This window comes from Bradyrhizobium sp. BEA-2-5 (assembly GCF_032918025.1).
Lineage (GTDB): Bacteria > Pseudomonadota > Alphaproteobacteria > Rhizobiales > Xanthobacteraceae > Bradyrhizobium > Bradyrhizobium pachyrhizi.
Genome location: NZ_CP136629.1, coordinates 3,785,642 through 3,840,680, shown reverse-complemented (window position 1 = coordinate 3,840,680; position 55,039 = coordinate 3,785,642). Strand labels below are relative to the sequence as shown.

Here is a 55,039-nt window from a genome sequence, read left to right as displayed (position 1 = left end):
ATCTCAGCGGCCGCGCGGTCGAGGATCTTTGCGATCCGCCGCGCCTCCGCGGCATCGCAGCCGCGCTTCTGGCGCAGCGCGCTCTTCAGCGCGTGACGGGCGCGGTGTACCTCGTCGGACGCTTCGCCATCGAGATCGCTCACGCCGGCGAAGGCTTCGCGCACCTCCTCCATGCGGCGGCCGATCCGCGACAGCGCCTCGAGGATGGTATCCGCGGTCGTGCGGTTCTCGCCGAGATACGTTCTGCCCTGCTCGGTGATGCTGTAGAGCTTGCGCGCGGCGTCCTGGGTGACGCTGGCATGGCCGATCTCCTCGAGGAATGTCAGCGCCGGATAGATCACGCCCGGGCTCGGGCTGTAGAAGCCGTCCGACCGCTCCTCGATCCTCTTGATCAGCTCGTAGCCGTGTGCCGGCTGCTCGCCGAGCAACGCGAGGATGACCAGTTGCAGATCCTGCGACGAAAGCCGCCGCGATCCCGGAAAGTCACTGCTGCCACCCCGCCCGAAGAAGCCATGGCCGCCGCGGCCAAAGCGGTGGCCGCCCCGGCCGTGCCGGCCCATGGCGAAGAACCCGAACCGGAAGCCGTCATCGTCCCGGTCGCGAAACATCGATCGTCTCATTTGTTCATTCCTTACTGAAAACATATCTTACGATATATCTACAGATTGAGCGACAGCAACCCACGTTTTCGTGAGACGTCGGGACGAAGCGGCGGCTGGTGCTGGCGGAGGGCTGGCCGGGCTCAGTCCGGGGCTTGCCGACCTTCATACGGCTGGCCTATGGCTTTGAACGCCTTCCAGCCTTGTAACTCATGCGCCCCAAGACCTTCGAAGCCCATTGTCTGCGCCTGCCCGCCGCCACCAAGGTGGTGCAATGGGAAGGGACGTCGGTGTTCAAGGTCGGCGGCAAGATGTTCGCGCTGGCCGGCGGCTACATCGAGAGCACCGGCGGGTTCATGTTCAAGACCTCGAACATGGCCTATCAGCTGCTGATCGAGCAGGGTCTGGCGCAGCCGGCGCCGTATCTGGCGCGCGCCAAATGGGTGCAGTTGATGGCGAACGACTCCCTGCCCGATGCCGAGCTCAAGGCCTATCTCGACCAGGCGCATGCGCTCATCGTCGAAAAGTTGTCGCGCAAAGCGCTCGGGCTCGACTGATCGCCGGAGTCGCAACGCGGCTCAGCTGCCTAGCGGCTTGTCGGAATCGCCCGACAGCAATTTTGGAAACAGCTCCTTGAAGGCGAACTTGTCGTCGCCCTTGCCGCGGTCGAAGCGCAGCACGACGTCGAAGCGGCTGCCCTCCCATTTGGTCGGCGGCGCGCCCTTGCTGACCGGGATCAGCGGAAGAATATCGGAGATGATTGCCTTGTGCTCCCAGCACAGCAGCACGACGCCCTTCAGCGCCAGCACCGCAGGCACCAGCCTCGGCTCATCGCCCTTGCCAAAGCTTTCGTTCGGGGTCAGGCCGCGCCGTGCGGCAAGCGCCGAGATCGTCTCGGCCGGACGGCTCGACGGCGGCTGATTGGCCGTGGTGCCCGGTGTCGCGGCATAGATTGCATCGGGCTTGGCATAGTCACCGCCGGTGAGATCGGTGCCGAACAGCGCGGTCCACGCGCCCGCACGCTCCCACCCACGGAGCACGAGCGATTCGGTGTCGGAGACGCCATCCGCGGTGAAACCGGGTCCCGGCCAGGAATCGCCCGGCTTCTCGGCATGACGGATGATGAAGAGCGTGAGCGCGTCCATGGGCGGCCTCTCGGGAGAAGATGTGTGGCAGGATCCGGCGTCGGTGACGTCGATCCTATCCCCGATACAGCCTCCGGTTGATGAACCGCATCACAGTTTGCTAAAACTCGCGCGGTACTGCGCCGGCGACACGCCGAGCCGCTCGGTGAACACGATCCGCATCCGGTCGGCCGAACCGAAGCCGCAATCGAACGCAACCGCCTTCAGCGGCCGGTCTGAGCCCTCGAGCAGCCGGCGTGCGGCGTCAACCCGCGCCCGCTCGACGAATTCATGCGGCGTGATTCCGGTCTCCTGCGCAAAGGCGCGGCCGAAATTGCGCACGCTCATGCCGACGGCTTCCGCCAGCGACTGCAGCGTGTGGCGCTCGCCGACATGCTGCATGACATGCGCCTGCGCGCGCGCAATCGGCGAATCCTCATCGACCGGCGCGGTGAGATAGGGACTGAATTGCGACTGCCCGCCCTGGCGCTGCGCCACCACGACCAGCCGCTTGGCCACCGCGACCGCAACCTGCGGCCCGTGCCGCTCGGCGACCAGCGCGAGCCCGAGATCGATCCCCGCGGTCACGCCGGCCGAGGTCATCAGCTGTCCGTCGCGAATGTAGATGCGGTCGAAGATCACCTCGGCTGCCGGGAAGCGCGCCGCCAGAAGCTGTGCATTCTGCCAATGCGTCGTCACCTTGTGGCCGTCGAGCAGCCCGGCATGGCCGAGCGCGAAGGCGCCGGTGCAGATCGAACCATAGAGCTCGGCGCGCGCGGGCGCCCCACGCAGCCACTGCGTCAGTTCGGGATCGGGCGCGGCGTCGGGCAATGCCGGCCCGCCCGCCACCAGCAGGATATCGAACTTCTCCTGTGCCTCGGCGAAGCTGAGATCGGCCGATATCTTCATGCCGTTCGACGCGCGCAGCGGTTCGCAGCCGGCGCCGACCAGCACGGTCTCATAGCCATTCCCCGCGGGCACAAAGCCGTTCGTCTCCGCGAACACGTCGACGGGGCCCGCGACATCGAGCGCTTGAACCCCTTCGTGAATCGCGATCGCGACTCTCTGAACCGCCATACCTTCTCCCTGCCCGCTGGCGCGAAACGACGTCTGGTTGGCCCGATCCGGCGGCGCGCGATCGTTGCGGGATCGGGCCCAACCGGGCGACAAACGCACCACGGATCGCGCCACCCCGGCGATCCGCACACACCGCAGAGACGAGCGCCGGGCTCGCGTGTTCGCACGCCACGGCATCGTCTTGCCACATCGAGGAGCGTCTTGAAATGACCGAGATCATCGCCGGCATCCGCGTACCCGACAGCGCGATGGCCCGCGCCGCCACCCAGCTGGTGCGCGATACCGAGGACGACCTGCTCTACAATCACAGTCGCCGCGTGTTCTTCTGGGGCGCGCTGACCGGCAACCGCCGCAAGCTGAAATTCGATCCCGAGTTGCTCTATATCGGCGCCATGTTCCACGACATGGGCTTGACCGCAGCGCATGCGAGCCCCGATCTGCGCTTCGAGGTCGACGGCGCCAACGCCGCACGCGACTTCCTCAAGGGCTATGGCGTTCCGGAGCGCGACATCGAGGATGTCTGGACCTCAATCGCCCTGCACACCACGCCTGGCGTCCCCGAGCATATGCGTCCGACCATTGCGCTGGTCACCGCCGGCGTCGAGATGGACGTGCTCGGCATCGCCTACGACGATTTCCCGCACGAGCACCGCGACCATGTCTGCGCGCACCATCCGCGCGAGGCGAACTTCAAGGAGAACATCATCGATCATTTCGCCGCCGGCACCATCAAGAAGCCGCTGACGACCTTCGGCAACGTCAAGGCCGACGTGCTGGCGCTGAAGGACATGAACTACACCAGGATGAACTTCTGCTCGATCATCCTCGGCTCGAAATGGCCGACATGACGCGACGTCAATGGCGGTTGGCGGGACCGTGGTCGGGGCCGGGATCCCGACCGGCGGCCGCCAGCGAGAGCCGGCCCATGTAATGCGCCCAACCCTTGTCATGGCTCTCGCACTGCGCGGCGTTCGGAAGGCCGCTATGGGTCATGCGGAGCAGCGTGCCGTTGTCCTGCTCCATCAGGTCGATCTCGATCAGGCTCGATCCCGGCGGCACTTCCTCGCTGCCCTCCCAGCCGAAGCTGTAGGCGAGACGATGCACCGGCACAACCTCGCGGAACGCTCCGCGCGCGGCGCGGCTGCGATCGCTGCCGAGCCCCTTGAGGAAGTAGAGGCCCCCGGGATGCGTCTCGGTCGCGGCTTCGAGCCCCATCCAGCTCACGATCTTCTGCGGATCGGTCAGAAAGGCGAACACGGTTGCAGCCGGGGCTGCGATCTGGATCTCGCGTTGAACGATGAAGGCTTCAGTCATCGATCCATGCTCCATTGACAGTCGGTGCTCAGGGATAATTCGTGACAAGGGTGGTGCGTCAACCCCATGATGGTGTGATGCAATTGTCCTCGACGTTGAGCTGGCTGGTCGACGCCGCCGCCGAGACCGCGGGCGCCAACCGGTTGTTGGCAGACCTGGGTAGCCACCTTATCACGGATGGCCTGCCGCTTGCCGGCGGCGCTCTGACGCTCGAGGTTCCGCACCCCCTGATTGCAAGACGAACCTGGCTGTGGCGTGCCGACAATGGCGAGGTCATCGAAGCGCTCGGATTCGCGCCGGAACAACCTTTTGCGATGCCCGATATGGTGGGATCCGGCGACGCCGGCCGGCGCTGGCTCGGAACTCTCGGGCCCGGCCCGATCCATGAGGGCACGATCGGAACGCGGCCGGATGGCCCGACCCTCGGCTGGATCGGGACACGCGCCTTCACACCTGCCGAGACGGATCAATTGCGCGAGGCGGCGCGGTTCATGGCCGCGCCGGTCGCCGCGCTCGCGGCGCGCGCGACACTGACGGCGGCGCTGGAGGCCTATCTCGGCCGGCGCAGCGCGGCGCGCGTGCTGGCATCGCCATTGCGTCGCAATACCGGCGAAACCATCCGGGCGGCACTGCTGTTCGCCGACCTCCGCGGCTTCACCGCGCTGTCGGAAAGCCATCCGCCTGCCGAGGTGATCGCGGCGCTCGATGCCTGGTTCGACCGCATCGCCGGCGCCATCCACGCCTTCGGCGGCGAGGTGTTGAAATTCATCGGCGACGGCCTGCTTGCGATCTTTCCGGTCACGACCAGCGCGCGCAGCGCATCCGAGGCGGCATTGCGCGCGGTGTCGGCGGCGCGCGTCGGCATGGCGCATCTCGATGCAGAGCGACGCAAGCAGGGCTTGCCGCCGTTGCCATTCGGCGCGGCGCTGCATCTCGGCGAGGTGCACTGGGGCAATATCGGCGCCGCCGACCGCCTCGACTTCACCGCGATCGGTGCCGCGGTCAATCTGGTAAGCCGGCTCGAAGGGCTGTGCAAGCCGCTGGAGCAGACCGTGCTGGTTTCGGGCGCCCTCGCCGCCGAGACCGAGACGCCGCTGGTCGCGCTCGGCAGTCATGACTTGCGCGGTATCGCACGGCCATGCGCGGTCTTCACTTTGCCGGAGGGCTGAGCCAGTCATCTGAACAGGCGCAGCCATGGCGCCAGGTGAAATGCGCTCATCAGCGCGTACATCGGGACCATGCCCTGCAATGACAGCGGTCCCTGCATCGCGCCGCAAATCATGTCGGCCGGCGCCATCGCGGCAATCAGCGCCATCACGGCGAAGGTCGGCGCCGCCGCCAGCGACAGAAAGCGCGCCACGACGGGCCCGCGTCCGCTGAGCCGCCTCCTCGCCCAATCTTCTCGTGTTTCGAAACCGGTCATCGTTCGATCTCTCTGGAGATGATCCATGTCGTCATGTGCTAGGTTAGGACCGGGCCTCGGAGGGTGAGAGTGACAAGTGTGTCGGGATTCGAATGGATTCGCTGATCATAGCTGCGGCGCGCGCGCTCGCGGCGGGTGATCCCCTCGGCGCACTGAAACGGGTAGCCCTGCGCGACGATGCGCCGGCGCTGGCGCTGCGCGGAATCGCGATGGCCCGGCTCGGCGATTTCGCCCGCGCCAAGGAGCTGTTGCGGCGTGCAGGACGCGCCTTCGGCCCGCGCGAAGCGGTCGCGCGGGCGCGCTGCGTGGTGGCGGAGGCCGAGATCGCGCTGGTGTCGCGCGACCTTTCCTTCCCCGGGAAGAGCCTCGCCGCGGCGCGCGCAACGCTCGCGGCACGAGGCGATGCACTCAACGCCGCCCATGCCGGCTATCTCGAAATCCGCCGCCTGCTGCTGATCGGGAGCCTCGATGCGGCCGAGCGCATGCTTGCCGGCCTCGACCCAGCACCGTTCCCGCCGGCACTGCGGGTCGGCCATGAACTGGTCGTCGCCGGAATCGCGATGCGGCGGTTGCGGACCAAGCCGGCACGCGAAGCGCTGGCCCGCGCGAGGGAAGCAGCGCGCCGCGCCGGCATCGCCGAGCTCGCGGCCGAGGTCGAGAGCACCGCGCGCCTGCTCGCGACACCCGCGGCGCGTCTGATCGCGCGCGGCAGCGAGCGGCCGCTGCTGCTCGAGGAGGTCGAGGCCCTGATGGCATCGAAGGCGCTCGTCATCGATGCCTGCCGCTACGTCGTGCGCGATGTCGGCACGACGGTCTCGCTGACCCGCCGGCCGGTGCTGTTCGCGCTCGCCCGCGCGCTGGGCGAAGCGTGGCCGCAGGACGTGTCGCGCGGCACGCTGATCGCGCGGGCGTTTCGCGGCAAGCACGCCGATGAATCACACCGGGCGCGGCTGCGGGTCGAGATCGGACGACTGCGCCGGGCGCTGCGGCCGCTGGCCGATCTCAGCGCGACGCCGGACGGCTTTGTGCTCCAGCCGCATGGCCGGCGCGAGGTGACCGTGCTGGCGCTGCCGGTCGAGGAAGAGCATGCCGCCGTGCTGGCCTTTCTCGCCGACGGCGAGCCATGGTCGAGCTCGGCGCTCGCAGTTGCGCTTGGGATCAGTCCGCGCACCGTGCAGCGGGCGCTCGACGAGCTGGCCGCCACCGGCAAGGTGCAATCGGTCGGCCGTGCCCGCGCCCGGCGCTGGATGACGCCGCCGGTGCCGGGATTCACGACGACCTTGTTACTCCCTGCCCCGCTGCCGAACGGCTAGCATCCGGGTGCAATCGGAAGCGTTTTCGAGCGAAGCGGATACCGGTTCGCGTGAAGAAAACGCGTCAAAACAGGAAATCTGGAGCCTCGATTCTGATTCAATCAGAACTGAAACTCCAGGCGACAGGAGCGCACATGAAAAAGGCCACGGCCGAGATCATCCGGGAATACGGCCCCTTCGACGGCGTCGAGAACGTCGGCGGCGTCAGCTTCGACGGCGAGCAGGTCTGGTTCGCGGCCGGCGACCGCCTGGTCGCCTTCGATCCCGACAGCGGCAACACCACCCGCACCCTCGATATCGCGGCCCATGCCGGCACCGCCTTCGACGGCAAGCACCTCTATCAGATCGCCGAGGACCGCATCCTGAAGATCGAGCCGACCAGCGGGCGCGTGATATCCACCATCCCCTCACCCGGCGGGGGCCGCGACTCGGGCCTCGCCTGGGCAGAGGGCTCGCTCTGGGTCGGACAATATCGCGAGCGCAAGATCCATCAGGTCGATCCCGAAACGGGAAAGGTCCTCCGCACCATCGAGAGCAAGCGTTTCGTGACCGGGGTGACCTGGGTCGACGGCGAGCTCTGGCACGGCACCTGGGAGGGCGATCAAAGCGACGTGCGGCGCATCGACCCGCAGACCGGCGAGGTCATGGAAAAGCTGGAGATGCCGCAGGGCGTGTTCGTCTCTGGTCTCGAGTCCGACGGCGCCGACCGCTTCTTCTGCGGAAGCGGCTCCGCCAACAACAAGGTGCGTGCCATCCGGCGACCGAAGCGCAGCCGCGCGTGAAGCAGATCGCCTCACGCACGCACCGGCTTCACGCCGGCGCCGGCACCGCGGTGGGCCGCGCCGCCGGGATCGGGCGGAAGGTCATCATGATCAGGAACGCGCCGATGCCGACCGCCCAGGAGGCGATATAGAGCCAGGCATAGCTCGAGAAGGCGTCATAGATCAGGCCTCCGGCGAGCGGGCCGGTTGCCATGCCGAGGCTGCCGGCCATCGCGGTGCCGCCGATCACCGTGCCCATCATCTTGAGCGGGAAGTTCTCGCGGATGAGAACGGCGTAGAGCGGCATGGTGCCGGCATAGATGAAGCCGAAGATGGCGCCGACCGCATAGAACGTTGTGAGCTGGTGCGCGAAGACATAGGCGAGCGCGCCGAACGCCTGCAGCAGGAGGCCCGAGACCAGCACGCGCTTGGCGCCGAACCGGTCGCCCATCAGGCCGAAGGCGATGCGCCCGCCGAGACCGGCAAACCCCTCGATGCTGTAGATCGTCACCGCCGCGACCATCGGAATGCCGCAGGTGACCGCGTAACTCACGGTATGGATGATCGGGCCCGAATGGGTGGCGCAGCAGAAGAAATTGGTCGCGATCAGGATGATGAATTGCGGCGAGCGCAGCGCCTGCGCCAGCGACATCGGCGGTTCGCCGTTCTCCGAGACCGCTTCAGCGTGGTCGCCCTGCAGCGCCGGCGGACGGCGCACCAGGAACGAGACCGGGATCATGATGGCGCCGACCACCAGCGCGACGATCTGCATCGAGGTGCGCCAGTCGTGGCCGGAGACGAGCCAGGCCGCCAGCGGCGACATCGTCATCGGGGCCATGCCCATGCCGGCGGAGACCAGCGACACCGCGAGGCTGCGATTGGTGTCGAACCAGCCGGTGACGGTCGCCATCATCGGCGCGAAGATCGCCGCACAGGCGGCGCCGACCAGCGCGCCGAACACGAACTGAAAGGCCAGCAGCGATGGCGCCTGGCTGGCCAGCGCGAGGCTTGCCGCCAGCACGATCGATCCCGTCAGCACCACCGGCAGCGGCCCGAACCTGTCCGTCGCCGTGCCCCAGGCCATGCTGGTGAAAGCCATCGCCAGAAAGCCGATCGTCATCGCGCTGGAGATGCCCGTCACCGACCAGCCGGTGTCCTTTGCGATCGGCTGCAGGAACACCGGCAGCGAAAACATGCCGCCGATCGCGACGCAGCCGAGCACGCCGCCGGCGGCGACGATCACCCAGCGATAGGTCGAATTGCTCATTCCGGAACTCCCATGCAGCTCATTCTGGCTGGAAGACGGGCGGGACGACGCGAAACCGACAACCGACGAGCGCGCCAGCTCACTTTTTTGCGAGCATCGCGGCCTCGAGCGCCGCTACCGACATATTCCTCCTGGTCAGCGGCCAGCTGGACTGCACCCCCGGCTCCGGCGCGATCTCGCCGAGTGCTCGCACCTGCACGAGTTCCGAGCCCTGCGTCTCGGCAATGAACATGTTCATCGCCACGTGATGATCCTGACCGAGCGTGACAGGGCCGGTCGGCGACGGAATGGCGAGGCCCGCCATCGCGTCGACGATCGCCTCCTTGTCGAGCTTGCCGGCCTTCTCGGCCGCCGCCTTGAGCGCGATCAGCGTGTTGTAATGCGTCACCACATAGTTCGACACCGCGACGCCTGGCTCCGCGGCGGCGCGGGCCTTCGCGACGAACGCCTTGACGGCAGGGTCCTCGCTCGCCGCGACCGCCGGCACCACGGTCACCATGTTCTGCCCCTTGCCGCGGAAGATGCCGAGGTCGACTTCGGACAATCCGAGGAACGCGACGGTGATGTCCTTCAGCAATCCGGCCTCGTCGGCCTGCCGGATGAAATCCATCCCGTCGCCCTTCAGCGCGAACAGCAGCACCTTTGCCTTGCTCGCCGCGATCTCCTTGATCAGCGGTGAGAAGTCGGTCTCCGTTCCCAGCGTGTATTTCGTCCCGACCACCTTGCCGCCGAGCTTCTCGATCAGGGGCTGCGCGATGCCGAACATCTGATGCGGCCAGACCCGGTCGGCGCCGAGCAGGAAGTAGGTGTTGCCGAACGTCCGGGTCATGTAGGGCAGCAGCTGGCCGAGCTCCTGGTTCGGCACCGCGCCGAACGAAAACAGATAGCGGCTGCATTTGCCGCCCTCGTAATTGGTTGCATAGAGCAGCGGCGTCTTCGAGCTCTCCGCAAGCGGCACCAGCGCATTCAGATTGCGCGAGGTGATCGGACCGACCACCGCCAGCACGCCATCCTTTTCGACCAGCGAACGCATTGCGTCAGCTGCGGCCTCCGGCCGCGTCTTGTCGTCGGCATAGATCACTTCGACGGGTCGGCCGAGAATGCCGCCTAGCGCGTTGATCTCCTTGGCGGCGAGATCGAGCCCGAGCCTCGCCTGCTGGCCATAGAGCTCGACGCCACCGGAAAACGGCAGCACCGCGCCGATACGGATCGGTCCGTCGGATTCCGCGGCGCGCGCCAGCTGAAGCATCGCACCGCAGAGCAGCAGCGCGAGCGTCGTGCAGATGATCGAGCGTGATGCCATGTGCGTCGTCCCTTCGAGCAGAATCCAACCCAGCTCGATCGACATTATCGGCGTGGCACTGAAGAATTCGTCAAGCGCGCCCCCATTTGCGTCACATTCGAGGCTATGCTCACTCCGCGCGTCGAGACATTTCCGCGCGCCTTCTTCCCCAAGATTTCAGGCCTATCTGGCAACCCGCGTTCGCGGAGGGCTCGTTCATGCGGTGTGACGATTGATGAAAGGATACCCTTTGCAAAACCGCTTCGTCCTGATCTCCGGCTGCTCCGGCGGTGGAAAATCGACCCTGCTGGCCGAACTCTGTGCACGCGGCTATCCGGTCGTCGAAGAGCCCGGCCGCCGCATCGTTGCCGATGAGCTCGCGTCCGGCGGCAACGCCCTGCCCTGGGTCGATACGGCGGCCTTCCTGCGGCGCGCCATTGACGTCGCGCTGCAAGATATGGAGATGGCCAAGATCCATTCCGGATGGGTGTTCTTCGACCGCGGCCTCGTCGACGCGGCGTCGGCGCTGGAGGCATTGACCGGCGAACCGGTGCTGCACCCGATCTGCTCCGACCATCGCTACCACGGTCGCGTGTTCATGACGCCGCCGTGGCCCGAGATCTACGTCACCGATTCGGAGCGGCGGCACGGCTTCCAGACTGCAATGGCGGAGTATCAGCGGCTGATGGAGACGCTTCCGACGCTCGGCTACGATGTCGTCAACCTGCCGAAGCTACCGCCATCCGCGCGGGCCGACTTCGTGCTCACGACGCTCGGCGACGGCGCCGCACCGGCGGCCTGATCAGGCCGTCACTCCGCGGCCTCGCGCTGCGGAACGCCCTGCTCGACGTCGAGCTGCAAGATGTCGTTGAAGCGATTGAACGCGCCGCACAGCGCGATCCGCCAGGTCAGCTCGACAATCTGCGGTTCCGAGAAGTGTTCCCGCAGGCGTGCGAAGATCTCGTCGCGGGTCTTGTTCCAGTTGTTGGTGACGGCGATCGCATATTCGACCACGAGCTTGTCGAGCGCATCGAGTTCGGGATGATCCTGATAGTCGAGCAGCCGCTCGGCGCCCGCCTCCGAGACCCCCTGGATCGCGAGCTTCGGCGCATGGTGCGACACGCAATAGTCGCACTTGTTGAGCAGCGAGACCGTCACCAGCGCGAGCTCGAGATGCCGCTTCGAGACCACCGCCTCGTCGGCGAGATCGACCAGCAGCGACCACATGTGCTTGAAGATCGGCAGGCGCTGCGCCATGACGCCTGCCTGGTTCTCGAACGCGCCATAGGTGGTCATCTTGTCCCACAGCGGCTTGAGCTCGCTCGGCAGGTCGTTCCTGGTCTTGATTGACACGCGTGACATGGATTGCCTCGGATGGGAATTGAACCGAAGTAGCCTGCCCCGCTTCTCCGGCCGCCGCAAGCGGCAGGACGGCATGGCAGGCGTCACGCCGGCCGCAACCCGCGACGCAGTCCGGCAAGCGGAGCGACTGTCGGCTCAGAACGAAGTGCCGCCCCCAAACCTGAACTCCTGAACCGTGTCGTATTTGCCTTTCGTCAACGGCACGGCATAGTCGAAGCGCAGTGGCCCGAACGGCGAGGCCCAGATCAGGCCGACGCCGACGGAGGTTCGTACCACGTTCCCATCGTCGTATTGGAGGCCGCATTTGCAAGCAGCCGTATTCACCTCGCCGGTTGCGGCCCACGACGTCGGGCCTTCGTAACCCCAGAGCGAGCCGGCGTCCGCATAGACAGCCCCCTTCAGCCCAACCTCGGAGGGCAGGAACCAAAACGGCATCTGCAGCTCCATCGACGCACCCCAATATTTGGTGCCGCCGAGCGCATCCCCGACCGCGCCGAGGCTCGCATAGGTGATGTCGCGCGGCCCGATGCCGTTGGTGGCAAAGCCGCGCACGAGATTCGGCCCCATCTGGAAATGGTCCACCATGCGCAGATCGTTGTCGCCGACCTTGGTGAGCAGGCCACCCTGCAGGTGAATCAGTCCGATCAGGTCGGACACCAGCGGCGTATAGTATTTCGCGTCGACCGCGGTCTTCAGATAGGAGACGTCGCCGCCGACGCCGGCGAAATCCTGCCGGAAGTCGATGAGCAGACCGTCGGTGGGGTTCTTGTTGTTGTCCAGCGTGTTGTAGGTGAGCGTGTAGCCGAGCTGCGAGGTCCAGGTCGCCCCGGCGGCCAACTCCTTGCGCACCGGCAGGGTGGATTCTCCGTCGCCGTAGCAGCCATATCCATACAGCCCTGACGAGACCGAGTTCGTGGGGTCGACGCCGCCGAGCACACTCTGGATGTAGGCAGGCGTCGGATTGAACGCGAGCGACGGGTTGGACGGATTGTTGTTGCAGTTCGCGTAGGCGCTATCGAGTGAGATTTCCTGCTGATAGAGCGAATACCGCAGCTGGAGGGTCAGGTCCTCGCGCAAGGCAAGGCCCAGCCGCGGTGAGAACCCGATCGTCTTCACGCCATAGGTCGTGTAGTCGGTCGGCAGCTGCTCCTTGTAATACGCATCGAGCCCGAGCGCGACGCGATAGTCGAGCAAATACGGCTCGACGAAGGAGAGCGACAGGCCGCGCGAGTACTGGCCGTAGCTGACCGTCGCCTTGGCGAACAGGCCACGGCCGAGCAGATTTCGCTCCGAGACGCTGACCTCGGCAAGCGCGCCGTCCGTCGTGGAATAACCGCCCGACACGGAGAAATCGCCGGTCGACTTTTCCTCCAGGTTGACGATCAGAACGACGCGATCGCTCGTCGAGCCAGGCTCGGTGGTGATCTTGACGCTCTTGAAGTAGTCCAGATTCTTCAGCCGCCGCTCGGCGCGATCGACCAGCGCACGGTTATACGCATCGCCCTCGGAGAGATCGAACTCACGCCGGATCACGTAGTCTCGGGTGCGGCCGTTGCCGCGAATATCGATCCGCTCGATATAGGTGCGCGGCCCCTCCTCCACGCGAAACACGATCCCCACCGTGTGGGCCTCGAAATTCCGGGCGCCGTCCGGACGGACCACCGCGAAGGCGTAGCCGCGGCGCGACGCTTCGATCTGCATGTCCTCGACCGACTTCTCGACCGCCTCGACATTGTAGAGCGAGCCTTCGCTGACGCGCGACAATGAACGCAGCGTCGTCGGATCGAAGCCCGCAATGTTCGAGCGGAAACTGACCGTCGCAACGCGGTATTGCTGCCCCTCATCGATCTTGAACGTCACCTGAAAGCCCTTACGCTCCGGATCATACTCGGCGAGTGCAGCCACGACCTGGACGTCCGCGTAGCCGTGCTTCAGATAGAAGCGGCGGATCAGGTCACGATCGGCCTCGACCCGATCCGGGTCGTAGATGTCGGCGTTGCCGAGAAAGCTCAGGAAGTTCGTCTCATGGGTCTTGATCACGTCCTTCAGGCGCGCCGCCGAAAAACTGTTGTTGCCCATGAACTCGATGGTCTTGATGCCGGTCTTCGCTCCCTCGTCGACGGTGAAGACGAGATCGACGCGGTTGTTCGAGCGTTCGATGATTTCCGGCGTGACGTGCACGTCGTAGCGGCCTGAGCGCCGATAAATCTCGGCGATCCGCAGCGCATCCGACTGCACCATCGGCCGCGACAGGGTACCCCGCGGCTTGGACTGCATTTCGGTCGAGAGCTGCTCGTCCTTGATCTTCTTGTTGCCCTCGAAGGCGAGGCGCCCGATCACCGGATTCTCGATCACCGAAACGACGATCCTGCCGCCCGCCTGATTGATCTTGACGTCCTGGAACAATCCGGTCCCGACCAACTCCTTGAGGCCATCGTCAATGGCAGCCTGATCGAGATGGCCGCCGGGCCCCGGCCTGAAATAGGAGCGGATGGTCTCCGCCTCGACCCGCCGGTTGCCTTCGACCGTAATCGCATCGACCGATTGGGCCGCCACCGGAGCCAACAACGGCCATGTCACCGGCGTCCCCGGGATCGAAAAGGCCGACAGCACGATTGCCGCGACAAAGCCCCGCCACGTCTTCATTCCACACCTCGCGAACAAGCCCCCCGTTGTGACGGGATGGTGATGGCTGCGGTGTGGCTGCAGGATTGCGGGATTATTTCCAGTGGTTTGGGACTGTGAGCGCGGTGCGACGCGGCCGGCATCGCCGATTGTTTCGGGCTGCGAGCGACGCTTACAGTTCAGAAACACTATGCTTACGAAAAGGCGCAATGCCGCCCACAAGCGACGCGTATGCTGGTCGATTGGTGGCTGAGCGCGTCGGAACGCGCGCCAATGACCTTATGATGAGGGCCCGTCGCGGATCATGCTTGCAAACACTCCGAAGATCCTGGTCGTCGAAGACGATCTGCAGACCAGAGACCTGATTGCCCGCTACCTGCGCGACCAATCCTGCCTGGTGGCCACCGCCTCGAACGGCAGGGAAATGGATCGTTACCTTGCCGGGCATTCGCTCGATCTCGTCGTCCTCGATCTGATGCTGCCCGGAGAGGATGGACTAACCCTGTGTCGCCGCCTGCGCGGCGACTCGACGATCCCGATCATCATGCTCACGGCAAAGGGCGAGGACCTCGACCGGATCCTCGGGCTCGAGATGGGCGCGGATGATTATCTCGCCAAGCCGTTCAATCCGCGCGAGTTGGTGGCACGGATCAACGCCGTGCTGCGCCGGCAGGCCCAGGCCGGCCTTGCCGGGCGCTCGGGCCAGAGCGCCGCGCGCCTGCGCTTCCAGGACTGGACCATCGATCTTCGCCTGCGCGAATTGCGCGATCCCGACGGCGCCCAGGTCCCGTTGACCAGCGCGGAGTTCGACCTGCTGCAGGTGTTCTGCGAGCGGCCGGGCAGGATCCTGACGCGGGATGGCCTCCTGACCATGACGCGCAGCCGGCCGGCCAGTCCGTTCGGCCGCAGCATCGACGTGCTGGTCAGCCGGTTGCGCCGCAAGCTCGATACGAGCGAAGGATCGTCGGTGATCCGGACGGTGCGCACCGGCGGCTACATCTTCACGCCGCATGTGGAGGACGCATGAGCTGGACACGCAGGATTGCCGCGCTTTTCAGCTTCCACCGGATCAGTGGCCAGATCGCCGCGCTGATCCTGCTGTCGCTGGTGCTCATCCATGCGCTGATCGGGCTCTATTTCATCAGCCAGAAGCCGAGATCGTTCGCGGACAGGCCAATCCATCAGTTCCAGCTGGTTGCCAAGCTTCTGGCCGAGGCCCCTGCGGCCGATCGCGCAACGTTGTTGCGCGCGGCCGATCGAGCCTTTCCTCGGCTGCACCTCACATTGCGCGACGCAGGTCCGGACTCGTCCGACGGTGCTTCGTCAGAGCGGCCCGGCGCCGACGATATCGACGAGTTTTCCTCGAAGACCGCGCCGGCGGCGGTTCGGTTGCCGGACGGAGCGCTGTTCGAAGCGACGATCGGCCCGATGAAAATGCCGCCGTTCTTCGGCGGGTTCTGGACGAGCACGCTCCTGTTCCTGGTGGCAAGCGTGACGCTGCTCGGCGTCTGGGCCGGCCGCGCGCTCAGCGCGCCGCTCTCCGCCTTTGCCCGCGCCGCCGAGAATTTCAGCATCAGCCAGGCGGCCGCGCCGCTGCCGGAGACTGGCCCGGAGGAAATCCGCGCCGCAGCGGTCGCGCTCAATCGCATGCGCGAACGCATCACCACGTTGATGAATGACCGCACGCGCATGCTCGCCGCCATCAGTCACGACCTGCGCACGCCGATCACCCGGCTGCGGCTGAGGTCCGAATATATCGAAAGCGATGCCCAGCGCGCAGAGACCCTGCACGACCTCGACCAGATGCAGGCGATGCTGGAATCCGTGCTGTCATTCCTGAGCGGCGGCAGCGCGGCGAAGCCGACGCTGGTGAACGTCGCCGCCCTGCTGCAGACGATCTGCGAGCAGTTCTCCGATTGCGGCCACGTCGTGCGCTACCAGGGCCCGGCCAGGGCTTCGCTCCTGATCCGCCCGAGCGAGATCAGCCGCACCGTGACCAACCTGGTGGAGAATGCCCTGAGGTTCGGTAGCGAAGTCGACATCCGGCTGGGTGCGTCAGCCAATCAGGTCACCATCGATGTCTCGGACGACGGTCCGGGGATTCCGGAGCACCGCCGGGCCGAAATGCTGAAGCCGTTCGTCCGGGGCGACGAGGCCCGCACCATGGACGAGACAAGCGGCTTCGGACTTGGCCTTTCGATCGCGCAGGCCATGGTGTGCGGGCATGGCGGCGAGCTGTCCCTGCACGACAACGCGCCGCACGGCCTTCTTGTCCGCATCAAATTGCCAGGGCCCGTGCACCTCGGATCGGATCGAAGCGGGACGAGCGCGTCGCGACCCGCAGTTCCTGAACTCGTTGGCTAGAGCAAATTCAGGATCGGGTTTGGCCCGCAGGATCAGCCCTTCTTCGGATCGGCGCGTGTGTTGCGCAGCAGATTGTCGCGCAGCCTCGCGACGGTCTTCTGCACGACGGGAAATTCGTCTCCGAGCCCGGTGGCTTCGACCAGGGACACATTGATGTCCTTGTCGAGCAGGCGTCGGCCGGCCGGCGTCAGGCTCACGCGAACCTGCCGCTCATCGGCGGGATCGCGGGTACGGCTGAGATAGCCGCTCTGCTCGAGCTTCTTGAGGATCGGCGTCAGCGTGTTGGATTCCAGGAACAGCTTCTCGCCGAGCGCGCTGACGGTCTGCTCGTCCTCTTCCGACAGCGCCACCATGGCGATGTATTGGGTGTAGGTCAGGCCGACCGCATCCAGGATCGGCTTGTAGGCGCGGCCGAAGGCCAGATTGGCCGAATAGACCGCAAAGCACAGAAAATTCGAGAGTTTTCGGCCCTTGGTCTCGGCCTTGGAGGTGCGGGTCACGGGCGTCTCCGGAGTTTGTGATGTCTCGGTCAATGTAAATCGCATCCGATTAAATCGGAAGTGCTTGACACGATCAAGCCCGAGGCCTATTTCGACGTGTACACGATTAGATCGGATACGATCTATATTCATCCGAAAGGAGTTCGCCATGACTGCCAATGCAAAGGTTCTCGTCACCGGAAAGACCCACGTCACCGCCGGCCCGAATGGCGCCGCCCGCTCGCGCGACGGCTTCCTCGACGTCAAGCTGCCGCAGCCGCACCCTGCCGCGGAAAACCTGTTCGCGGCCGCCTGGTCGGCCTGCTACATCGGCGCGATCCAGCTCGCCGCCGGTCAGCGCAAGGTCAAGCTCGCGAGCGAGCCCGAGGTCGACGCCGAGATCGATCTGAACCAAGCCGGCAGCGCCTTCTTCCTGAGCGCCCGCCTCACCGTCCACGTCCCCGGCGTCGAGCGCGAGGTTGCGCAGCAGCTGATCGAAGCCGCGCACGGCATCTGCCCCTACTCCAAGGCGGTCCACGGCAACATCGATGTCACGACCACCCTCGTTTGAAACGAGCATACGACGATCTCCGACGCGGGCCGGCCGCTTGCGGGCTCGTGGTCGGACAAGGACGCAAGCAAATCCTGGAGTTCAAGATGACCAGCAAGCTGATGAAGGCAACGCGCCTGCTCGCAAGAACGGCCTTGTTCACCGCCAGCCTCCTGACCATACCGAGCGCACAGGCGCGGCAACCGGCCGGTTTCACGCGAACTGACCTGCAGCGCCACGACCTCAGCGTCGGCGGACGTGAAGCCGTGCAGGTGCGTGTCGACATCGCGCCGGACAAGGCATTCGGCCGCCATACGCATCCGGGCGAAGAAATCATCTACGTGCTCGCCGGCACGCTCGAATACGACGTCGACGGCAGGCCGCCGGTGATCCTGAAGGCCGGCGACGTGCTGCTCATTCCTGCCGGCACGGTCCATGCGGCGAGGAATGTCGGCGACGTCACCGCCAGCGAGCTAGCGACCTACATCGTCGAGAAGGACAAGCCGCTGCTGACCCTCGTGAAGTGACCGGTACCGCCTGCCCGCCCCTCCCCTGGGCAGGCACGGCGACATCGTGTTCACTTCGTGCCGTGAGCCTCGGCCTGCCGCACCGGCCGCGCATTGAAGATCAGGAAGCTGAGCGCGGCCATGATCCACACCCCGATGCCGCCATAGAGCATCACCCAGCCGAAGCCGCTCGCGAGTGCCTGATGGACGACCGGGCCGGTCAGCTCCGGCGTCGATGCGACGTCGCCGGCAGCGATCCGCTCGGCGATGGTGCGAAGTTGCGCGCCGTCGAGCGCCGGCAGCACCGCCTTCAGATGCGCCAGCACGCCGCTCGCCAGGATGAAGCCCATCAGCGCGATGTTGACCGAAAGCGAAACCATCCGCGCGCTCATGTCGATGCCCGAGGCCATGCCGGCGCGGTCGCTCGAGACCGAGCCGGTCGTCGTGTTGGTGACCGGCGTGTTGGTGATGCCTAGACCGATGCCGGCGAGCAAGCAGCCCGGCAGCATCGTCGCCCAGGTCGCCTGCGCGGCGGCGCTGCCGAACTTCATCAGCATGAATCCGGCGCCGATGGTGAACAGCCCTACCGGGATGATCAGGCCCGGCTGATAGCGCAGCGACAGGCGTTCGGCGAACGGCGGCATCACCAGCGTCGGTAGCGTGTAGGCGAGCAAGGCAAGTCCCGCCGACACGCTGTCATAGCCCAGGCCGGCGTGGAACCAGATCGGCAGATAGATCATGAACGGCCAGTAGCTGAGGTTCATCGCCGCGGAGCCGACGATCGAACCGGAGAAAGCCGGGATCCGGAACACTGAAAAGTCGAACATCGGCCGCCGGCTGATTCTCTCGGCAATAATGAACGCTGCGAAGCTCACTGCTGAAACGCCGAGGATCGCAAGCCCCCTCGAGCTGACGAAGCCGAGATCCGGCCCCTGCGTGATGTAGAAGGCGAGACAGAACACCGCGAGCGACATCGTCACGATACCGGCGACGTCGAGGCTGCTCGCCTTCGGGTCCTTCGATTCATGCACGCCGCCGATCGAGAGCACGAACGCGACGGCCGCGAACAACACGTGGACGAGGAACACCCACTCCCAGCTCAGCACCGCGACAACCGCGCCGCCGATGATCGGCCCGAAGCCGAGACCGATGCCAAAGATGACGCCCCACCAGCCCCAGGCAACGGCGCGCACCCGGCCGGCCTGGAATTCGTGCGAGAGCACGGCGATCTGGCAGATCAAGAGCGCGCCGCCGCTGAGGCCCTGCAGGAACCGGGCGACAATCAGCATTTCGACGCTCGAGGCAACGCCGCAGATCAGCGAGGTGACGCCGAATGCCGCGATCGCGACCAGGAAGATCCGCTTGCGACCATAGCGGTCCGCCACCGTCCCGATCGCCATCAGCACGGTGGTGACCGCGATCGTGTAGGCGTTCATGATCCATTGCAGCGCCTTGAAGTCGCCATGCAGCACCCGCTCCAGCGTCGGCAGGATCGCGGGGATGCTGGAAATCTCCAATCCGAACATCAGGCAAGCAAGGCATACGGCGGACAGCACGACAACGCCGCGGCGGCTCAGTTCAGTAGACATGATCAGGCCTTTTGTTGTGGCAAGCCAACGGCGTACCGCACGCTGTTGCCAGGGTGCTGGCAGCAGCGTCGATCGATCGACTCACGATGTATTGAGGCAGCAGCGGCAGGAATCGGGTGGCCACGGCGCTTCACAACGCAAAGCTAGTCATGGCTTGAGCATTGGTGAATTGGATGACTAGATATTTCAGAGACAACAAATCCGGATGACTGACATGACCACGCTCGACGTCGATGCCGTGAAGACATTCGTGACCATCGCCAATCTCAAGAGCTTTACCCGCGCCGCCGAAACGCTCGGCACCACGCAGGGCGCGATCAGCGTCAAGTTGAAGCGGCTGGAAAGCCAGCTCGGCCACAGGCTGATCGAACGGACACCGCGCCTGGTGCGCCTGTCGGCACAGGGCGCAGCTTTCCTCGCCCCGGCGCAGGAATTGCTCGCCGCGCATGATCGCGCCGTCGGGGCGTTGTCGCCCGTGCGCCCGCGTCGCTTCTCGCTCGGCATTGCCACCCATGTCGGAGGCGCGGAGGTTCCGACCTTGCTGGCGCGGCTGCATGCGCACGACCCGGCGCTCACCATCGAAGTCCGGCTCGAGGATTCCCGCGACCTGCTCGACGCCTTCGATCGCGGCGAGATCGATGCCGCCATCATCCGCCGCGAGGACGACCGCCGCGACGGCGAGATGCTGGCGACGGATCGTTACGGCTGGTTCGCAACGCCGGACTTCGTCCATCGCGCGGGCGAGCCGCTGCGGCTCGCCGCCTCCTCGCCGTCCTGCGGCGTGCTCAACATCGCGACGCGCGCGCTGTCGGCGGCGGACATCCCGTGGACGGAAAGCTTCCTCGGCTGTGGGTCCTTTGCCGTCGCCGACGCAGTCGCCGCAGGCCTCGCTACTTCGGTATTCTCCCGCCGGCTCGCGCCGGCCGGGACGATCGAGGTCGGCCGGCGGCTCGGCCTGCCTGCCCTGCCGCCGTCCGAGATCATGCTGCTGTCGGCGCTGTCAGATGCGAAATCGCGCGCGGTACTGAAGACGATCGTTGGTGCCTTTCGCGAGCATCATCGGATGCCTGCGAATCGCGCGGCAGAGGACATCCAAACCGTCACGGAAGTTGTCGGCTCCTGAACGATCTGCGCGCCGGCCGGCTAGCGACGCGTGCTTCCGGCGCGCTTTCCCTCGAACAGCGCACGCTCCGAGGTGAGCGCCCTGGCGAGAAAATCGAGCGTCGCGCGGATGCGCGCGGTGCGCTTGAGATCATCATGGGTCAATAGCCACAGCGCCGAGCGCGGCTCCGCCAGTGCTTTCGGCGTTACCCGGCGCAGCGTGGGCGCGACATCGGCGACATAGCAGGGCAGCAGGGCAAGCCCCAGTCCCGCCGCCGCGGCATCGCGCAGCGCCGGAAGCGCATCGACCCGGCAGGTGATCCGCGCCGAACGCACGTTCTCGCGCATCCAGCCGGCGATGACGGTCCCCGCCAGCGCATCGTCGAGCCCGATCCAGTCGTGCGTCGACAGATCCTTGTCGACGCGGCGGGCGAGATAGGCGCGCGATCCGTAGACCGCGTGGGCAATATCGGCAATGCGCCGTCCAACCAGCAGTTCGGATGGTGCCGGCGTCGGCCGGATCGCAATCTCGGCCTCGCGGCGCGTCAGGTTCGCCATCGCATTCGAGATGATGATCTCCGGCTGGATCTCCGGATGCGCGGCGCGCATCGCCGGCAGATGCCGCATCAGTACCGCGCCGAGCGTGTCCGTCGTCGTGATCCGCACCGGCCCCGACGGCCTGAGGTCCTGCCCCGCCAGCTTGCGCTCGAGCGCGAGCACTTCGTCCTCGAGCCGGGTTGCCGACGCCGCCGCGATCTCGCCCGCCGGCGTCGGCGCGTAACCATCGCGGAAACGCTCGAACAGCCGCGTTCCGATCGCATCCTCGATCGTGCCGAGGCGGCGAAACACGGTGGAATGCGTGACGCCGAGCTGGCGCGCCGCCCCCGAGAGGCTGCCTTCCCGTGCGACCGCAAGGACTAGCCGAAGGTCGTTCCAGTCGAGGACACTGTGCATTTTTGCAAACTCACTTCGCAGGGCAGGATAATATCTTATCACAAACGGACAGGCCATCTTCCCGGACGTTCAACCGACGACACCCCTCGTGAGGGCGCCGGCGATTGCCGAGAGGAGCTGGCAGGTGACGAGCGAGACCACCGAGACGTTGCAATTGCACGCCGCCCGGCCGGCGACGGTCGACCCGCGGCGATGGCTGGCGCTGCCGGTGCTGCTCACCGGCGCCTTCCTGCCGATCCTCGATTTCAATGTCGTCAATCTCGCGCTGCCGGCCATTCGCGACAATCTCGGCGCCAGCCCGAGCGAGGTGCAGTTCGTGATCTCGGCCTATGCCGCGACCTACGCCGTGTTCCTGATCACCGGCGGCCGGCTCGGCGACCTCCTGGGGCGGCGGCAGATGTTCCTGACCGGCGTCGCCGGCTTCACGATCGCATCTGTGCTGTGCGGCATCGCGTGGTCACCGGCCATGCTGGTCGCCGGACGGATCCTGCAGGGCCTCACCGCCACCGTGATGGCCCCACAGGTGCTCGCCTCGATCCGCGTGCTGTTTCCGGCGGCCGAACAGGGCCGTGCGCTCGGCTTCTATGGCGCGACCTTCGGTCTTGCCAATATCTGCGGCCAGCTGCTGGGCGGCGTACTCGTCTCGGCTCATCCGTTCGGACTGGCCTGGCAGGCCATCTTCCTGATCAACGTGCCGATCGGCCTCGCCGCCTTCGTCGCCGGCCTGCTGTTCTTGACCGACTCGCACGCCGCGCATGCGCAGCGGCTTGACGTCGGGGGCGTCATTCTGCTGTCGCTCACGCTTGGCCTTCTGGTCTATCCGCTGATCGAGGGCCGGGAATCCGGCTGGCCTATCCGGATCGTCGCGATGCTGCTGGCATCTCCGCTGATGCTCGCCGCTTTCGTCCGCTACGAAGCGCGCCTCGAAGCCCGAGGCGGCGACCCGCTGGTCGCGCTGCATCTGCTGCGCAACAGCGATTTCGTGATCGGGCTGGTGATGGCGCTGGCCTTCTACATGCTGTCGTCTTTCTATTTGACCTTCGCGGTCTACCTGCAAAGTGGCCTGCACCAATCTCCGCTGGAAGCCGGCCTTGCCACCCTGCCCTTTGCCGCCGGCTTCTTCGTCAGCTCGCTGGTGTCGTCGCTGGTGATGCAATGGCTTGGCCCGCGCACGCTGACGCTGGGCTTTGCGCTTCAGGTTGTCGGCTTCGGTGTCGTGATGCTGTCGGTCGGCGGCGCGCTTCCGCAAAGCCTCGAATTCGGTCTGATCTGCGGCGGGCTTGGCTTCGGCACCGTGATGCCCTCGGTGATCAAGGCCGTGATCGGCAGCATCGATCCGCGCCATGCCGGGCTGGCATCGGGCATGATGATCTCGACCTTCCAGATCGGCGCCGCACTCGGCGTCGCGATGATCGGCGGCATCTTCTACAGCCTGCTCGGGCCGCATCCGCAGGCCGATGACTACGCGCACGCCTTCACGATCGCGCTCGGCTGCAACGTCGCGCTGCTGGCGCTCGGTGGCTGGCTGTCGCTGTGGCTGCCGCGCGAGCCGGCGGCGCGTTGAGATCGACACCGCCGACGGCTATTGCTTCGCGGCCGCGAGCGGCGGCGGAAACAGCAGCTTGAGCAGGATGGCGGCAAGCAGCGTCACCAGGGCGAGACCGGTGGAGAGATAGAGCGCGCTCGCATCGCCGAACCGGTCGATCATGATTGCATAGATCAGCGGCGCCGCCGCCGGCAGGATGAAACTCGGGACAATGAGCCGGCCGACCAGCGTGCCATAGCTGCGATGATCGAACAGGATGAGCGGCAGCGTCCCCCTGGTGATGGTCAGAATGCCGTTGCACGCGCCGTAGAGCAGCGCAAACGCGACCCCCATCTCCCGCGCTGATCCGCTGAACAGGCCGGCGATGAAGGAGAGCGGCATGATCAGGCAGGCCATCAGGTTGAGCACGAGCGGATCGAGCCGTCCGCCGAACAGGACTTCGCAGAGACGCGCGGCGGATTGCCCGATCCCCCGCAGCGTTGCGATCCAGACCGCAACAGTGACGGTGAGCCCGAGGCCGGTGAGCACCGCGATCATGTGCGCGGACATGCCGGCGTTCAGGAAGTTCGCGCCGGTCATGATCACGGCATAGAGCCCGCTCGCCGCCGCAAGCTGCCGTCGCCCCGCCGCGCGCGGTTGCCTCGATGCCACCGCAGCAGAGCCCGGCACGCCGGCAAATCGCTGGTTCGGAATCAGCAGATGCAGCGGGATCGTCAATAGCGCAATGCCGGCATAGGCCAGCACCGCGATGCGCCAGCCGAAATGGTCCGAGAGCGTATGGCCGAGCGGCCAGAACACGGTGGCGGCCAAGCCACCAAGCAAGGTGATCCCGGACATCGCACGGCGCGCCTCCGGCCCGCCGATCCGGGCCAGCGCCGCGAAGGCGGCATCGTACAGCGTCAACCGCATACCGAGGCCAAGAACGATCCAGGATGCGAAATAGCTGCCGATCTGGTGCGAGAGCGCGAGACCGGCGCAGCCGAGCGCGTTGATCACCGCGCCCGCGACCATGACCTGCCGGCCACCGCTTCTGTCCACCCACCTGCCCGCAAGGGGCGACGTCACCCCCATGACCAAGAGCGCCGCAGCAAATCCGCCGTAGACGATGTCGCGGCTCCAGCCCAGATCCGCGGCGATCTGCTCGCCGAACCCGCCGATCAGATAGTAGGTCGCGCCCCACGAGATCAGTTGAGCCAGCCCGAGGGCAATCACGACCCGGCGTGCGATCACCGGGCCGTTTCCTTGTCTGACGGAAGCGTGGAAGCGCCCGGCCCCAACGGCCGCTGCATCAGCACGGTGTCGACCCATTGCCCGAGCTTGAAGCCCACCGACCTCAGTGTCCCCACCGTCTCGAAGCCCATGCGACGGTGCAGCGCGATCGATCCGGCGTTGCCGCTGTTACCGATCACCGCGATCATTTGCCGCCAGCGTCCCGCCTCCGATCGTTCAATCAGCGCCCGCAGCAGCGCCGCGCCGACGCGGCGGCCACGCAGGGCTTCCGACACGTAGACCGAGTCTTCAATGGTGTTGCGATAGGCCGGCCGCGGCCGGTACGCCGTCGCGTAGGAGTAGCCGGCCACCCGTCCCTCGATATCGGCCACGAGATACGGCAGCCCCGCGGCCAGCACGGCGGCACGGCGCCTGAGCATCTCGTCGAGTGTCGGCGGCACTTCCTCGAAGGTCGCCAGTCCGTTGAGCACGTGGTGCGCGTAGATGCGCTGCACCTCCGCCATGTCGACCTCTGTGGCGTCGCGGATCACGGTGTCTTCGTTGTCTCTCATCCTTGCCTCGTCTTGCGGCATTATGCCCGTGCTTCGACAACGCGCCGGTGCATGCTGCAGGCACCACGGGCTCATCTCGACATCGCTGCGCGACAGTCCGACATCGGCCAGCAGGCGATCGTCGAGCTCGCGCAGCGCCTGCCTGCGGCGGATGCGCGAATGCGGCGAGACCGCAAGATAGCGCCCCAGCTCGACGATGACACCGCCAATGGACTTGAGGCCGGACAAAGCCCACTCCCGGTCTGCCGAAGCCGTCGCTTGCCGGACTATGCGCCCCGGCGTTATATAAGTGAAGCTTTGACAGCTTATGCGCGGCATAAGAGATACTTTGATGAAGAACCTCAACCTCGATTATCTCGAAAGCTTCGCCGTCGTGATCGACTGCGGCAGCTTCTCGGCGGCGGCCGAGCGGCTGCAACTCACGCAGCCCGCGGTGAGCCTGCAGGTGCGCCAGCTCGAGCGCAGCCTCAATGCGACCTTGATCGAGCGGGTCGGACGCAAGGCCAGACCGACCGCCGCCGGCGTCGCGCTGCTCTCGCACGCGCATCAGATCAATGCGGCGGTGGCATCGGCGGTCGACGCCGTTGCACAGCAGACGACCGGAACGGCAGGCCGCGTGCGGCTCGGCACCGGTGCGACCGCCTGCATCTTCCTGCTGCCGCCGATCCTGAAGGAACTGCGCGCCGCGCTGCCCTCGCTGGAGATCACGGTCACGACTGGCAACACCGCGGAGATCGCCCGGGCGGTCGAGGACAACACCATCGACATCGCGCTTGTCACGCTGCCGGCGTCGGGGCGCAGCTTCGAGATCACGCCGGTCGTGAACGACGAGTTCGTGCTGATCGCGCCCCGCGACATGCAACTGCCGGCGCGGATCACGCCGGAGGTGCTGGCGACCAGGTCGGTGCTGCTGTTCGAGCCGGGCGGCAACACCAGACGCACCGCGGACGAGTGGCTGGCCCGCGGCGGCGTGTCGTTGAAGCCGTTGATGTCGCTCGGCAGCGTCGAGGCGATCAAGGAGATGGTGCGCGCCGGGCTGGGCTGCGCGGTGCTGCCCGGCATGGCCGTTCCCGCCAGGACCAAGCAACGCGACCTGATCGTCCGGTCGTTGTCACCAAAGCTCTACCGCCGGCTCGCGGTGGTGATCCGCCGCGACAAGCGCCTCGATCGCGGGCTGCGGCAGACCTTGTCGGCGCTGAAGGCGCTCTCGGCCAGGGACAATGGCCGCTAGAGCGTCGAGCGAGGTGGACGCCGGTCCGCGTCAAGAAGGCAGGCAAGACAAGAAGCGAGAGCTTCGGTTCTGATCCAATCAAAACCGAAGCCCTTGAAAGCACGCCGCGCGTTCTCCCTGCTCTACCCCTTACGTCGCCTTGCGCTCCTGCTCCGCGATCTTGCGGAACGCGGCCTCGCCGGCATCGGTCACCGCCGCCCATTTTGCGTTCGGCGTGGCCTCGGCCTCGTAATTGTCGTGCCAGTTCCACCATTTGTAGGTCGGCGTCTGCGGATAGCCCTCCGGCGAGTCCTCCCACACCTCCTGGCGGCCGAGCGGCGTGATGTCGAGATAGTTCCAGGTGCCACCCATCTGCTCGTCGCCCCGGCTCTTGACGAAATAGGTGCGAAAGATGCGGTTGCCGTCGCGGTAGAACACGTTCTGGCCGTGCCACTCGGCAACGCCGAAGTCGGTGTCAAAACTGTCGGTGATCGTGTACCACGGCATGTCCCACTCCATCCGCGCCTTCAGCCGCGCGATGTCCGCCTGCGGTGCGCGCGAGGCGTAAGCGAGCGTGGTGTCGCGCTGGTTCAGATGGGAGAGATGACTGACCTGATCGGCGCCGAGCGAGCAGCCGCGGCAGGCATGATCGGGCCAGCCGAACACGCCGGGCTCGAAGAACGCGCGGTAGACGATCAGCTGCCGCCGGCCCTGGAACAGGTCGAGCAGGCTCGCCTTGCCGTTCGGTCCTTCGAAGACATACGGCTTCTCGACCGCCATCCAGGGCATTCGCCGCCGCTCCGCCGCAAGCGCGTCGCGTGCCCGCACCTGGGCCTTTTCCTTCACCAGCATCTCGAGGCGCGCCGCCTCCCACGCCTCCCGTGACACCACCGGCGGCGTCTGCATCGCCGTCAGGCCGCCGCGATCGCTTTCAGCTGATTTATTCATGATGGTCTCTCCATCTCCGATTTGGACGAACTCCGGGATCCCAGCGCGGTTCCATCGCCGCCCGCCGTTCGCCGTTGGTCATGCCCCAATCTGGCGCCGCGGCAGCAGTGAGTGGGAGTGACAAGTGTGTCGGGATTTTCACGCATGCGATCCAATAAGTATTTGCGATATGCTTGCACTTTGCAATTATATGTGCGAGCCTCTCATTCCATGAAACAGACCGCGCCTGCGTCCGATGACGGGCTGAAGCTCAGTGCCTGGCTGCCCTACCGCCTGTTCCTGGTCGCGGCGCAGGTCGCCCGACCGCTCGAGCGCTTCTACGGCGAGACGTTCGGATTGAGCCAGGCCGGCTGGCGCATCCTCGCCGTCATCGCCGAGCGCGACGCGGCCAACGCCTCCGAGATCCGCCGCGCCTGCGCGCTCGATCCGTTCGCGGTCAGCCGCGGCATCGGCCAGCTCACAGAGCTCGGCTTCGCGGTGCGACGCTCCGGCAAGTCCGACCGGCGCTTTGCCGCCGTTAGCATCACCCGCAGCGGCCGGGCCGCGTTCAACCGGATCGCTGCACTCGGCAGCGCGATCGAGACGCGGCTGCTGGCGCGGCTCTCGGAGAGCGAACGCGTCACGCTCGATTCCGCCCTCACCCGGCTTGAGGGGGAAAGCGCGCGGATCGATGCCGGCGGCTGGCGCGCACTGCGCGACGACGCCGGCACGCCATGACAGTCCTGCTGTTCGCGCTGACCGCGCTGCTCTGGGGCGGCGGCGCGCTGGCAACGGCGATGCAGGCCGGCGTAACGCCCGCGCCGTGGTCGGTCGCGCTGCGCATGGTGCTCGCGGGCGTCATCCTGCTCGGCTACGGACGGCTGCGCGGCGTGCCGCTCGCGATCCCGCGAAAGGACCGGCCGGCGGTCGTGTTGCAGGGCCTGCTGTTCTTCGCCATTGCCTTCATCGCCTTCTATGAGGCGACCGCACGGATGCCGAGCGGGCTTGCGGCACTCGTCTTGTCGACATCGTCGCTGTTCGCGGCCGTGCTCGCGCGCGCCGCACTCGGCGTTCCGATCTCCTCCGGCTTCGTATCGGGCGCGCTGTGCGGCATCCTTGGACTGGCGATCATCTTCCTGCCCGGCGCCGCCGCGCACGGCGCCGCGCCGCTTGCGGGATTCGTCTGGGCGCTCACCGCGGCCATCGCAACCGGCGCCGGGACAACGGTCGGTGCACGCAACCAGCGCGCCGGACTGCCCGTCGTCTCCGTGCTCGGCTGGGGCGCGTTCGTCGGCGCGACGGCGAGCGCGCTGTGGGCCGTCGCGACGGGCACGCCGTTTGCGGCCGACATCTCGCCCTCCTACGTGGCGAGCTTCCTCTATCTCGCGATCGCCGCGTCCTGCATCACCTTCATGCTCTATTTCGAGCTGGTGCGCCGGCTCGGTCCCGGCCGCGCGGCCTATACGCTCGCATTGGTGCCGCTCGTCGCGCTCGTGCTGTCCGCCCTGTTCGAGCACCTTGCGCTGGGCTGGCCTGTGCTCGCCGGCGCCGCCGCGATCCTTGCCGGCAACGTGCTGGTCCTGGCGCGCGCCTAACCGGCTCGTCGGCGCACAGCAAGATACATGCGGCAAGTGTCCTCCCGCCGCCGGTCGCCGGCTGGTCAACCGCATGTTTCCCGATCGCATTAATCGGACGTTGTCCGGCTCGCATATAAAGAAGCAACCCGGGACGACGAGGCGGCTTCGCAGGGTTACCCGATCGTGAACTCCATCCGCAAAATCCGCAATACCGAGTACTTCGCAATCCAGGTCGACGGCCAGGATGACTGGATCATGCGTCCTGCCCTCGGCCAGCGGCCCGCGCGGAATGCCGGGCTGCTGCCGGACGCAATCGCGTGGTTCTTCAACACCGACGCGGGATTCGCCTTCTATGATTTGGCGCATCGCCGGCTCGTCGATCGGCTGCAAACGCCCTGGGCGCGCGGCCACGACGGAAAGGACGCGCGCGACGACTATCTGAGTTACGGATTTCTCCAGAGCAAGGATGGCCGGTTCGTCTATCTCGTGCTTTATCACGCCGCGAACGCGACTGACCTGCATGTCATCGACCTCGAGCGCAGGGCGATCGTCCGCTCGGTTCTGGACATGCCGAGCGGCAACTCGCTGTGCCCGCCGGTTCTGGACCAGGCTGGCCGGATTCTGGTTTCGGCGTTCCGGCATGACAATGGAATTATCGCGCTGCTGCTGCGCATTGATCCGCAGACCGGCGCTTACAATGTGTCGAGCTGCGAGGGATCGCGTGCCAGGTCGTTCCTGATCCGCTCGAGCCCGTGCGGCCGCTATTGGCTGCGCGCCGACAATTCCCGGCTTCCCATGATTACCGAGGAGAGCTCGCTCGTCTCCCGGTTGCTGGGTAGAGACACCACGGCGCAGCGGGAATATTTCAGCTTTGCCGTCGAGATCTGGCAGGCATTTCCGCTGCGGCGGCTGCACTCCGTCGCGCCGATGTGGATGCAGGCGGAAGGGTTGCCCGACACGACCCAGCTCGATCTCGACAGGCGGAAGCAGGGATTGCCGCCTCGGCGAGGCGAGATCTACCGCAAGGTGTCACAGTTGCTCGATCGCGAGGCCACGCTGACGACCAACGAGATCAACGCGAAATCGCACCCCGATCTGTGGCCGGATCCGAACACCCACTACGCCAACGTCAGCAGCAATCTGCGCGACTTCGAGCTTTCCGAGCGGGACGTGATTGGCTGGCAACCCGATAGTCTGGCCTTCTGGCTGAGGCGAAATGACTTCGTCGCCTGCGTCGGCGTGGACGGAACGGTCTCGCCAAAGATCATGCTGGAGCGGTTCGGGATGGACGACCGTCCCTGGTTGGCGCGCGCCCGCGGCTGGTCGAAGGCGACGCCCCTGCCGGACCGTCGCCTCGATATCCGGTTCACCGAGGGGATCGTGACGGTCTCCGGCGCGCCGGGCGATCCGGTACACCGCGTCCGGGTGGTGCCCGTAACCGACGATCATTTCAGGCCCGCGCCACCCGAGCCGCAAGAAGAGGACAAGGATGCCGCGCTGGCCAAGAAGGCCGAGACGCTCGCCAAGCGGTTCAGCACCTACGCCGTCGATCTCGCCTCGATGAGCGAGCCCGATTGTATCGCGGCCATCGATGCGCTCACGGCGCAAATCAGCCCCGATATCAATGAGCGCCCTCACGACAACCACCTGCAGGCAGTGTTCCGTTTCGATGGCAAGCGGCTCAACGAGAAGAAGTTCTTCTCGCATGTTGCGAAGCACTGCCCCCGCGCCGCGCCTGCGATCCGAAGGCTGATCGACGCGGTATGCACGCACATCGGACCGCATGCCAGCGCCTGGTACGATCCTTACGGAGACGAGATTCCGACCGCGCTGTTCGGCTACGCCGCATGGTGCCTCGCGCGCGTGGACAAAACCAGCAACGATGTCCTGCTGCGCTACTACGGGCTGGTCGATACCGATCACGAGAGCTTCTTTTTCGAGAAGATCGCTCCGTTGATGCTGGAGAACGCGGGCAGTGCCAGCGCTCGCCTGGAGCTCGCGGAAGGGTTCTATTTCGGCGATCTCGGCAATGCCATCGATCACTCGGCGCTCTGGCGAATGGCGAAGATGGCCGAGCACGCGGCGAGCCTGATGACGGCGAAGCAGTATGCGGCGCGTTTGCTGGCGCGTGCAGCCGCGACGTCCGCCGCCCGATCAAAGTCGGAGTTCGGGTATTATTGTTTCGACAACCTCGCGCGGTTCCTGACGGATCCTTCGCAATGGGAAACAGAGCTGCTGCAAGAACTGCCGCAAGCGGCGAGCGATCTCGCGCCCCAGTAGCGCCGCGGCGGATGAAAATATCGCGCCGGCATGTCACATTCGCCGTTCCTCGTTCGTCATGATGTCGTCAACCAACCCAGGGAAACCGACCATGACTGTCAGACTTGATCCGCTCGCCGCCGCCCCCAAGATCATGAAGATCTGGTTCGACGCGTCGGTCGCGATCTCCTCCAGCCTCGAGCCGAAGCTCGCCGAGCTCGTGAAGATCCGCGCCTCGGAGATCAACGGCTGCGCCAATTGCATCAATTTGCACACGACATTCGCCCGCGATGAGGGTGAGACCGAGCAGCGCATCTACCTGCTGTCGGCCTGGCGCGAAGCGCCCTGCTACACTGATCGCGAGCGCGCCGCGCTCGGCTGGACCGAAGCCCTGACGCGGATCTGTGAGCAGCATACCCATGTCGCGGCCTACGAGACGCTGAAGGCGCATTTCACGCCGGAGGAGCAGGTCAAGGTGACCTTGCTGATCAACGTCATCAACGGCTGGAACCGGATCGCGGTCGGCTTTGGCGGCTTCGTCGATCCGCACGTGCTCAAGGCCAGGATGGCTGCGGCGTGACCGCGGAAATGGCACGACACGGCGCAGCGGCTGACTTCGCGCCACTGCGTCCCAGGCTGATGCGCGTCGCTATCGCATGGCCTCTGCACTAGGCGACAAGGCTCCATTCGGTCCGGATCGTCGGCCGATTGACGCGGCGACTATATCTGACTAAAGTCAGACATTATGCTCGATGCCGTCTCCCGCGTCCGCCGCTTCAATCGTGCCGTCACGTCTGCCGTCGGTGCGCTCGACAATTCCTTCCTCGGGCGCAGCCGGCCACTTGGGGCGGCGCGCGTGCTCAATGCGATCGGGCACGGGCGCTCGGACGTTGCGGAAATCCGCGACTATCTCGGTCTCGATTCCGGATTGATGAGTCGGCTGCTCCGCAGCCTCGAGGACGAGGGTCTGATCGAGACCACCGCGCATGGCGACGACGCGCGCCGCCGCATCGCGCGGCTGACGGCGGCGGGTAAGCGCGAGTTCAACGCCTATGAGGCGATCTCCAACCGGCAGGCAAAGGACTTTCTCTCCCACCACAGCCAGCGCGAGGCGCTGCTGGCGGCGATGGACCTGATCGCCTCCGCGCTCGGCCGCGATGGCACCGCCCTCGATGAGATGGATCCGCGCGGCGACGAGGCGCGCTATTGCCTCGGCGAATATTACGCCGAGCTGGCGCGGCGCTTCGAGAAAGGCTTTGACGTCAGGTTGTCGCGCGACCCTGAGGCCAAGGACATGGTGCGGCCGCGCGGCAGCTTCATCGTGGCGATGTCGGACGGCCTGCCGATCGGGTGCGTCGGGCTGAAGGGCGGCAGCAGCGGGTTCGCCGAGATCAAGCGGCTGTGGGTGGCGCCTGCCGCGCGCGGATTGCGGCTCGGCCGCCGCCTGATGGATGCGGCCGAGAGCGCGGCGCGGGAACTCGGCATCGCGCTGCTGCGGCTCGACACCAACAGCGCGCTGCCCGAAGCCGGTCAGCTCTATCGCAGCACGGGTTGGCGCGAGATCCCCCGCTTCAACGACGATCCCTATCCGGACCTGTTCTTCGAAAAGCATCTCTGAACGGCGCTCCGCGCGCGGCGCCCGCATCAGCTTGTCCGGCGCGATGCCCTGGCCTAAGACACGGGCATGACCATTCGCCCCATCGTGCGCTATCCCGATCCGCGGCTTGCACTGCCGGCCGAGCCGGTGACCATGTTCGACGAGGCGCTGCGCGAACTGGCGCAGGACCTGCTCGAGACCATGCGTGCCGCGCCCGGCATCGGCATCACCGCGCCGCATATCGGCGTGCCCTTGCGGGTCGTGGTGCTGGAGCTCGACGCCAAGGACGGCGCGCGCACTTACGTCAATCCGGAGATCACGTGGGCCTCGCCCAAGATGATCCTGCACCGCGAGGGCAGTGTCTCGATGCCTGGGGTCAACGACGAGGTGCAGCGCCATGCGCGGGTGAGGATCAGCTATCAGGATCTCGATGGCAATATGCAACACGAGGAATCGGACGGCCTGCGCGCGGTGTGCCACCAGCACGAGATCGATCAGCTCGACGGCATGTTCTGGCTCCAGCGGCTGTCGCGGCTGAAGCGCGAGCGGCTGGTCAAGAAGTTCGAGAAGCTGTCGCGCGCGTAGTCGGACGTCACCCTCCCGCCATCAAATCCTTGGCCAGCGCCATGTAAGCCGGCAGCGTCACAGGGTCGTTGGCCGCGTTGCCGGCAGCCGGGTGCGAGGCGTAGCGGGCGATCACCATCTCGGCCCTGGGATCGATGTAGATGCCCTGGCCGTAGACGCCGCGCGCCATGTAGGCGCCATGGGCGTTGTGCGTGACCCACCATTGGTTGCGATAGGACGCGCCCGGCAACGTGGTGTAGCCGGCCGGCTTGAATTTCTCGGGGTCGCCACCGCGCGCGATGTCCTCGACCACCTGTGACGGCACGATCTGGCGGCCGTTGAAGCGGCCGTGATTGCGCATGGTCTCGCCGAAGCGGGCGAGATCGCGCAGCGTGGTGGAGAGACCGCCGCCGCCGCTCTCGGTGCCGATCCGGTCGACGTGATAATACGCATCCTCCTCCGCACCCATCGGCTGCCAGATGCGCTCGGAGAGCAGGTCGGACAGCGTCATGCCGCTGGCGCGCCGGATGATCCAGGCCAGCACGTCGGTGTTGACGGTCTTGTAGGCGAAGGCCTTGCCGTGCTCGCCCTGCTTCTTCTGCGCCACAAGGAAATCGAAGATGGTGGTCGGGCCGTCATAGTCGGGCGGAATCGGCGCCATGCCGTTGGCGCGCCGCAGGCCCCACACGTCCGAATTCATGTCGGTGTAGACCTCGGTGTAGGCAAGCCCCGTGGTCATATCCATGACCTCGTGCACGCGCGCGTCCCCGAACGCGCTCGCCTTCAGCTCCGGCACGTAGTCCGCGACCTGTGCCTGCGGATCGATCTTGCCCTCGGCGACCAGAATGCCGGCGAGAACGCCGGTGAACGACTTCGTCACCGACATCCCGATATGCGGCTTGTACGGCTGCAACGCGCCGAAATAGCGCTCATAGATCAGCCTGCCCCGATGCAGCACGGCGATGCCGTCGGCATAGGTTTCCTCGAGCATACGCGCGAAGGTCATCGGGCGGCCGTCCATCGTCACCGATGCCGACGCGCCAATATCATGATCCTCGCGCGGCAGCACCGATGCGGGCCCTGCCCCGCGCCAGACGTTCACCGTCGGCACCAGCTGGCGGATGTTGCTCCAGGCCCAGCGCAGTTCGGGGAAGCTGCGGAACGAGCCATCCTGGAAGGTGATGGTCCTGTCCTGCGGTGGCGGAAAGCCCTGCATCCAGCCAAGCGTTTGCGGATCGGATTCGGCGGCGGTGAGATTTTGCGGTTGATTGGCGGCGGCTGCGACGGACATCAGGGCTGGCTCCAGAGCTGCGAATGCGAATTTCGTATCACGCGACGGCACCAGGCACATCCCGCGTTTGCGCCGGGGTGACCGTCACGGTGAGCGGATGCCGCGACGCGGATGGCCGCGTGCCGCACACGCCAGCTCGATCGGACACCTGACTATCGAGCGCGGGCCAAATCATTCCGGCAGACGGATTACCCCGCCGCCGCGCGCTCGATCGCGGCGATGTCGATATTCTTCATCGTCATCATCGCCTCCATGGCGCGCTTGCCGGCGGCGCGATCGGCGCTGTTGACGAGTTCGAGCAGCCGCCGCGGCGTGATCTGCCAGGCAAAGCCCCAGCGATCCCGGCACCAGCCGCACGGCAATTCCTTGCCGCCATTGCCGGTGACCGCATTCCAGTAGCGATCGGTCTCCTCCTGGCTGTCGGTGAGCACCATGAAACTGACCGCCTCGTTCGGCGTGTAGTTGGAGCCTCCGTTCAGCCCCACGAAGCGCCGGCCGAGCACGGTGAACTCGACCGTCAGCTCCTCGCCCTGCCCGATGCCCGGTATCGGAGATTGATGGCCCGCGCCGACATGGCTGTCGGGAAACGTCGCGGCATAAAACTCCGCCGCTTCGCGCGCCCGGCCCTGATCGAACCAGAGGCATGTGACGAGATCGGTCATGGCAGTGTCCTTCCAGGGATCATCGAGCAGAATGGAGAGGGCATAATCCGTGATTATGGTCCTGGTTCGACGCGGCGCAGGCTTTCGTCCCACAACGTGTTTCGCCATCGCGGATCACGTTTCGCAACTTCGGCCCACGCGCATGATCAGGAGCGGCACGATGACGATCGCTCCCGCCATCAGCATCACTCCGGATACATCCGAGAGAGTCAGCATCCGGGCACCAAGAATGGCTCCGACGCCAATCGCCGAATTGATGACGGCCGAGTGGATAGCGGCCGCGGACATTGCCATGGAACCGGCCGCACGCAAGATCCAGGTCTGGAGGCCCGCGAACAGCGCCGCGACGGCGGCGCCCCAGACAACGAGCAAGGTAACGACCGTGCCGGTCCCCAGTTGCGGGCCGAACCATCCAAGCCCGACAAGCGCGCCCGCGAGGGCCACCAGTCCCCACGTGATGACGGATGTCATGAAGCGATCGCTCAGAACGCCGCTCAGGATGTTGCCGACAAATCCTGCTCCGCCAAAACCGAACAGCATCACACCGATCATGAAAGGCGGCTCATCCGCGATCTCGCCGAGGAAGGGTTCGATGAACGTGTAGGCTGCGAAATTCGCCGCCGCCATGAACGCCGTTACGGAATAGATTTTCCGCAGGTCCTGTCGGCAAATCACCGCTGCCAGCGCTTGCCATCCCGCCGGCGATCCGGCCCGGAGCCGCGGAAGAACCCCGACCATCAGGACGGACGTGCACAATCCGACCCCGCCGATCACGCCGAATGCCGCGCGCCATCCGTTGTTCTGTCCGATGAGGTTGACGAGTGGCACGCCGACGACGGTTGCCATCGAGATTCCGCCGAACACGATCGCTGTCGCAACACCCATGCGATGAGACGGCGCAATCTGCGTTGCGATCGCGGCCGCCATCGCCCAGAAGAAGCCGTGAACGACAGCACCGACCGCCCGCGCCAGTAACAACCCCGTGAAACCGTCGGAGAGCATTGCCGCAAGGTTGGTCGCGGACAGCACCAGCATCAGAACAACGAGCAGCGGCTTGCGGGGAAAGCCCTGCAGCAGAACGGCGGACAACAGGCCGCTCGCAGCGCCAATCCAGGCATAGAGCGTGACCGTGAGCCCGACCGCGGCCTGGTCCCGACCAAGGTCGAGGGCGATCTGGGACAACAGCCCGACCGGCGCGAACTCGGTCGTGACCATCGTGAACGAAGCAACGCCGAGCACGATGACGGCGAACCAGACGCGGAGCCCGGGACTGGAAGTGTCAGTCGTCATGCAGGTGACCGGTGTGGAGGGGCGCCCTGATGTCCCTGATGACGCGCCGATAGTCCTGACGCCGCGTTTCATCCATGAACGCAGCCTTGAGGCTGTTGTCGGCGAGGCTCAATTGCTCCTCGACAGTCAGGCCCAACGCCGCTGCCGCGCGGACGAAATTCTCGTTGACGTGACCTCCGAAATACGCGGGGTCGTCGGAGTTGACCGTGACGCAGAGGCCGGCGTGGAGCAGCCGGCGCAGATTGTGACGTTGGAGATCGGGGAAGATCTGCAGCGCCACATTCGACAGCGGGCATACCGTGAGCGGCGTCCCCTCGTCGGCAAGGCGCCGCATCAGTGCCGGATCGGCCTCGCATTGGACGCCGTGATCGATGCGGTCGACGCGCAGCCTGTCGATCGCTTCGGTTACGTAATCGGGTGGCCCTTCCTCACCGGCATGCGCAGTCGTCTTCCAGCCAAGCGCGCGGGCGCGGGCGAAGACCTCGTCGAAGGGTCCGGGCGGGTAGCCTTTTTCCGGCCCACCAAGTCCGAGCGCCACCACGCCGTCGCGCCAGCGGCGTGCCGCCTCGATGGCGGCGAAGGCCTCTTCAACAGGCTTATGCCGGCGAACGCACAGGATCACGCCTCCGGTGATATCGCGTTGCAACCGCGCGTCTGCATAAGCGGCGCTGATGCCGTCCATGACCGCATCGAACGGCACGCCACGCTCGGTATGGTCGGCAGGGGTGACGTAGATTTCCGCATGAACGACATTGTCTTCCCGCGCACGGGTCAGGTACGCGCGCGTCAACTCATAGAAGTCGCGCTCCGTCCGAAGCACGGTCAGGCCGGCCCAGTAGATCTCCAAAAAAAACTGGAGATCGGAGAATCGATACGCCGAGAGGATATCGTTCATCGAGCGGTACGGGATCGCCACATCATTCCGGCGGGCAAAATCGAGCAGCATGCCCGGCTCCAGTGTTCCCTCGACATGCACGTGAAGCTCGGCCTTCGGAACGGCCTTGATGTCAAATAACGGAACGGAATTCATTGAACGCGATCTCTGGCCTCGGGCGTGTTCCGCTTCAGAGCTTTTTCCCGCGCATCCAACCGGATGCGCGTGCCAAAGCTCGTCTGCCGTACGAGCCTGACCTAGCAGCCTTTGTCGAAAGGTCGCCACGCATAAAATATGCGAGCGTTATCCGGCTGAGGCAGCCTCCCCGTGCATCAGGCAATGGTGGTGACCAGCCGTGCGGGGGCACCGTCGGCGAGCATGATGCGCTCCCACAGCATGCGTCCCGGAAGGATCACGAGGTCCGCATCGGAGTTCGGACCCGTATTGACCTCGAGCGAGCTGAGCTGCCCGTCATACCAGCCGAGATCATTGAGGGCGGTGTCAGCCGCGAGGATTTCCGGAGAGGCATAAACACGTAGCGATTTGCCCAGGAATTCGGACAAGCCGGTTCGCCATTCGGCCTGCCTGGGCGCCGATGCGGCAAGCAGCCGATGCGTCAGGTCGCACACCAGATGGACCTTGCGCGTCGAGGATTCGACAAGGCGCTTCAGGGCGACATCCTGGGCCGGCTCGAACGGACCCATGAGCAATCGGCGCGCCGAGATCCACTGGGTTTCAGACAGATCGAGAATACCGCGCTCCCAGCGCGACACGGTCGCCTGATCCACACCCATCAATTCAGCGAGGTGGCTTTGCTTCATCTGACGAAGCAATCGCATTCTTCGCAACCCGCGGCCTTGATCACCCATCAACATTCACCCGACTTTGTTCTGCAACTCGTGGCGCAGGTCAGCGAAGACATGCGCCGCGGACACCGCTACCAGGAACGGCCGCGGCGTAAAATCCGCAGCCGCGCGCGCCTGGCGCTGGTCGAACCACAGGCATGTCACGAGCCCGGCCACGGCAGTCTGTCTTTTTTCGCATAGGGTGGTTGGCGAAACCGCACACCGCCATCACGATCACAATGCCCGTCCGGTCCGACCGCGCGATGCGGTGGCCACAACCGTTCCGCAAGCACGCTGATCGTCCCTGCGAAAGCAGGGACCCATTACGGCGCGGCCGGGGTTGGGAACAGGACTCGTCGTTCTGGCATCGCTCGACAATGACCATCGGTGGTTATGGGTCCCTGCTTTCGCAGGGACGACACTGAGTGTGTTGCGGAGCCGTGAATCAAGCTTCCGCATTCTCGCGGCATGAAGTGCCCGAGCCTTGCTGTAGTTGCCGCCCTCCTCTCACAGAGGGCGCAGGGAAAGCCGGGTGCCGATCGCGCTGAGTTGCCCGTCGGGGTGATTTGTCGCAGGCGACGCAAAGGGATTTGACTTGCGCCGGGGCAACTCGACCGCGTGCCCCGCATGCGCGAACATGTAGCTTGCTGTCAAAAGAATCCCGAATCGGCTGTCGGGGCGCGCGCCGCCCGCTCGTCCTCGGGACGCAAGGACATGGAGAGAAACGATGACGCCCATCATCACCGCCTTCGAACGGTCGCCCGATGGCGGCAAGGGACTGGCGCGCGACACGCGCGTTCGCTGGGCGCTGGAAGAAGCGGGCCAGCCTTACGAGGTTCGCCTTGTTTCGTTCCAGGCGATGAAGGCGCCTGCGCATCTGGCGCTGCATCCCTTCGGCCAGATTCCGACCTATGAGGAAGGTGATCTCGCGCTGTTCGAGACAGGCTCGATCGTGCTCCATATCGCCGAGCGTCATGCGGGCCTGCTGCCCGGCGAGGCCAATGCCCGCGCCCGCGCAATCACCTGGATGTTTGCCGCGGTCAACACGGTGGAACCGCCGATCCTCGAACTCATGACCGCCAGGATTCTGGAGAGCGACAAGCCCTGGACCAAAGAGCGCCTGCCGTTGGTTATGGATCGCATCCGCGACCGGCTGCAGCAACTCTCCGCCCGCCTCGGCAAGGCCGACTGGCTCGACGGCGCGTTCAGCGCGGGCGACCTGATGATGGTGTCGGTGCTGCTCAGGCTGAGAGCATCGGGCATTCTCGACGAATATCCGAGCCTGTCCGCCTATGTCGCCCGCGGCGAGGCCCGGCCGGCTTACCGCCGGGCTTTCGCCGCGCAGATGGCGATCAACACGGGTAAGCGACCGACCGGCTGACGCTGGCGACATCAGGGACAGGCTCTCGCGCAGATGGCAAAGCCGCCGGACGTGCTGCGCCCGTCCGGGCCAGGTTTGCTAGTCGAATGGATCGTGTTCTGGCAGCGGTTCGGTCAGTTCGAATCCTGGATGAAGCTGCGAGATAATCTCTATTGCGGTGCGGCCGGGTGCGATCCCCGCGGGGTGCACGCCCGACGCATCGAAATACTGGTTGCTCAGCACCGCGACACCGCATTGCAATTCCGGCACGACGATCACGATCGCTTCGAATCCGCCCCTGCTCGTCGCGCCGTTCTTTGTGAAAACGGTATGGCCCTGCGTGTCCGTGGTGATCTGCCAGGCGAGGCCCATGGTGACGCTGGTCTTCTCCCCGCAAACGGGGAATGTCCCCTGGTTCTGCTGCGTGAGCGCGATTTGCGAGCCGAGCGGCCCCTTCGGCGCCGCGATCTGCGCGGCAAGAAATTTGAGCATATCGTCGCCGGTGGTTTTCAGATCAAAGGCTGTGCCGCCGGTCGGCGTGTTGCGGTCGAAAACGATCTGGTATGGCGGCTCAGAGCTCTTGCTCCAATGCCCGATACATCCCTGCGCGATCTTCCATGATGAATTGACGACGGCGCCCGTTTGCTTCATGCCGAGCGGACCGGTGACGTATTCGGCCAAAATTTCGTTGTAGTTATGGCCCTTGTCTTTCGCAAACATCTGCGTGACCGCAAAGCCCAGGGTCACGAAGCCGATGTTGGAATACTGCCAGCAGCCCTGCGGCGGCGTATCATATTGATTCCACCAGTTGATGAGTTCACTGGAGGGCGGCTCGTCCGCAAACAGCTGCTCGCTGTAGCCAGTCAAGCCGTCCCCCGGCTGCTCCGGCATACCGGAGGTATGGGTGGCGAATTGCACGAGCTGGATGGCATCCAGCACGGGCGTTCCCACTGCGTTCGCGCTGAAGAGGTTCAAGTAAGGGCCGATGGTATCGTCAAGAGAAGGCCCACCCGCCTTGACGGCCACCGCCAGCAATGTGCTGGTGAACACCTTGGTCACCGATCCGATCTCGAACACCGTGTCGGTCGTGACACTGAATGGCGCGGGCGAAGAGCCGGCCACGCCTGACAGTCCCTTGGGGTAGACGTAGCCCTTGGTGCCGAACGACTTTTCGTCATAGACCGCGATGCAGCAGCCAGGGGCGTTGCTGATGTCGAGATATTTTTTTGCCGCCTGCTGAACGATCTGTGCCGGACTTGTCGTCGCATCGATCATCTGGTCGCTCATTTCGCCCTCCTGCCGGTGAAGATGCACCATGTTGACCTTTGGTTGCATCCTCTCATATAACGCCGTCCAGCGCGAGCGAAATCACCGTGACTATTTGTTTCAAGTTCGCTCCGTGGAAACAGCGTCGTCAGACGCCGCTTGCGCCGACTTCCGGGCAGTCGCGAAGACTCTAGCGGGAGTCGGGGCCAGGTTAGCCGAACGCGTAACCCGCCGCCTCGCGCCCGGCTTCAAGATGCGGCGGATCAAGCTTCGCCGGTCCAGCTGCGCGCTCGGCTGGATTATGCTTGCTGCCAGAGCATCGGAAATGACATGGTCGATCTCACCCCGCCGATGCAGGCAGAGCGCAGGACTTCTTCGTGAGCACCAATCAAGCGATCAAACTTGCGGTGATCGGACGCGGCCTGATCGGATCGGCGGCTGCGCGGCATCTGAGCAAGATGGGCCACGATGTTGCGCTGATCGGGCCCGATGAGCCGGCGGATTTTTCGCGCCATGGCGGCGTGTTCGGCAGCCACTATGACGAGGGCCGCATCACGCGGAGTTACGATCCGGGGCCGTTCTGGCGGCAAGCGAACCGCGCCGCGATTTCTCGCTACGGCGAGATTTCAGCGGAGAGCGGCGTGGAGTTCTATCGGGAAGCCGGTGCGCTTCACGTCGGCCGCAGCGAAACCACTGACGTTGCTTCGATCGGCAGGATCTGTGCCGAAGACGGGATCCAGTATGAAGCCTATCATGATGCGGGGCTCGCGGAGCGCTTTCCGTTTCTGAAATCGACGGCGGGAATGCAGGGTTATTTCGAGCCTCGCAATGCCGGATACATCAGCCCGCGCCGCCTGGTCCGCGCGCAGACGATCGCGGCGGAGTGTGCCGGCGCCCGGATCATCGACGAACCCGCGCTGGGGATTTCGGAAAGCGGCTCCGGCGTCACGATCCGGACGCGATCGGGCAGCGTCGAGGCCGAGCGTGTGCTGGTTGCGGCGGGCGGGCATACCCAATCGCTGCTCGGCTGCTCGCTGGGCTTTACGGTCTATGGGCGGACCGCGGCGCTGTTCCGGCTTGGTGCGGCGGAGGTTCAACGCCTGGCCGGAATGCCGTCGATGCGTTGTCTCGGGCCCAAGGGCGACAATCCCTACATCCTGCCGCCGATCCCCTATCCGGACGGCCAGACCTGGCTGAAGCTCGGCGGCGATCCGGTCGATCTTCCGCTCGACAGCGAGGCCGATATCAAGGACTGGTTCCGCTCGGGCGGATCGATTGAAGTCGCCGATCGGCTTCAAGGACAGATCCTTGACCGCATTCGCGACCTTGCTTTCGAGGAACGCCGCGTCGTGCCCTGCATGACCACTTTCGGCGACAGCGGCCTGCCCTGCATCGGACCGCTTTCGGAGCGCGTTACGGTCGCCTTCTGCTGCTACGGCAAGAGCGCAAAATGTTCGGACGAACTCGGCCGGCTCGGCGGCATGGCGCTGCTCGGCGAGGTCAGAGCGGAGCTCGCGCCGTGACGGAGTTTTAGCGGACGTAACGCACCCTCACGATCATCGCGCGAAGACGTGATGGATTACGCCTCGTTCATCCAGTCTGTCGGTGATGGTCTGCATCGCGCGACACAACGGCGAGGATCGCATTGCTCACGCAGCGTTGAGCCAGCGTGAGTGATGATTGCATTTAAGTCCGCCGTTGCCGTGCACACATGTCTGACGAGGCTAAACTCCTTGGCCCCATAAACAAAACGGAGAAACTCCATGACGAACGTCAAACTCCTGTCGGCTGCTTTGATCGCGGTTGCCATGATCGCGTCGCCGGCAATGGCGCGCGAAACCCACGCGATGTCCCGCCACGTCGCGGAGGCGAGCGTCGCCGCGCCGACCGAGCCCGTCTACGTTGACGGTCGCGCCTGCATCCCGGCGCCGCGCGTCGGCTCATTCGCCACTGCGCCCTGGACCGGCAACAATGTCCCCTGCGAACCGGGTCCGTATTGATCGCGGCGCACGCACCGATCGGCCGGGCTGCCCCTTAGCCGCTTGACCGCCGTGGTGCGCCATCTCGACATCTAGCGACGCAGCGAGTAGCCCGCATGAGCGCAGCGATATGCGGGACACCACGCGACAGACGGATAGAAATGCCCCGGATATCGCTTCGCTCATCCGGGCTACGCTTGCTACCGTCAGCAGCGCAAGGGATTGAGCGCGATTTTCGCTTGGTGCAATCGCAGCTCGCCTCCGATCGGATTGCGGCAAGCGCCATCGGCTACCTGCCCGCGCGTCAGTCGCGTGATATCGACAGCCCGGCGAGAAGCGGCGCGTACGCGGTGAGCCTGCGGGATACGAACTCGGTGAAGAGCCGCACGCGCTTCGTCTTGCGTGTCTCCCCCTGTGTGAGAAGCCAGAGCGTCCCGTACATGTGCAGGTCGGTGCCCGGCACCCTCACCAGCAGGGGGTCGGCATCTCCGACGAAGCACGGCAGCGTCGTCATCCCGAGCCCCTGCCGCACCGCGACGATCTGTGCCGCGGCATCTGTGGCCCTGAACGGAACCTCGGCGGCGCGAACCTCGCCCTCGTGGGCCCAGTCCGGGATTCCGTGAATGCTTATGACGATCCACCTGACGGGATCAGGCGCGCCCGCACGCCACGCCGCCAGTCGATCGCGGGATATGTAGATGCCTCCGAACAGCTCCGGTCCCTTCAGGCCGTGAAGATTGAGCGGCAGGGTTTTGCGGTCGTAGACGACGCGGATCGCGACGTCGGCCTCCCGGTTGGTCAGATTTGCCAGCTCGCCGGACGACAAGATTTCCATTTCGATGTCCGGATGCAGACGCGCGAAATCGGCGAAATCCGGCATAAGCAGGTGTGTCGCGAGGGTCGGTGCCAGCGTCACCCGCAGAAGCCCGCGCACGCTCTGGTCGCGGCCAAAGACGCGCGTCTCCAGCTGGTGCGACGACGCTTCCATCTGGTCCGCGAGCTCGAGGACCTCTTCCCCCGCAGCCGTCAGGCGGTAACCCGAAGGCAGCTTCTCGAACATCTGCGCTCCGAGCCGTTCCTCCAGCTGGGCGACGCGTCGCAGCACGGTCGAGTGGTTCACCCCGAGGCGCTCGGCGGCAGCCCGCACCGAGCCTCCGCGCGCGACGGCAAGAAAGTAGCGAACGTCATCCCAGTCGATCATGGTGCAATCCAGCACCGCTGGGGTGCGCCTTCCAAAGCCCGTCTCCAGTACATCGAACAGCATCTCGTATGTGGGTAGCACGGGCGATCATCATAGCCCAAGCCGAATAGCCACGCCGACAAGCGCGGCCCAATTCCGAACGGCGGACACCGATCGTCGCGGCTGGCGTCAGTCGTCCTGCCGGATCGATTTCGCACCACCGATGTGCGCGCTTCCGCACTCAACGCCTGACGCCGGCGGAGCTACGTCGAGGTTCTCGAGGGCCATCTCGTAAATGGGACCCGAGACGCTGTCCGACACGACGAAAGGAGAAGTCATGGGAAAGCTTGAGGGAAAGGTTGCAGTCATCACGGGTGGATCGAGCGGTATGGCGCTGGCGAGCGCCAGGCGGTTCGTTGAAGAAGGCGCCTATGTTTTCATCACGGGCCGAAGGCAGGAGGCGCTCGACCAGGCCGTCAGGCTGATCGGCCGGAACGTAACCGGCGTGCGCGGCGACGCGGCCAATCTCGACGACCTCGACCGTCTGTTCGACACGGTCAAGCGGGAAAAGGGCAAGATCGACGTCCTGTACGCGAGCGCCGGCATCGGCGAAGCCGTCCCACTCGGCGAGATTACCGAGCGGCATTTCGATGCGACCTTCGACCTGAATACGCGCGGCACGCTGTTTGCGGTTCAGAAGGCGTTGCCGCTGTTCAACGATGGCGGATCGATCTTCATGACCGGGTCGGTCGCGTCCGTAAAAGGTTTTCCCGGTTACGGCGTATATGCGGCGAGCAAGGCGGCATTGCGCTCATTCGCGCGCACCTGGCTCAACGAACTGAAGGGCAGGAATATCCGGGTGAACGTGCTGAGCCCGGGGCCGATCGCCACACCGATGCAGGACCAGGTTCTCACCGAGGAGGCGAAGCGGATGTTCGAATCCCTGATCCCGCGGGGAAAGATGGGTCGTCCTGAGGAAATTGCCGCGGCCGCGCTGTTTCTTGCCTCAGACGATTCGAGCTTCGTGAATGGGGTGGATTTGTCTGTCGACGGCGGTTTTTCGGCCATCTGAAATCGAATCAACACCAACACGGATCGGAGAAACATCATGAGCTACGCGATTGTAGGATTCGGTAAGATAGGTCAGGCCCTCGCCCACGCCTTCGCCCGCAAAAACATCGACGTGACCGTCGCCAGCCGCCGGCCGCCCGAGGCGTTGGCGCCGCAGGCTCGGGCGATTGGACCCACGGTCGTCGCCAAGTTGTTGCGGGAAGCACTCGAGGCCGACACAATCATCCTGGCGGTCCCGTTCGGGGAGCATCGCGAGGTTGCGAAGGCCCTGCCGAGCTGGAAAGGCAAGACGGTCATCGATGCGATGAACGCGTTTCCAGTCCCTGAAGAGCTGGACGGCCTCCCGTCCTCCGCCTTCGTCGCGAAGGCGTTCACCGGCGCCAAGCTCGTCAAAGGGTTCAATCACCTGATTGCGGCCACCCTGGCTGCCGATCCGATCGTCGAGGGCGGGCACCGGGTCGTCTTGCTGTCTGGTGACGACGAGGACGCGACCGCTCCTGTGGCGGCCTTGGCGAAGCAACTCGGGTTCGCGCCCGTCAAGCTGGGAAAGCTCAACGAGGGTGGCGCGCTGGTGCACGCACGCGGGCGCAGTTGGGGCCCGCTCATCTTCCAGGATTTGTTCAAGAAGGAGCAGTGATCGGACCCTCGGAAGCCGGGTAGCCCGCATGAGCAGAGCGACATGCGGGATGCGGTGGACGAAAGATTCCCGGATGTCGCTGCGCTCATCCGGGCTACGCTTGCCGTCGTGGCGATCCGCCCTCGCGTAGGACTTACGAGGGCGGTGGTCGCAAACGACGATCTCAATCAAGTGCCTTGATCGGCTCGGACATCGTTATCCGGTTCTTCACGCTAGGACGCTCCTGCATCGCTGCGTACCATGCCAAAAGAGCCTCGCACTCCACCGGCACCGGCACGTTCACCAGTCCCGCGAAGATCAAGCCGCCGATGAGGGTGACATCGGCCATCGTGAATGCGTCGCCGGCAACGAACGGCTGTCGTTTCAGAATGCCGTCAAAGTAGTGCATCCCCCTGAGGGCCTTGTCGCGCTGACGGAATCCCCATTCGGGGTTCTGATAGATCTCGACATGAGGCCCGAGACCTGGCGTGGCGTGGTGAAAATAGACGCTGACGGCGTCGAGCACTTCCAGTTCGGCGCGCTTGCTCATCATGTGGATCACACCCTTTTCGCGCGGCGTCCTGCCGGTCAGCGTCGGCGCGCCAACGAGCGCGTCAAGGTACTCGGTAATAGCCGTGCACTCGCCAATGAAGGTCCCGTCGTCGAGTTCGAGCACCGGCAGCGTGCCGGAGTAGTTCTTGGCGAGGAATTCGGGCTGCTTGTGCTCGCCCTTGTAGAGATCGACCAGTACGAACTCCACTTGCGGCCGCAGGTTCTTCTCGGCCAAAGCGATGCGAACGCGGGCCGGATATGGGCCAGTTGGCCAATCGTAAATCTTCATCAGGACTCCTGTGTCTACCTGTCACTTGGTAGGCTAAATTAGCCTTCAAATCGGGCAGGTCAACGCCTATCTGTCACTTGGTAGATAACGAAGCGGTGAGGCAATGATGAGTTCAAGCTCTCGGGAAGCCATCCTGGCGGCGGCAAAGCGGACCGCGCAGGCCCGCGGCTATGGCGGCTTGAATTTCCGTGATCTCGCGGACGAAGTCGGGATCAAGGCCGCCAGCATCTATCACCATTTTCCGAGCAAGGCCGATCTCGGCGTGGCCGTCGCGCGGCGCTACTGGGAGGACACCGCCGCCCAACTCGAGGCGATGCTGGCAGAAGCGGCCGATCCTGTCCGCTGCCTGCGTCGATACCCCGATGTGTTTCGCAAGGCGCTCGAGAGCAACAATCGCATGTGCCTCTGCAGCTTCATGTCGGCGGAAGTCGACGACCTGCCGGACGCAGTGAAGAAGGAAGTCCAGATCTTTGCCGACGTCAACGTGGCGTGGCTGAGCAAGCTGTTGGTGGCCGCGGGCCTGGTCAGCGCAAGAAAGAGCGAACAGCGCGCCCGCGCCATCTTCGCCGCCGTCGCCGGCGCGCAGCTCGTCGCCAGAAGCCGCTCCGATATTTCGCTCTACGACTCCTTGATCGACAACTATCGCGCCGCCGGCCTGCTGCCGGCGTAGCTCATCCATGGCTCGATGATCGATATGGTGCATCACGCCTCTCCAGCCGATCCGCTCTGCCCGCTTCAGCCGGCGCGCGGGCACGAAACCGCATTCTCGCGACTGAACCGTCCGAGCTTTGCTCTTGGTTTCACCCTCGTTGAGAATAGAGGGCGCAGGGAAAGCCGGGTGCCGATCGCACCCATGGGCCCCGAGCAATGGGTAGAAAGCTCGGGGGTAGGACCACAGGTGTAACCGGAAACAACCCGGCTTTCCCTGCGCGATGGGTTACGGCTTACTTCGTGCTCTCCCCGGCGAGACTTGGCTTGTTTGTCACCGTCTTCGCCACGCGCACCGCGCAATGTGAAGAGACACCTGCCACTTGGGCGTCAGGACCACACGACTTCGCCGTCCGCCTCACGCGCACTCGTCAGTCGCGCATTCAGCGTCCACCGCATCTCGACCCGCGTTCGTGACGATCGCGATCCGCCCCTCGTCTCGGGTGAGACGCGCATATTGAACATCTGAGTTGGGTCAAACGCCAAGCGGAATATTTTCTTATTCGCAGATTGACAGGTTTTGGTGAGTTGCCCGTCGGGGTGATTTGTCGCAGGTGGTGAAGCGGGATTTGATTTGTGTTGAAGGCAAATCCAACCGACACGCCGGAAGTGGCCATCAAAAATCCTCGTCGGCGCTCTGAGTATCGGCCTCCAATAGATCGTATATGCCCATGTTGGTGGCCAAAAGACCGCCATCTTCCAGATGGTCAAGTTCAACGAAACCGGCTCGCTCAAAGATCAGCCAAATGTTTCTCTCTGCCCGCGATAGCCAGAGCTGAATCGCGAGAAGCCTCCGCCTCATCGTTCGACAGCCGTCCTCATCCAGATCACCAGGCCATGCGCCGTCATGAAACAAGCGATGGACAAAGTAATCTCGTTTGTCCTTTATCCATTTGAGATAGGCTATATCTGCGCCTTGCACCCCATGCCGCTCAAGGATCTTAATCAACGATCCGAGCGTAGAGCCTTGCAGCAAAGAGCGCTTGGACAAAGACCGCTCCCAGTGGTCCTTGTCCGACCCAAGGGCCTTTTCCAGCCTAACTCGATCACACGTAAGTTCGCGCCCCAGTTCGTGTCGCAATCTCGCACGATGCTCTGCGAGCCGCCGCCAGTCACTCAACAATTGCGGCGTGTAGCTACATTCATCGGTGTCGATGAGTTTGCCATGCCGATAACACATCCAGATGCCGTTTTCGATCGAACGCAGTTCGTCGATACTTTTGCTACGGCCTGTTCGACGTGCAGCCGGACCGTCCGCTGCCGCATAGATGTGACAGGCCATTCCTGTCTTTGCGATACTAGTCGCCGACTCTGCACTTGGACCGATCGTCGACGCATTGCAATCTGGAAATGAGCAGCGGTGCCCTACCCGCTCGGCCAGCGCCTTGATCACGGTCGCTGGAAAGTCTGCTTCCCTCGCCACTATTCGCCAACCCTAGGATTCGTGCGAAATGAGTGTCTCGTTTCGGCCTAAGGCCTCGGCTATTTTGCCCCCTACTCCCACTCGATCGTCCCCGGCGGCTTGCTGGTCACATCGTACACCACCCGGTTCACGCCCTTCACCTCGTTGATGATGCGCGTCGCCGTCTCCCCCAGGAACTTCATGTCGAACTGGTAGAAATCCGCGGTCATGCCGTCGGTCGACGTCACGGCGCGCAGGCCGACGACGTAGTCGTAGGTGCGGCCGTCGCCCATGACGCCGACGGTCTTGACCGGGAGCAGCACGGCGAAGGCCTGCCAGATCTCGTCGTAGAGGCCGTGCTTCCTGATCTGGTCGATGTAGACGGCGTCCGCTTTGCGCAGGATGTCGAGCTTATCCTTCGTGATCTCGCCGGGGCAGCGGATGGCGAGGCCGGGGCCCGGGAACGGGTGACGGCCGACGAAGATTTCGGGAAGGCCCAGCTCGCGGCCGAGCTTGCGCACCTCGTCCTTGAACAGCTCGCGCAAGGGCTCGACGAGCTTCATGTTCATGCGCTCGGGCAGGCCGCCGACATTATGGTGCGACTTGATGGTGACGGAGGGGCCGCCGGTGAAGGAGACGCTCTCGATCACGTCGGGGTAGAGCGTGCCTTGCGCCAGGAAATCGGCGCCGCCGATCTTCTTGGCCTCGGCCTCGAACACCTCGATGAAGAGGCGGCCGATGGTCTTGCGCTTCGCTTCCGGGTCGGTGACGCCTTCGAGCTCGCCCAGAAACTGTTTCGAGGCATCCACGTGCACGAGCGGGATGTTGTAGTGGTGGCGGAACAGGTCGACGACCTGCTCGGCCTCGTTGAGGCGCATCAAGCCGTGATCGACGAAGACGCAGGTGAGCTGGTCGCCGATCGCCTCATGAATCAGCACGGCCGCCACGGCCGAATCGACGCCGCCGGACAGGCCGCAGATCACCCTGCCCTTGCCGACCTGCGCGCGGATCTTGGCGATCTCCTCCTCGCGGAAGGCGCGCATGGTCCAGTCGCCGGTGAGGCCGGCGATCTTGCGGACGAAGTTGCGGATCAGTTTCGCGCCGTCGGGCGTGTGCACCACTTCGGGGTGGAACATCAGGCCGTAATATTTGCGTTTCTCGTCCTGGATGATCGCGAAAGGCGCGTTCGGTGAGGTGCCGGCGACGGAGAAGCCCGGCGGCATCCTGGTGATGCGGTCGCCATGGCTCATCCAGACCTGGTTCTTGCTGCCTGACGACCAGACGTCCTCGAACAGCTTGCTCTCGGCCTTGACCTCGACGTCGGCGCGGCCGAATTCGCGGTGATGGCCGCCCTCGACCTCGCCGCCGAGCTGCGCGGCCATGGTCATCTGGCCGTAGCAGATGCCCATCACGGGCACGCCGGAGGCGAAGATCAATTGCGGCGCGCGGGGCGAGCCGGCCTCGTGCACCGACTCGGGGCCGCCGGAGAGGATCACCGCCTTCGGCTTCATCTCCTTGAAGGCCTCTTCGGCCTTGTTGAACGGCACGATCTCGCAATAGACGCCGTCCTCGCGCACGCGACGCGCGATCAGCTGCGTCACCTGGCTGCCGAAGTCGACGATGAGAATCTTGTCGTGCGCCGAGGCCACCGAGGGCGTCGACGGTTCGCGGGCTGTGTGCTGGGCTGTCATGGCAAGCAGATACGCGACGGCGCCCGCCCCCGCAACCGCGCTCGAAGGGGCGCCCACATGCTTCTTTGGGCATGGACAAACGGATATAGGTCAGTATTATTGACCTAATTTGGCCGTAAGCCACATGGAGGAAACCAATGCCGGATTTTCACGACCCATCCCGCCTTGCCGCGCTCGGCCACGACTGGATCGCTGCCTGGAACGCGCGCGACCTCGAGCGCGTTCTGGCGATGTATGCCGAGGATGCCGAGATGACCTCGGACCGGATTCCGCCGCTCGGCTTCGGCGCGTCAGGCACCGTGCTCGGCAAGGCCAGCTTGCGGGCCTATTGGAGCGCGGCGCTGGCGAAATTGCCCGAGCTGCATTTCGAGCTGATCGACCTCTATGTCTCGCCCGACAGCGTCGTCGTGTTCTACCAGAATGAACGCGGCAAGAAGATTTGCGAGTATCTGCGGCTGGATGCCGAGGGGAAGATCCGGCAGGGCTCGGCGAACCATCTGGTGCATTAAGCTGCTGCGCCACTCCTGCTCTCCCGTCACCCCCGCGCAAAGGCTTCGCCTTTGTCGCTGGAGGTGGCCGCCTCTTCAGCGGCCCTCGAAGGGCGACAGCCCGGCTCCATCCCCATCCTTCGAGGCCCGCCGAGCGTTGCTTGCGCACCGCTCGACGCGCACCTCCAGCGACAACGGCTTCGCCGTTGCGCGGGGATGACGCCGGCATTTGGAGATGCAGACGCGTAGAGCCACAGAACGTCAGGATCCAGCCCATGAGAATCCCGCCCCTGCCCTTCACCGTCACCGACTGGAGCAACGTCGAGCCTTCAGTGCATCCCGGCGAGACCGGACAGGCCAGGTGGCGCACGCTCAATATCGGCGATCTCCGGGTGCGGATGGTGGAATATTCGCCGGGCTATCTCGCCGATCATTGGTGCGATCGCGGCCACGTGCTGTACGTGTTGAAGGGCGAGCTCGACTCCGAGCTGCGCGACGGGCGCAAATTCAAGCTGACCGCAGGCATGAGCTACCAGGTCTCGGATTTCGGCGACGCGGCGCACCGGTCGTCGACCAAGACGGGTGCGACGCTGTTTATTGTGGATTGAAGAGCAACCCCGTTGTCTCCCGTCACCCTGAGGAGCGCGTAGCGCGTCTCGAAGGGCGACAGCCCGGCTCCATCCCCATCCTTCGAGGCTCGCCGCGCGTTGCTGGCGCACCGCCCGGCGCGCACCTCAGGATGACGACAGTGTTTGCGGAGACCGGCAACGAAGTAGCCGCTAACACGCACTCACCGCCGCCGCGCCACCTTCCTCACCTTCGTATCCGCCCAGCCCAGCGGCTTGCCGCTCTTCGACGGCAGCACGAGTTGCCCGACCGCCTGCCCGGCCTGGTCGAGCAGCACCGAATGCGCCTCGCCGCGCGCATAGAGATGCGCCTCGCCCCATTGGCGCAAGGAGACCACGATCGGGAACAGGTCGTGGCCCCGCCTGGTCAGCACATATTCCTGATAGGCGCTGCCGTCGGAGGCCGCGACCTGCTCGAGCACGTCGAGCTCGACCAGCTTGCGCAGGCGCGTGCTGAGCATGCCCTTGGCAATGCCGAGGTTCTTCTGGAAATCGCCGAACCGGCGCAGCCCGTCGAAAGCATCGCGCACGATCAGGAGCGACCACCAGTCTCCGATCGCATCGAGCGCGCGCGCCACCGGGCAGTCCGCTTTGGCGAATCCGGTCCGCTTCATGGCGGCCAACCTTTCTCGATCACGATTCCGAACTGGTTCTAAAATAGGACTAGACAGCGCTTCGCGCAACTGGTCTCATGATGAGACCAGATTGCGAATTGCGGCGGAGGCAAGATGACGAACCAGATCATGGCTGAGGCCCGGCCGGCCGAGGACCATCACAAGACAAACGACAAGCCCGGCGACACCACGGCTCGTGCTCTGTCGCCCGCCGTCGTGCTGCTGTTCGCCGTCGCCTGCGGGCTGAGCGTCGCCAACATCTATTTCGCGCAGCCGCTGCTGGATACCATGGCGCAGGATCTCGGCATCACGCCTGCGGTGATCGGCGGCGTCGTGACGCTGACCCAGATCGGCTACGCGTTCGGCCTGATCCTGATCGTGCCGCTCGGCGACCTCTGGGATCGCCGACGTCTGATCGCCGGCCAGACCGTGCTGTCGGCGATCGCGCTCACCATCGTCGGCACCGCGCCGAACGCCCCGGTGCTGCTGGTCGGCATGGTGCTGGTCGGGCTGCTCGCCGTCGTGATCCAGGTGCTGGTCGCCTACGCCGCGACGCTGGCAGCGCCGGCCGACCGCGGCCGCACCATCGGCACCGTCACCAGCGGCGTGGTTTCGGGCATCCTGCTGGCACGTTTTGCCGCCGGCGCGCTGGCCGATCTCGGCGGCTGGCGCGTCGTCTATCTCACCTCGGCCGCGCTGACGCTGGTGCTGGCGGCGCTGCTGGCGCGCGCGCTGCCGCGGCATGCGCCGCAGCCGATGGCCGGATCGTCCTACGCCAAGCTGCTGCGCTCGACGGTCGCGCTGTTCGTCGAGGAGCAGGTCTTGCGCGAGCGCGCGGTGTTCGCGCTCTTGATCTTCGCAAGCTTCAGCGTGTTCTGGAGCTCGGTCGTGCTGCCGCTCGCGGCACCTCCGCTCTCGCTGTCGCACACCACCATCGGGATGCTCGGCATCGCCGGTCTCGCCGGCGCGCTGGCGGCGCGCAATTCCGGCCGCCTCGCCGACCGCGGCTGGGGGCAGCGCACCACCGGCTTGTCGCTGCTGCTGATGCTCGCCGGCTGGGTTCCGATCGCCTGCCTCAACACATCGCTATGGCTGGTGCTGGCCGGCGTGCTGATGATCGACTTCGCGGTGCAAGCGATCCATGTGACCAGCCAGAGCCTGATCGTCGCCGCCCGTCCCGACGCAGCGAGCAGGCTGGTCGGCGGCTACATGGTATTCTACTCGATCGGAACAGGTTTTGGCGCGATCACCTCGACGATGGCCTATGCGGCCGCCGGCTGGCCCGGCGTCTGCGTCCTGGGTGCCGCGATCAGCGCCTGCGCGTTGCTATACTGGGTCATCGTGGCGAGCAGGACGCCGACGGCAGTTGGTGCGGCGTATGATTGCGGACACTCATGACGTGGATTTCGTCATTCCGGGGCAATGCGTAAGCATTGAACCCGGAACCTCGAGATTCCGGGTTCGTCCTACGGACGCCCCGGAATGACGATCGCTGTCACGCCTTCTTCAGCACCGAGACGAAAAACCCATCCGTGCCGGTGCGGCGTGGCGTCATCAGCAGGCCTTCCGCCGACTGCAGCGCAGCCTCGGCAAAGGCCTCGGCCTTGTCCCACAGCACCGCTGCGGTCTGCTCCGGCGGCTGCATGGAAAACTCGGGATGGCGCGCGACGAGCGCCCTCACCTGCTCGCCGTTCTCCTCCGCCAGCACCGAGCAGGTGATGTAGGCGATGCGGCCACCCGGCTTCACCAGCGGCACCGCGCGCGCGAGCACCTCGGCCTGGTCGCGCAGGCGGATCTCCAGCGCGCCCGGGCGCATGCGCCATTTTGCATCGGGGTTGCGGCGCCAGGTGCCGGTTCCCGTGCAGGGGGCGTCAATCACGACGAGGTCGGCGGACGCCTTGATGTCGGACAGCACCTCCTCCTCGCCGCGCGGCGTGCGCACATCGCAATTGTGGACGCCGGCGCGCGACAGCCGCTCATGGATCGGGGCGAGCTGGCGCTTGTCGCGGTCGGTCGCGATCAGGCGGCCCTTGCCTTGCATCAGGGCGGCGAGCGCCAGCGTCTTGCCGCCGGCGCCAGCGCAGAGATCGATCACCTGCTCGCCGGGCTTTGCCGCCGAGAACAGCGCGGCGAGCTGCGAGCCCTCGTCCTGGACCTCGATGGCACCCTTGATGAAATCCTCCTCGGCATGGATGCCCGGATTGCGCGCGTCGGCGCCGAGCTCGATGCGCAGGCCGAGCGGCGACCACGGCGTTTCCTTGGCACCGAGATGCGACAGCCGCGGCAGCACCTTCTCGCGCTTGCCGCGCAGCGTGTTGACGCGCAGATCGAGCGGCGCGCGGCTCGCCATCGCGGTCGCTTCCGCCGCGCGGTCGTCGCCGAACACCCTTGCCAGATGCGGGTCGAGCCAGTCCGGATAATCGCCCGCGACATGCGCCGGCGCATCCCTGAGCGAGCGCGAGGCCAATGCGGCCTCCTCGGTCGCGGTCAGCGGATCCGGCGCGAACCGGCCGCCGTCGCACAGCGCCTGGATCGTGGCGATGTCCATGCCGCGTTCGAGCTTGAGCATGCCGAGCACGCGCGACCGCGCGCTGGCGTCATCCATCAAATAGGCGGCGGAGGATTGCCGGCGCAGCACGTCCCAGACGAGACCGGCGATCGCGGCGCGGTCGCCCGAGCCGGCGAAGCGGTGCGCGGTGCCCCACTCCTTCAGTGCCTTGGCCGCGGGAATGCGCTGTGCGTCGATGGTGGCGATCAGCTCGATCGCGGCGGAAAGCCGGGCAGCGGGGGTCATTGATCTCTTTCGGTTGGGCGCATCAGATCAGCAGCAGCAGTCTGAGCGCGAAATACAGCCACATGGCTGCCAGCACCAGCGCGCCGGCGAACCAGACGAGCGAGCGCGGCCGCACGTCGTTGGAGGTGACGAACACGCCGGCATGGGCAAAGCGCGCCACGACGAACACCCAGGACATCAGCACGATGAAGAGATCGGCGCGGCGCAAGGGCAATGCCAGCGCGATCAGGACGTAGAACAGCACCGGCAGCTCGAACTGGTTGGCGAAGCAGTTGCCGAACTTGGTGGCC

The 55,039-nt window shown here is 65.3% G+C and carries 57 protein-coding genes (2 of these 57 cut by a window edge); 28 read left to right on the top strand and 29 right to left on the bottom strand.

Translation table 11 applies throughout. The annotated features are described in order from the left end of the window. Window positions 1-620, bottom strand: partial view of a PadR family transcriptional regulator gene (locus RX327_RS17750; protein WP_317250984.1) — the 5' portion only. 13 nt of this gene lie to the left of the window's left edge; 620 of the gene's 633 nt are visible here — the first part of the coding sequence; it begins with the start codon at window positions 618-620; its stop codon lies off the left edge, out of view. Between the two features lie 191 nt (window positions 621-811). Here RX327_RS17750 and RX327_RS17745 point away from each other — a divergent pair, with 191 nt between their 5' ends. Continuing rightward, window positions 812-1,156, top strand: coding sequence for an MmcQ/YjbR family DNA-binding protein (locus tag RX327_RS17745; RefSeq protein ID WP_050386683.1), 345 nt, complete (start codon window positions 812-814; stop codon window positions 1,154-1,156). A gap of 21 nt (window positions 1,157-1,177) precedes the next feature. Here the strand turns inward: RX327_RS17745 and RX327_RS17740 are convergent, their stop codons facing one another. Further along, window positions 1,178-1,744, bottom strand: a complete 567-nt coding sequence (locus tag RX327_RS17740; protein WP_050386684.1) for a hypothetical protein — start codon at window positions 1,742-1,744, stop codon at window positions 1,178-1,180. Window positions 1,745-1,834: 90 nt separating this feature from the next. Then, window positions 1,835-2,800, bottom strand: coding sequence for a GlxA family transcriptional regulator (locus RX327_RS17735; protein ID WP_050386685.1), 966 nt, complete (start codon window positions 2,798-2,800; stop codon window positions 1,835-1,837). A 206-nt stretch (window positions 2,801-3,006) separates the two neighbouring features. Here RX327_RS17735 and RX327_RS17730 point away from each other — a divergent pair, with 206 nt between their 5' ends. Then, window positions 3,007-3,648 (top strand): HD domain-containing protein, encoded by a 642-nt coding sequence (locus RX327_RS17730; RefSeq protein WP_028335102.1) that lies wholly within the window; start codon window positions 3,007-3,009, stop codon window positions 3,646-3,648. A gap of 7 nt (window positions 3,649-3,655) precedes the next feature. Here the strand turns inward: RX327_RS17730 and RX327_RS17725 are convergent, their stop codons facing one another. Further along, window positions 3,656-4,114, bottom strand: coding sequence for an SRPBCC domain-containing protein (locus RX327_RS17725; RefSeq protein ID WP_028335101.1), 459 nt, complete (start codon window positions 4,112-4,114; stop codon window positions 3,656-3,658). A 77-nt stretch (window positions 4,115-4,191) separates the two neighbouring features. Here RX327_RS17725 and RX327_RS17720 point away from each other — a divergent pair, with 77 nt between their 5' ends. Continuing rightward, window positions 4,192-5,283: an adenylate/guanylate cyclase domain-containing protein gene (locus RX327_RS17720; RefSeq protein ID WP_050386686.1), complete on the top strand. Its 1,092-nt coding sequence runs from the start codon at window positions 4,192-4,194 to the stop codon at window positions 5,281-5,283. A gap of 5 nt (window positions 5,284-5,288) precedes the next feature. Here RX327_RS17720 and RX327_RS17715 read toward each other — a convergent pair whose 3' ends face one another. Continuing rightward, window positions 5,289-5,537 carry a hypothetical protein gene (locus RX327_RS17715; RefSeq protein ID WP_244482504.1) on the bottom strand — a complete coding sequence of 83 codons (249 nt, stop codon included), beginning with the start codon at window positions 5,535-5,537 and terminating at the stop codon, window positions 5,289-5,291. A 92-nt stretch (window positions 5,538-5,629) separates the two neighbouring features. Here RX327_RS17715 and RX327_RS17710 point away from each other — a divergent pair, with 92 nt between their 5' ends. Together RX327_RS17710 and RX327_RS17705 are read left to right on the top strand one after the other, a co-directional pair. Beyond that, window positions 5,630-6,850: an HTH domain-containing protein gene (locus RX327_RS17710; RefSeq protein WP_317250983.1), complete on the top strand. Its 1,221-nt coding sequence runs from the start codon at window positions 5,630-5,632 to the stop codon at window positions 6,848-6,850. Between the two features lie 134 nt (window positions 6,851-6,984). Continuing rightward, a complete protein-coding gene (locus tag RX327_RS17705; RefSeq protein ID WP_317250982.1) occupies window positions 6,985-7,632 on the top strand; it encodes a glutaminyl-peptide cyclotransferase in 648 nt (215 codons plus the stop codon). A 28-nt stretch (window positions 7,633-7,660) separates the two neighbouring features. Here RX327_RS17705 and RX327_RS17700 read toward each other — a convergent pair whose 3' ends face one another. Continuing rightward, window positions 7,661-8,878 (bottom strand): MFS transporter, encoded by a 1,218-nt coding sequence (locus RX327_RS17700; RefSeq protein WP_317250981.1) that lies wholly within the window; start codon window positions 8,876-8,878, stop codon window positions 7,661-7,663. Window positions 8,879-8,957: 79 nt separating this feature from the next. Continuing rightward, window positions 8,958-10,181 carry a substrate-binding protein gene (locus RX327_RS17695; RefSeq protein WP_160321807.1) on the bottom strand — a complete coding sequence of 408 codons (1,224 nt, stop codon included), beginning with the start codon at window positions 10,179-10,181 and terminating at the stop codon, window positions 8,958-8,960. 214 nt (window positions 10,182-10,395) lie between these two features. On the opposite strand from RX327_RS17695, the gene RX327_RS17690 reads away from it, so the two are divergent. Then, on the top strand, window positions 10,396-10,962 hold the full coding sequence (locus RX327_RS17690) for an AAA family ATPase (RefSeq protein WP_050386692.1): 567 nt from the start codon (window positions 10,396-10,398) through the stop codon (window positions 10,960-10,962). Between the two features lie 8 nt (window positions 10,963-10,970). Here RX327_RS17690 and RX327_RS17685 read toward each other — a convergent pair whose 3' ends face one another. Together RX327_RS17685 and bamA are read right to left on the bottom strand one after the other, a co-directional pair. Further along, window positions 10,971-11,522 carry a carboxymuconolactone decarboxylase family protein gene (locus tag RX327_RS17685; protein WP_050386693.1) on the bottom strand — a complete coding sequence of 184 codons (552 nt, stop codon included), beginning with the start codon at window positions 11,520-11,522 and terminating at the stop codon, window positions 10,971-10,973. A gap of 135 nt (window positions 11,523-11,657) precedes the next feature. Beyond that, window positions 11,658-14,168, bottom strand: coding sequence for an outer membrane protein assembly factor BamA (bamA, locus tag RX327_RS17680; RefSeq protein ID WP_317250980.1), 2,511 nt, complete (start codon window positions 14,166-14,168; stop codon window positions 11,658-11,660). 283 nt (window positions 14,169-14,451) lie between these two features. Here bamA and RX327_RS17675 point away from each other — a divergent pair, with 283 nt between their 5' ends. Continuing rightward, complete coding sequence (locus RX327_RS17675) at window positions 14,452-15,174, top strand: response regulator (protein ID WP_317250979.1); 723 nt, start codon at window positions 14,452-14,454, stop codon at window positions 15,172-15,174. Further along, window positions 15,171-16,511, top strand: coding sequence for an ATP-binding protein (locus RX327_RS17670; RefSeq protein WP_317250978.1), 1,341 nt, complete (start codon window positions 15,171-15,173; stop codon window positions 16,509-16,511). Before RX327_RS17675 ends, RX327_RS17670 begins: the two co-directional genes overlap by 4 nt. Before the next feature lie 32 nt (window positions 16,512-16,543). Here RX327_RS17670 and RX327_RS17665 read toward each other — a convergent pair whose 3' ends face one another. Next, window positions 16,544-17,011 carry a MarR family winged helix-turn-helix transcriptional regulator gene (locus RX327_RS17665; protein WP_050386697.1) on the bottom strand — a complete coding sequence of 156 codons (468 nt, stop codon included), beginning with the start codon at window positions 17,009-17,011 and terminating at the stop codon, window positions 16,544-16,546. Window positions 17,012-17,159: 148 nt separating this feature from the next. Between RX327_RS17665 and RX327_RS17660 the strand changes: the two genes are divergently transcribed. Further along, window positions 17,160-17,561: an Ohr family peroxiredoxin gene (locus RX327_RS17660; RefSeq protein WP_050386698.1), complete on the top strand. Its 402-nt coding sequence runs from the start codon at window positions 17,160-17,162 to the stop codon at window positions 17,559-17,561. A gap of 101 nt (window positions 17,562-17,662) precedes the next feature. Continuing rightward, window positions 17,663-18,067, top strand: a complete 405-nt coding sequence (locus RX327_RS17655) for a cupin domain-containing protein (RefSeq protein ID WP_317251275.1) — start codon at window positions 17,663-17,665, stop codon at window positions 18,065-18,067. A gap of 50 nt (window positions 18,068-18,117) precedes the next feature. Here the strand turns inward: RX327_RS17655 and RX327_RS17650 are convergent, their stop codons facing one another. Beyond that, a complete protein-coding gene (locus RX327_RS17650) occupies window positions 18,118-19,635 on the bottom strand; it encodes an MFS transporter (protein ID WP_050386699.1) in 1,518 nt (505 codons plus the stop codon). A 214-nt stretch (window positions 19,636-19,849) separates the two neighbouring features. Here RX327_RS17650 and RX327_RS17645 point away from each other — a divergent pair, with 214 nt between their 5' ends. Continuing rightward, window positions 19,850-20,758: a LysR family transcriptional regulator gene (locus tag RX327_RS17645; protein ID WP_317250977.1), complete on the top strand. Its 909-nt coding sequence runs from the start codon at window positions 19,850-19,852 to the stop codon at window positions 20,756-20,758. A 20-nt stretch (window positions 20,759-20,778) separates the two neighbouring features. Here the strand turns inward: RX327_RS17645 and RX327_RS17640 are convergent, their stop codons facing one another. Next, window positions 20,779-21,690, bottom strand: coding sequence for a LysR family transcriptional regulator (locus RX327_RS17640; protein ID WP_050386701.1), 912 nt, complete (start codon window positions 21,688-21,690; stop codon window positions 20,779-20,781). Between the two features lie 124 nt (window positions 21,691-21,814). On the opposite strand from RX327_RS17640, the gene RX327_RS17635 reads away from it, so the two are divergent. After that, window positions 21,815-23,254, top strand: a complete 1,440-nt coding sequence (locus tag RX327_RS17635) for an MFS transporter (RefSeq protein ID WP_063779973.1) — start codon at window positions 21,815-21,817, stop codon at window positions 23,252-23,254. Window positions 23,255-23,272: 18 nt separating this feature from the next. Here the strand turns inward: RX327_RS17635 and RX327_RS17630 are convergent, their stop codons facing one another. Further along, window positions 23,273-24,466: an MFS transporter gene (locus tag RX327_RS17630; RefSeq protein WP_028335084.1), complete on the bottom strand. Its 1,194-nt coding sequence runs from the start codon at window positions 24,464-24,466 to the stop codon at window positions 23,273-23,275. Further along, entirely contained in the window at window positions 24,463-25,245 is a 783-nt protein-coding gene (locus tag RX327_RS17625) for a GNAT family N-acetyltransferase (protein WP_082190761.1), read from the bottom strand. The genes RX327_RS17630 and RX327_RS17625 overlap by 4 nt, the downstream gene beginning before the upstream one ends. Window positions 25,246-25,348: 103 nt before the next feature. Between RX327_RS17625 and RX327_RS17620 the strand changes: the two genes are divergently transcribed. Beyond that, window positions 25,349-26,248 (top strand): LysR family transcriptional regulator, encoded by a 900-nt coding sequence (locus tag RX327_RS17620; protein WP_028335082.1) that lies wholly within the window; start codon window positions 25,349-25,351, stop codon window positions 26,246-26,248. A 129-nt stretch (window positions 26,249-26,377) separates the two neighbouring features. Here the strand turns inward: RX327_RS17620 and RX327_RS17615 are convergent, their stop codons facing one another. Beyond that, the gene (locus RX327_RS17615; protein WP_317250976.1) at window positions 26,378-27,175 is read right to left on the bottom strand and encodes a DUF899 domain-containing protein; all 798 of its coding nucleotides are present in this window, start codon (window positions 27,173-27,175) and stop codon (window positions 26,378-26,380) included. Between the two features lie 210 nt (window positions 27,176-27,385). Here RX327_RS17615 and RX327_RS17610 point away from each other — a divergent pair, with 210 nt between their 5' ends. From RX327_RS17610 to RX327_RS17585, 6 genes are all read left to right on the top strand, one after another. Then, a complete protein-coding gene (locus RX327_RS17610; protein ID WP_050386703.1) occupies window positions 27,386-27,892 on the top strand; it encodes a MarR family winged helix-turn-helix transcriptional regulator in 507 nt (168 codons plus the stop codon). After that, window positions 27,889-28,749: a DMT family transporter gene (locus RX327_RS17605; protein WP_050386704.1), complete on the top strand. Its 861-nt coding sequence runs from the start codon at window positions 27,889-27,891 to the stop codon at window positions 28,747-28,749. The genes RX327_RS17610 and RX327_RS17605 overlap by 4 nt, the downstream gene beginning before the upstream one ends. Before the next feature lie 165 nt (window positions 28,750-28,914). Then, a complete protein-coding gene (locus RX327_RS17600) occupies window positions 28,915-31,011 on the top strand; it encodes a hypothetical protein (RefSeq protein WP_050386705.1) in 2,097 nt (698 codons plus the stop codon). A gap of 91 nt (window positions 31,012-31,102) precedes the next feature. Then, entirely contained in the window at window positions 31,103-31,570 is a 468-nt protein-coding gene (locus tag RX327_RS17595) for a carboxymuconolactone decarboxylase family protein (protein WP_050386706.1), read from the top strand. A 165-nt stretch (window positions 31,571-31,735) separates the two neighbouring features. Continuing rightward, window positions 31,736-32,608, top strand: a complete 873-nt coding sequence (locus RX327_RS17590) for a bifunctional helix-turn-helix transcriptional regulator/GNAT family N-acetyltransferase (RefSeq protein ID WP_317250975.1) — start codon at window positions 31,736-31,738, stop codon at window positions 32,606-32,608. A 66-nt stretch (window positions 32,609-32,674) separates the two neighbouring features. Next, on the top strand, window positions 32,675-33,172 hold the full coding sequence (locus tag RX327_RS17585) for a peptide deformylase (RefSeq protein ID WP_317250974.1): 498 nt from the start codon (window positions 32,675-32,677) through the stop codon (window positions 33,170-33,172). Window positions 33,173-33,179: 7 nt separating this feature from the next. On the opposite strand, the gene RX327_RS17580 is transcribed toward RX327_RS17585, so the two are convergent. The 6 genes from RX327_RS17580 to RX327_RS17555 all read right to left on the bottom strand — a co-directional run bounded on the left by RX327_RS17580 (window position 33,180) and on the right by RX327_RS17555 (window position 38,290). Beyond that, a complete protein-coding gene (locus RX327_RS17580) occupies window positions 33,180-34,442 on the bottom strand; it encodes a serine hydrolase (protein WP_317250973.1) in 1,263 nt (420 codons plus the stop codon). A 188-nt stretch (window positions 34,443-34,630) separates the two neighbouring features. Then, complete coding sequence (locus RX327_RS17575; protein WP_317250972.1) at window positions 34,631-35,104, bottom strand: VOC family protein; 474 nt, start codon at window positions 35,102-35,104, stop codon at window positions 34,631-34,633. A 114-nt stretch (window positions 35,105-35,218) separates the two neighbouring features. Then, window positions 35,219-36,343: an MFS transporter gene (locus RX327_RS17570; protein WP_317250971.1), complete on the bottom strand. Its 1,125-nt coding sequence runs from the start codon at window positions 36,341-36,343 to the stop codon at window positions 35,219-35,221. Window positions 36,344-36,383: 40 nt separating this feature from the next. Next, the gene (locus RX327_RS17565) at window positions 36,384-37,424 is read right to left on the bottom strand and encodes an adenosine deaminase (RefSeq protein ID WP_317250970.1); all 1,041 of its coding nucleotides are present in this window, start codon (window positions 37,422-37,424) and stop codon (window positions 36,384-36,386) included. 176 nt (window positions 37,425-37,600) lie between these two features. Then, the gene (locus RX327_RS17560) at window positions 37,601-38,137 is read right to left on the bottom strand and encodes a helix-turn-helix domain-containing protein (RefSeq protein ID WP_028335070.1); all 537 of its coding nucleotides are present in this window, start codon (window positions 38,135-38,137) and stop codon (window positions 37,601-37,603) included. Window positions 38,138-38,143: 6 nt separating this feature from the next. Next, complete coding sequence (locus tag RX327_RS17555) at window positions 38,144-38,290, bottom strand: hypothetical protein (RefSeq protein WP_160321808.1); 147 nt, start codon at window positions 38,288-38,290, stop codon at window positions 38,144-38,146. Between the two features lie 550 nt (window positions 38,291-38,840). On the opposite strand from RX327_RS17555, the gene RX327_RS17550 reads away from it, so the two are divergent. After that, the gene (locus RX327_RS17550) at window positions 38,841-39,494 is read left to right on the top strand and encodes a glutathione S-transferase family protein (protein WP_050386711.1); all 654 of its coding nucleotides are present in this window, start codon (window positions 38,841-38,843) and stop codon (window positions 39,492-39,494) included. A 78-nt stretch (window positions 39,495-39,572) separates the two neighbouring features. Here the strand turns inward: RX327_RS17550 and RX327_RS17545 are convergent, their stop codons facing one another. Further along, window positions 39,573-40,760: a serine hydrolase domain-containing protein gene (locus RX327_RS17545; protein WP_160321809.1), complete on the bottom strand. Its 1,188-nt coding sequence runs from the start codon at window positions 40,758-40,760 to the stop codon at window positions 39,573-39,575. A gap of 356 nt (window positions 40,761-41,116) precedes the next feature. Here RX327_RS17545 and RX327_RS17540 point away from each other — a divergent pair, with 356 nt between their 5' ends. Both RX327_RS17540 and RX327_RS17535 read left to right on the top strand, forming a co-directional pair. Continuing rightward, window positions 41,117-42,262, top strand: coding sequence for an NAD(P)/FAD-dependent oxidoreductase (locus RX327_RS17540; RefSeq protein WP_317250969.1), 1,146 nt, complete (start codon window positions 41,117-41,119; stop codon window positions 42,260-42,262). 240 nt (window positions 42,263-42,502) lie between these two features. Continuing rightward, on the top strand, window positions 42,503-42,739 hold the full coding sequence (locus RX327_RS17535; RefSeq protein WP_050386713.1) for a hypothetical protein: 237 nt from the start codon (window positions 42,503-42,505) through the stop codon (window positions 42,737-42,739). Window positions 42,740-43,022: 283 nt separating this feature from the next. Here RX327_RS17535 and RX327_RS17530 read toward each other — a convergent pair whose 3' ends face one another. After that, complete coding sequence (locus tag RX327_RS17530; RefSeq protein ID WP_050386767.1) at window positions 43,023-43,919, bottom strand: LysR family transcriptional regulator; 897 nt, start codon at window positions 43,917-43,919, stop codon at window positions 43,023-43,025. 316 nt (window positions 43,920-44,235) lie between these two features. Between RX327_RS17530 and RX327_RS17525 the strand changes: the two genes are divergently transcribed. Further along, window positions 44,236-44,970 (top strand): SDR family NAD(P)-dependent oxidoreductase, encoded by a 735-nt coding sequence (locus RX327_RS17525; RefSeq protein ID WP_050386768.1) that lies wholly within the window; start codon window positions 44,236-44,238, stop codon window positions 44,968-44,970. A gap of 36 nt (window positions 44,971-45,006) precedes the next feature. Continuing rightward, entirely contained in the window at window positions 45,007-45,606 is a 600-nt protein-coding gene (locus tag RX327_RS17520; RefSeq protein ID WP_317250968.1) for an NADPH-dependent F420 reductase, read from the top strand. A 163-nt stretch (window positions 45,607-45,769) separates the two neighbouring features. On the opposite strand, the gene RX327_RS17515 is transcribed toward RX327_RS17520, so the two are convergent. Continuing rightward, window positions 45,770-46,426: a glutathione S-transferase gene (locus RX327_RS17515; RefSeq protein ID WP_050386715.1), complete on the bottom strand. Its 657-nt coding sequence runs from the start codon at window positions 46,424-46,426 to the stop codon at window positions 45,770-45,772. Window positions 46,427-46,532: 106 nt separating this feature from the next. Between RX327_RS17515 and RX327_RS17510 the strand changes: the two genes are divergently transcribed. After that, window positions 46,533-47,096 (top strand): TetR/AcrR family transcriptional regulator, encoded by a 564-nt coding sequence (locus RX327_RS17510; protein ID WP_050386769.1) that lies wholly within the window; start codon window positions 46,533-46,535, stop codon window positions 47,094-47,096. A 654-nt stretch (window positions 47,097-47,750) separates the two neighbouring features. On the opposite strand, the gene RX327_RS17505 is transcribed toward RX327_RS17510, so the two are convergent. Then, the gene (locus RX327_RS17505; protein WP_317250967.1) at window positions 47,751-48,527 is read right to left on the bottom strand and encodes a hypothetical protein; all 777 of its coding nucleotides are present in this window, start codon (window positions 48,525-48,527) and stop codon (window positions 47,751-47,753) included. A gap of 101 nt (window positions 48,528-48,628) precedes the next feature. Further along, window positions 48,629-50,227, bottom strand: a complete 1,599-nt coding sequence (gene guaA, locus RX327_RS17500) for a glutamine-hydrolyzing GMP synthase (protein ID WP_317250966.1) — start codon at window positions 50,225-50,227, stop codon at window positions 48,629-48,631. Window positions 50,228-50,364: 137 nt separating this feature from the next. Between guaA and RX327_RS17495 the strand changes: the two genes are divergently transcribed. Beyond that, window positions 50,365-50,736, top strand: a complete 372-nt coding sequence (locus tag RX327_RS17495; protein ID WP_050386716.1) for a nuclear transport factor 2 family protein — start codon at window positions 50,365-50,367, stop codon at window positions 50,734-50,736. A gap of 254 nt (window positions 50,737-50,990) precedes the next feature. Beyond that, window positions 50,991-51,323, top strand: a complete 333-nt coding sequence (locus RX327_RS17490) for a DHCW motif cupin fold protein (protein WP_317250965.1) — start codon at window positions 50,991-50,993, stop codon at window positions 51,321-51,323. Between the two features lie 182 nt (window positions 51,324-51,505). Here RX327_RS17490 and RX327_RS17485 read toward each other — a convergent pair whose 3' ends face one another. Then, complete coding sequence (locus RX327_RS17485) at window positions 51,506-51,955, bottom strand: helix-turn-helix domain-containing protein (RefSeq protein WP_317250964.1); 450 nt, start codon at window positions 51,953-51,955, stop codon at window positions 51,506-51,508. Between the two features lie 114 nt (window positions 51,956-52,069). On the opposite strand from RX327_RS17485, the gene RX327_RS17480 reads away from it, so the two are divergent. After that, window positions 52,070-53,353 carry an MFS transporter gene (locus RX327_RS17480; RefSeq protein ID WP_317250963.1) on the top strand — a complete coding sequence of 428 codons (1,284 nt, stop codon included), beginning with the start codon at window positions 52,070-52,072 and terminating at the stop codon, window positions 53,351-53,353. A gap of 97 nt (window positions 53,354-53,450) precedes the next feature. On the opposite strand, the gene RX327_RS17475 is transcribed toward RX327_RS17480, so the two are convergent. Both RX327_RS17475 and RX327_RS17470 read right to left on the bottom strand, forming a co-directional pair. After that, a complete protein-coding gene (locus RX327_RS17475; protein WP_317250962.1) occupies window positions 53,451-54,749 on the bottom strand; it encodes an RsmB/NOP family class I SAM-dependent RNA methyltransferase in 1,299 nt (432 codons plus the stop codon). Window positions 54,750-54,771: 22 nt separating this feature from the next. Further along, a protein-coding gene (locus RX327_RS17470; protein WP_317250961.1) for an MAPEG family protein crosses the window boundary here: on the bottom strand, window positions 54,772-55,039 show its 3' portion. It continues 155 nt past the right edge of the window; 268 of the gene's 423 nt are visible here — the last part of the coding sequence; its start codon lies beyond the right edge, outside the window — the gene reads right to left on this strand; the stop codon is at window positions 54,772-54,774.

What these genes read in the sequence shown, in the direction of transcription:
- RX327_RS17745 (WP_050386683.1), top strand. Translation starts at nt 812, where the DNA reads ATGCGCCCCAAGACCTTCGAAGCCCATTGTCTGCGCCTGCCCGCCGCC.
- RX327_RS17740 (WP_050386684.1), bottom strand. Translation starts at nt 1,744, where the DNA reads ATGGACGCGCTCACGCTCTTCATCATCCGTCATGCCGAGAAGCCGGGC.
- RX327_RS17735 (WP_050386685.1), bottom strand. Translation starts at nt 2,800, where the DNA reads ATGGCGGTTCAGAGAGTCGCGATCGCGATTCACGAAGGGGTTCAAGCG.
- RX327_RS17730 (WP_028335102.1), top strand. Translation starts at nt 3,007, where the DNA reads ATGACCGAGATCATCGCCGGCATCCGCGTACCCGACAGCGCGATGGCC.
- RX327_RS17725 (WP_028335101.1), bottom strand. Translation starts at nt 4,114, where the DNA reads ATGACTGAAGCCTTCATCGTTCAACGCGAGATCCAGATCGCAGCCCCG.
- RX327_RS17720 (WP_050386686.1), top strand. Translation starts at nt 4,192, where the DNA reads ATGCAATTGTCCTCGACGTTGAGCTGGCTGGTCGACGCCGCCGCCGAG.
- RX327_RS17715 (WP_244482504.1), bottom strand. Translation starts at nt 5,537, where the DNA reads ATGACCGGTTTCGAAACACGAGAAGATTGGGCGAGGAGGCGGCTCAGC.
- RX327_RS17710 (WP_317250983.1), top strand. Translation starts at nt 5,630, where the DNA reads ATGGATTCGCTGATCATAGCTGCGGCGCGCGCGCTCGCGGCGGGTGAT.
- RX327_RS17705 (WP_317250982.1), top strand. Translation starts at nt 6,985, where the DNA reads ATGAAAAAGGCCACGGCCGAGATCATCCGGGAATACGGCCCCTTCGAC.
- RX327_RS17700 (WP_317250981.1), bottom strand. Translation starts at nt 8,878, where the DNA reads ATGAGCAATTCGACCTATCGCTGGGTGATCGTCGCCGCCGGCGGCGTG.
- RX327_RS17695 (WP_160321807.1), bottom strand. Translation starts at nt 10,181, where the DNA reads ATGGCATCACGCTCGATCATCTGCACGACGCTCGCGCTGCTGCTCTGC.
- RX327_RS17690 (WP_050386692.1), top strand. Translation starts at nt 10,396, where the DNA reads ATGAAAGGATACCCTTTGCAAAACCGCTTCGTCCTGATCTCCGGCTGC.
- RX327_RS17685 (WP_050386693.1), bottom strand. Translation starts at nt 11,522, where the DNA reads ATGTCACGCGTGTCAATCAAGACCAGGAACGACCTGCCGAGCGAGCTC.
- bamA (WP_317250980.1), bottom strand. Translation starts at nt 14,168, where the DNA reads ATGAAGACGTGGCGGGGCTTTGTCGCGGCAATCGTGCTGTCGGCCTTT.
- RX327_RS17675 (WP_317250979.1), top strand. Translation starts at nt 14,452, where the DNA reads ATGCTTGCAAACACTCCGAAGATCCTGGTCGTCGAAGACGATCTGCAG.
- RX327_RS17670 (WP_317250978.1), top strand. Translation starts at nt 15,171, where the DNA reads ATGAGCTGGACACGCAGGATTGCCGCGCTTTTCAGCTTCCACCGGATC.
- RX327_RS17660 (WP_050386698.1), top strand. Translation starts at nt 17,160, where the DNA reads ATGACTGCCAATGCAAAGGTTCTCGTCACCGGAAAGACCCACGTCACC.
- RX327_RS17655 (WP_317251275.1), top strand. Translation starts at nt 17,663, where the DNA reads ATGAAGGCAACGCGCCTGCTCGCAAGAACGGCCTTGTTCACCGCCAGC.
- RX327_RS17650 (WP_050386699.1), bottom strand. Translation starts at nt 19,635, where the DNA reads ATGTCTACTGAACTGAGCCGCCGCGGCGTTGTCGTGCTGTCCGCCGTA.
- RX327_RS17645 (WP_317250977.1), top strand. Translation starts at nt 19,850, where the DNA reads ATGACCACGCTCGACGTCGATGCCGTGAAGACATTCGTGACCATCGCC.
- RX327_RS17640 (WP_050386701.1), bottom strand. Translation starts at nt 21,690, where the DNA reads ATGCACAGTGTCCTCGACTGGAACGACCTTCGGCTAGTCCTTGCGGTC.
- RX327_RS17620 (WP_028335082.1), top strand. Translation starts at nt 25,349, where the DNA reads ATGAAGAACCTCAACCTCGATTATCTCGAAAGCTTCGCCGTCGTGATC.
- RX327_RS17615 (WP_317250976.1), bottom strand. Translation starts at nt 27,175, where the DNA reads ATGAATAAATCAGCTGAAAGCGATCGCGGCGGCCTGACGGCGATGCAG.
- RX327_RS17610 (WP_050386703.1), top strand. Translation starts at nt 27,386, where the DNA reads ATGAAACAGACCGCGCCTGCGTCCGATGACGGGCTGAAGCTCAGTGCC.
- RX327_RS17605 (WP_050386704.1), top strand. Translation starts at nt 27,889, where the DNA reads ATGACAGTCCTGCTGTTCGCGCTGACCGCGCTGCTCTGGGGCGGCGGC.
- RX327_RS17595 (WP_050386706.1), top strand. Translation starts at nt 31,103, where the DNA reads ATGACTGTCAGACTTGATCCGCTCGCCGCCGCCCCCAAGATCATGAAG.
- RX327_RS17590 (WP_317250975.1), top strand. Translation starts at nt 31,736, where the DNA reads ATGCTCGATGCCGTCTCCCGCGTCCGCCGCTTCAATCGTGCCGTCACG.
- RX327_RS17585 (WP_317250974.1), top strand. Translation starts at nt 32,675, where the DNA reads ATGACCATTCGCCCCATCGTGCGCTATCCCGATCCGCGGCTTGCACTG.
- RX327_RS17580 (WP_317250973.1), bottom strand. Translation starts at nt 34,442, where the DNA reads ATGTCCGTCGCAGCCGCCGCCAATCAACCGCAAAATCTCACCGCCGCC.
- RX327_RS17575 (WP_317250972.1), bottom strand. Translation starts at nt 35,104, where the DNA reads ATGACCGATCTCGTCACATGCCTCTGGTTCGATCAGGGCCGGGCGCGC.
- RX327_RS17565 (WP_317250970.1), bottom strand. Translation starts at nt 37,424, where the DNA reads ATGAATTCCGTTCCGTTATTTGACATCAAGGCCGTTCCGAAGGCCGAG.
- RX327_RS17560 (WP_028335070.1), bottom strand. Translation starts at nt 38,137, where the DNA reads ATGGGTGATCAAGGCCGCGGGTTGCGAAGAATGCGATTGCTTCGTCAG.
- RX327_RS17550 (WP_050386711.1), top strand. Translation starts at nt 38,841, where the DNA reads ATGACGCCCATCATCACCGCCTTCGAACGGTCGCCCGATGGCGGCAAG.
- RX327_RS17545 (WP_160321809.1), bottom strand. Translation starts at nt 40,760, where the DNA reads ATGAGCGACCAGATGATCGATGCGACGACAAGTCCGGCACAGATCGTT.
- RX327_RS17535 (WP_050386713.1), top strand. Translation starts at nt 42,503, where the DNA reads ATGACGAACGTCAAACTCCTGTCGGCTGCTTTGATCGCGGTTGCCATG.
- RX327_RS17530 (WP_050386767.1), bottom strand. Translation starts at nt 43,919, where the DNA reads ATGATCGACTGGGATGACGTTCGCTACTTTCTTGCCGTCGCGCGCGGA.
- RX327_RS17525 (WP_050386768.1), top strand. Translation starts at nt 44,236, where the DNA reads ATGGGAAAGCTTGAGGGAAAGGTTGCAGTCATCACGGGTGGATCGAGC.
- RX327_RS17520 (WP_317250968.1), top strand. Translation starts at nt 45,007, where the DNA reads ATGAGCTACGCGATTGTAGGATTCGGTAAGATAGGTCAGGCCCTCGCC.
- RX327_RS17515 (WP_050386715.1), bottom strand. Translation starts at nt 46,426, where the DNA reads ATGAAGATTTACGATTGGCCAACTGGCCCATATCCGGCCCGCGTTCGC.
- RX327_RS17510 (WP_050386769.1), top strand. Translation starts at nt 46,533, where the DNA reads ATGAGTTCAAGCTCTCGGGAAGCCATCCTGGCGGCGGCAAAGCGGACC.
- guaA (WP_317250966.1), bottom strand. Translation starts at nt 50,227, where the DNA reads ATGACAGCCCAGCACACAGCCCGCGAACCGTCGACGCCCTCGGTGGCC.
- RX327_RS17495 (WP_050386716.1), top strand. Translation starts at nt 50,365, where the DNA reads ATGCCGGATTTTCACGACCCATCCCGCCTTGCCGCGCTCGGCCACGAC.
- RX327_RS17490 (WP_317250965.1), top strand. Translation starts at nt 50,991, where the DNA reads ATGAGAATCCCGCCCCTGCCCTTCACCGTCACCGACTGGAGCAACGTC.
- RX327_RS17485 (WP_317250964.1), bottom strand. Translation starts at nt 51,955, where the DNA reads ATGAAGCGGACCGGATTCGCCAAAGCGGACTGCCCGGTGGCGCGCGCG.
- RX327_RS17480 (WP_317250963.1), top strand. Translation starts at nt 52,070, where the DNA reads ATGACGAACCAGATCATGGCTGAGGCCCGGCCGGCCGAGGACCATCAC.
- RX327_RS17475 (WP_317250962.1), bottom strand. Translation starts at nt 54,749, where the DNA reads ATGACCCCCGCTGCCCGGCTTTCCGCCGCGATCGAGCTGATCGCCACC.